General features: G+C 41.7%; 58 protein-coding genes and 1 riboswitch. Of the genes, 46 read left to right on the top strand and 12 right to left on the bottom strand.

All coding sequences use genetic code 11. The features are described 5' to 3' along the window. The first annotated feature begins 123 nt into the window (after nt 1-123). The 8 genes from ACIQXH_RS16625 to ACIQXH_RS16595 all read left to right on the top strand — a co-directional run bounded on the left by ACIQXH_RS16625 (nt 124) and on the right by ACIQXH_RS16595 (nt 7,714). The gene (locus ACIQXH_RS16625; protein WP_403124795.1) at nt 124-1,752 is read left to right on the top strand and encodes a spore germination protein; all 1,629 of its coding nucleotides are present in this window, start codon (nt 124-126) and stop codon (nt 1,750-1,752) included. Continuing rightward, nucleotides 1,742-2,953 carry a Ger(x)C family spore germination protein gene (locus tag ACIQXH_RS16620; protein WP_403124792.1) on the top strand — a complete coding sequence of 404 codons (1,212 nt, stop codon included), beginning with the start codon at nt 1,742-1,744 and terminating at the stop codon, nt 2,951-2,953. Before ACIQXH_RS16625 ends, ACIQXH_RS16620 begins: the two co-directional genes overlap by 11 nt. Nucleotides 2,954-2,978: 25 nt before the next feature. Then, nucleotides 2,979-4,091, top strand: a complete 1,113-nt coding sequence (locus ACIQXH_RS16615) for a GerAB/ArcD/ProY family transporter (protein WP_403124790.1) — start codon at nt 2,979-2,981, stop codon at nt 4,089-4,091. 41 nt (nt 4,092-4,132) lie between these two features. Continuing rightward, a complete protein-coding gene (locus tag ACIQXH_RS20460; protein ID WP_402987216.1) occupies nt 4,133-4,372 on the top strand; it encodes a YczF family membrane protein in 240 nt (79 codons plus the stop codon). A gap of 166 nt (nt 4,373-4,538) precedes the next feature. Then, entirely contained in the window at nt 4,539-5,276 is a 738-nt protein-coding gene (locus tag ACIQXH_RS16610; RefSeq protein ID WP_403124785.1) for an alpha/beta fold hydrolase, read from the top strand. Between the two features lie 4 nt (nt 5,277-5,280). Beyond that, complete coding sequence (locus ACIQXH_RS16605; RefSeq protein WP_403124782.1) at nt 5,281-6,513, top strand: MFS transporter; 1,233 nt, start codon at nt 5,281-5,283, stop codon at nt 6,511-6,513. 202 nt (nt 6,514-6,715) lie between these two features. After that, nucleotides 6,716-7,204 carry a GNAT family N-acetyltransferase gene (locus tag ACIQXH_RS16600; protein WP_403124779.1) on the top strand — a complete coding sequence of 163 codons (489 nt, stop codon included), beginning with the start codon at nt 6,716-6,718 and terminating at the stop codon, nt 7,202-7,204. Between the two features lie 24 nt (nt 7,205-7,228). Further along, nucleotides 7,229-7,714 carry a hypothetical protein gene (locus tag ACIQXH_RS16595; protein ID WP_402873978.1) on the top strand — a complete coding sequence of 162 codons (486 nt, stop codon included), beginning with the start codon at nt 7,229-7,231 and terminating at the stop codon, nt 7,712-7,714. Nucleotides 7,715-7,827: 113 nt separating this feature from the next. Here the strand turns inward: ACIQXH_RS16595 and ACIQXH_RS16590 are convergent, their stop codons facing one another. After that, nucleotides 7,828-8,190 (bottom strand): hypothetical protein, encoded by a 363-nt coding sequence (locus ACIQXH_RS16590; protein ID WP_403124777.1) that lies wholly within the window; start codon nt 8,188-8,190, stop codon nt 7,828-7,830. Nucleotides 8,191-8,262: 72 nt separating this feature from the next. Next, nucleotides 8,263-8,427, bottom strand: a complete 165-nt coding sequence (locus ACIQXH_RS16585) for a hypothetical protein (RefSeq protein ID WP_402873984.1) — start codon at nt 8,425-8,427, stop codon at nt 8,263-8,265. 192 nt (nt 8,428-8,619) lie between these two features. Between ACIQXH_RS16585 and ACIQXH_RS16580 the strand changes: the two genes are divergently transcribed. From ACIQXH_RS16580 to ACIQXH_RS16555, 6 genes are all read left to right on the top strand, one after another. Next, on the top strand, nt 8,620-8,970 hold the full coding sequence (locus ACIQXH_RS16580; RefSeq protein ID WP_403124774.1) for an avidin-fold protein: 351 nt from the start codon (nt 8,620-8,622) through the stop codon (nt 8,968-8,970). A gap of 449 nt (nt 8,971-9,419) precedes the next feature. Then, on the top strand, nt 9,420-10,451 hold the full coding sequence (locus tag ACIQXH_RS16575) for an ABC transporter substrate-binding protein (protein WP_402987206.1): 1,032 nt from the start codon (nt 9,420-9,422) through the stop codon (nt 10,449-10,451). A 13-nt stretch (nt 10,452-10,464) separates the two neighbouring features. Beyond that, entirely contained in the window at nt 10,465-11,271 is an 807-nt protein-coding gene (locus tag ACIQXH_RS16570; protein WP_402874284.1) for an ABC transporter ATP-binding protein, read from the top strand. Between the two features lie 26 nt (nt 11,272-11,297). Continuing rightward, on the top strand, nt 11,298-12,119 hold the full coding sequence (locus ACIQXH_RS16565) for an ABC transporter permease (RefSeq protein WP_402873991.1): 822 nt from the start codon (nt 11,298-11,300) through the stop codon (nt 12,117-12,119). A 23-nt stretch (nt 12,120-12,142) separates the two neighbouring features. After that, complete coding sequence (locus ACIQXH_RS16560; RefSeq protein ID WP_402873994.1) at nt 12,143-13,501, top strand: LLM class flavin-dependent oxidoreductase; 1,359 nt, start codon at nt 12,143-12,145, stop codon at nt 13,499-13,501. Nucleotides 13,502-13,537: 36 nt separating this feature from the next. Then, nucleotides 13,538-14,890, top strand: a complete 1,353-nt coding sequence (locus tag ACIQXH_RS16555; protein WP_402873999.1) for an LLM class flavin-dependent oxidoreductase — start codon at nt 13,538-13,540, stop codon at nt 14,888-14,890. An 85-nt stretch (nt 14,891-14,975) separates the two neighbouring features. On the opposite strand, the gene ACIQXH_RS16550 is transcribed toward ACIQXH_RS16555, so the two are convergent. Further along, entirely contained in the window at nt 14,976-15,704 is a 729-nt protein-coding gene (locus tag ACIQXH_RS16550) for a FadR/GntR family transcriptional regulator (protein ID WP_402874002.1), read from the bottom strand. Nucleotides 15,705-16,023: 319 nt separating this feature from the next. Between ACIQXH_RS16550 and ACIQXH_RS16545 the strand changes: the two genes are divergently transcribed. The 14 genes from ACIQXH_RS16545 (at nt 16,024) to ACIQXH_RS16480 (ending at nt 29,768) form a co-directional block, all read left to right on the top strand. After that, entirely contained in the window at nt 16,024-17,217 is a 1,194-nt protein-coding gene (locus ACIQXH_RS16545; RefSeq protein ID WP_403124770.1) for a M24 family metallopeptidase, read from the top strand. Continuing rightward, nucleotides 17,214-19,337, top strand: a complete 2,124-nt coding sequence (locus tag ACIQXH_RS16540; RefSeq protein WP_403124767.1) for a hydantoinase/oxoprolinase family protein — start codon at nt 17,214-17,216, stop codon at nt 19,335-19,337. The genes ACIQXH_RS16545 and ACIQXH_RS16540 overlap by 4 nt, the downstream gene beginning before the upstream one ends. Then, a complete protein-coding gene (locus tag ACIQXH_RS16535) occupies nt 19,330-21,108 on the top strand; it encodes a hydantoinase B/oxoprolinase family protein (protein ID WP_402874009.1) in 1,779 nt (592 codons plus the stop codon). The genes ACIQXH_RS16540 and ACIQXH_RS16535 overlap by 8 nt, the downstream gene beginning before the upstream one ends. A 160-nt stretch (nt 21,109-21,268) precedes the next feature. Further along, nucleotides 21,269-22,504: an acyl-CoA dehydrogenase family protein gene (locus tag ACIQXH_RS16530; RefSeq protein ID WP_403124764.1), complete on the top strand. Its 1,236-nt coding sequence runs from the start codon at nt 21,269-21,271 to the stop codon at nt 22,502-22,504. Next, nucleotides 22,483-23,259, top strand: a complete 777-nt coding sequence (locus ACIQXH_RS16525; protein ID WP_403124763.1) for an SDR family NAD(P)-dependent oxidoreductase — start codon at nt 22,483-22,485, stop codon at nt 23,257-23,259. The genes ACIQXH_RS16530 and ACIQXH_RS16525 overlap by 22 nt, the downstream gene beginning before the upstream one ends. Nucleotides 23,260-23,281: 22 nt before the next feature. Then, a complete protein-coding gene (locus ACIQXH_RS16520) occupies nt 23,282-24,577 on the top strand; it encodes an aromatic ring-hydroxylating oxygenase subunit alpha (protein WP_402957247.1) in 1,296 nt (431 codons plus the stop codon). An 18-nt stretch (nt 24,578-24,595) separates the two neighbouring features. Beyond that, nucleotides 24,596-25,174, top strand: coding sequence for an aromatic-ring-hydroxylating dioxygenase subunit beta (locus ACIQXH_RS16515; protein WP_402874019.1), 579 nt, complete (start codon nt 24,596-24,598; stop codon nt 25,172-25,174). An 18-nt stretch (nt 25,175-25,192) separates the two neighbouring features. Further along, a complete protein-coding gene (locus ACIQXH_RS16510; protein ID WP_402874022.1) occupies nt 25,193-26,701 on the top strand; it encodes a glutamine synthetase family protein in 1,509 nt (502 codons plus the stop codon). A gap of 24 nt (nt 26,702-26,725) precedes the next feature. Then, entirely contained in the window at nt 26,726-26,989 is a 264-nt protein-coding gene (locus ACIQXH_RS16505; protein ID WP_402987189.1) for a hypothetical protein, read from the top strand. A gap of 17 nt (nt 26,990-27,006) precedes the next feature. Further along, nucleotides 27,007-27,693 carry a class II glutamine amidotransferase gene (locus ACIQXH_RS16500; RefSeq protein WP_403124760.1) on the top strand — a complete coding sequence of 229 codons (687 nt, stop codon included), beginning with the start codon at nt 27,007-27,009 and terminating at the stop codon, nt 27,691-27,693. A gap of 39 nt (nt 27,694-27,732) precedes the next feature. Further along, the gene (locus ACIQXH_RS16495) at nt 27,733-28,062 is read left to right on the top strand and encodes a hypothetical protein (RefSeq protein WP_403124757.1); all 330 of its coding nucleotides are present in this window, start codon (nt 27,733-27,735) and stop codon (nt 28,060-28,062) included. A gap of 350 nt (nt 28,063-28,412) precedes the next feature. After that, a complete protein-coding gene (locus tag ACIQXH_RS16490; protein ID WP_402957253.1) occupies nt 28,413-29,057 on the top strand; it encodes an FMN-dependent NADH-azoreductase in 645 nt (214 codons plus the stop codon). Between the two features lie 151 nt (nt 29,058-29,208). Beyond that, nucleotides 29,209-29,454 carry a DUF2164 domain-containing protein gene (locus ACIQXH_RS16485; RefSeq protein ID WP_402874035.1) on the top strand — a complete coding sequence of 82 codons (246 nt, stop codon included), beginning with the start codon at nt 29,209-29,211 and terminating at the stop codon, nt 29,452-29,454. A 158-nt stretch (nt 29,455-29,612) separates the two neighbouring features. Beyond that, nucleotides 29,613-29,768: a hypothetical protein gene (locus tag ACIQXH_RS16480; protein ID WP_402957261.1), complete on the top strand. Its 156-nt coding sequence runs from the start codon at nt 29,613-29,615 to the stop codon at nt 29,766-29,768. 117 nt (nt 29,769-29,885) lie between these two features. On the opposite strand, the gene ACIQXH_RS16475 is transcribed toward ACIQXH_RS16480, so the two are convergent. Together ACIQXH_RS16475 and ACIQXH_RS16470 are read right to left on the bottom strand one after the other, a co-directional pair. Beyond that, nucleotides 29,886-30,230 (bottom strand): DUF1048 domain-containing protein, encoded by a 345-nt coding sequence (locus ACIQXH_RS16475; RefSeq protein WP_402874053.1) that lies wholly within the window; start codon nt 30,228-30,230, stop codon nt 29,886-29,888. Beyond that, nucleotides 30,227-30,571, bottom strand: a complete 345-nt coding sequence (locus ACIQXH_RS16470) for a PadR family transcriptional regulator (protein ID WP_402874055.1) — start codon at nt 30,569-30,571, stop codon at nt 30,227-30,229. Before ACIQXH_RS16470 ends, ACIQXH_RS16475 begins: the two co-directional genes overlap by 4 nt. 289 nt (nt 30,572-30,860) lie before the next feature. Between ACIQXH_RS16470 and ACIQXH_RS16465 the strand changes: the two genes are divergently transcribed. Genes ACIQXH_RS16465 through ACIQXH_RS16450 form a run of 4 tightly spaced genes read left to right on the top strand, consistent with a single transcriptional unit; the run spans nt 30,861 to nt 33,961 of the window. After that, entirely contained in the window at nt 30,861-31,238 is a 378-nt protein-coding gene (locus ACIQXH_RS16465; protein WP_402957265.1) for a GntR family transcriptional regulator, read from the top strand. Continuing rightward, on the top strand, nt 31,235-31,921 hold the full coding sequence (locus ACIQXH_RS16460; RefSeq protein WP_402987179.1) for an ABC transporter ATP-binding protein: 687 nt from the start codon (nt 31,235-31,237) through the stop codon (nt 31,919-31,921). The genes ACIQXH_RS16465 and ACIQXH_RS16460 overlap by 4 nt, the downstream gene beginning before the upstream one ends. Before the next feature lie 8 nt (nt 31,922-31,929). After that, nucleotides 31,930-32,751, top strand: a complete 822-nt coding sequence (locus tag ACIQXH_RS16455; protein ID WP_403124754.1) for a hypothetical protein — start codon at nt 31,930-31,932, stop codon at nt 32,749-32,751. Nucleotides 32,752-32,785: 34 nt separating this feature from the next. Continuing rightward, the gene (locus tag ACIQXH_RS16450) at nt 32,786-33,961 is read left to right on the top strand and encodes a hypothetical protein (RefSeq protein ID WP_403124751.1); all 1,176 of its coding nucleotides are present in this window, start codon (nt 32,786-32,788) and stop codon (nt 33,959-33,961) included. Nucleotides 33,962-34,016: 55 nt separating this feature from the next. On the opposite strand, the gene ACIQXH_RS16445 is transcribed toward ACIQXH_RS16450, so the two are convergent. Both ACIQXH_RS16445 and ACIQXH_RS16440 read right to left on the bottom strand, forming a co-directional pair. Beyond that, nucleotides 34,017-34,709, bottom strand: coding sequence for a hypothetical protein (locus ACIQXH_RS16445; protein ID WP_403124749.1), 693 nt, complete (start codon nt 34,707-34,709; stop codon nt 34,017-34,019). Nucleotides 34,710-34,839: 130 nt separating this feature from the next. Further along, nucleotides 34,840-35,517, bottom strand: a complete 678-nt coding sequence (locus ACIQXH_RS16440; RefSeq protein ID WP_403124855.1) for a YqjF family protein — start codon at nt 35,515-35,517, stop codon at nt 34,840-34,842. Nucleotides 35,518-35,739: 222 nt separating this feature from the next. Between ACIQXH_RS16440 and ACIQXH_RS16435 the strand changes: the two genes are divergently transcribed. Beyond that, nucleotides 35,740-36,147 (top strand): VOC family protein, encoded by a 408-nt coding sequence (locus ACIQXH_RS16435; RefSeq protein WP_403124747.1) that lies wholly within the window; start codon nt 35,740-35,742, stop codon nt 36,145-36,147. On the opposite strand, the gene ACIQXH_RS16430 is transcribed toward ACIQXH_RS16435, so the two are convergent. Continuing rightward, nucleotides 36,144-36,797, bottom strand: coding sequence for a DUF6944 family repetitive protein (locus tag ACIQXH_RS16430; protein ID WP_403124744.1), 654 nt, complete (start codon nt 36,795-36,797; stop codon nt 36,144-36,146). The two genes, ACIQXH_RS16435 and ACIQXH_RS16430, sit on opposite strands and share 4 nt — an antisense overlap. A gap of 174 nt (nt 36,798-36,971) precedes the next feature. Here ACIQXH_RS16430 and ACIQXH_RS16425 point away from each other — a divergent pair, with 174 nt between their 5' ends. Together ACIQXH_RS16425 and ACIQXH_RS16420 are read left to right on the top strand one after the other, a co-directional pair. After that, on the top strand, nt 36,972-37,253 hold the full coding sequence (locus tag ACIQXH_RS16425; RefSeq protein WP_403124741.1) for a hypothetical protein: 282 nt from the start codon (nt 36,972-36,974) through the stop codon (nt 37,251-37,253). A gap of 19 nt (nt 37,254-37,272) precedes the next feature. Continuing rightward, nucleotides 37,273-37,746 carry a DUF4306 domain-containing protein gene (locus tag ACIQXH_RS16420; RefSeq protein WP_403124739.1) on the top strand — a complete coding sequence of 158 codons (474 nt, stop codon included), beginning with the start codon at nt 37,273-37,275 and terminating at the stop codon, nt 37,744-37,746. Between the two features lie 164 nt (nt 37,747-37,910). Here ACIQXH_RS16420 and pruA read toward each other — a convergent pair whose 3' ends face one another. After that, a complete protein-coding gene (gene pruA / locus ACIQXH_RS16415; protein WP_402957277.1) occupies nt 37,911-39,455 on the bottom strand; it encodes an L-glutamate gamma-semialdehyde dehydrogenase in 1,545 nt (514 codons plus the stop codon). 138 nt (nt 39,456-39,593) lie between these two features. Here pruA and ACIQXH_RS16410 point away from each other — a divergent pair, with 138 nt between their 5' ends. Next, nucleotides 39,594-40,886: an AAA-type ATPase lid domain-containing protein gene (locus ACIQXH_RS16410; protein WP_402987165.1), complete on the top strand. Its 1,293-nt coding sequence runs from the start codon at nt 39,594-39,596 to the stop codon at nt 40,884-40,886. An 83-nt stretch (nt 40,887-40,969) separates the two neighbouring features. Here the strand turns inward: ACIQXH_RS16410 and ACIQXH_RS16405 are convergent, their stop codons facing one another. Beyond that, nucleotides 40,970-41,962: a proline dehydrogenase family protein gene (locus ACIQXH_RS16405; RefSeq protein ID WP_402987163.1), complete on the bottom strand. Its 993-nt coding sequence runs from the start codon at nt 41,960-41,962 to the stop codon at nt 40,970-40,972. 245 nt (nt 41,963-42,207) lie between these two features. On the opposite strand from ACIQXH_RS16405, the gene ACIQXH_RS16400 reads away from it, so the two are divergent. After that, nucleotides 42,208-43,188, top strand: coding sequence for a proline racemase family protein (locus ACIQXH_RS16400; protein ID WP_402957281.1), 981 nt, complete (start codon nt 42,208-42,210; stop codon nt 43,186-43,188). Between the two features lie 33 nt (nt 43,189-43,221). Then, nucleotides 43,222-44,580: a branched-chain amino acid transport system II carrier protein gene (gene brnQ, locus ACIQXH_RS16395; RefSeq protein WP_402957283.1), complete on the top strand. Its 1,359-nt coding sequence runs from the start codon at nt 43,222-43,224 to the stop codon at nt 44,578-44,580. A 225-nt stretch (nt 44,581-44,805) separates the two neighbouring features. On the opposite strand, the gene ACIQXH_RS16390 is transcribed toward brnQ, so the two are convergent. Further along, nucleotides 44,806-45,732 carry a ketopantoate reductase family protein gene (locus ACIQXH_RS16390; protein ID WP_402957285.1) on the bottom strand — a complete coding sequence of 309 codons (927 nt, stop codon included), beginning with the start codon at nt 45,730-45,732 and terminating at the stop codon, nt 44,806-44,808. Between the two features lie 127 nt (nt 45,733-45,859). On the opposite strand from ACIQXH_RS16390, the gene ACIQXH_RS16385 reads away from it, so the two are divergent. The 7 genes from ACIQXH_RS16385 (at nt 45,860) to ACIQXH_RS16355 (ending at nt 55,438) form a co-directional block, all read left to right on the top strand. Next, the gene (locus ACIQXH_RS16385; protein WP_402957287.1) at nt 45,860-46,396 is read left to right on the top strand and encodes a GNAT family N-acetyltransferase; all 537 of its coding nucleotides are present in this window, start codon (nt 45,860-45,862) and stop codon (nt 46,394-46,396) included. A gap of 311 nt (nt 46,397-46,707) precedes the next feature. Next, a riboswitch (guanidine-I (ykkC/yxkD leader) is annotated at nt 46,708-46,815 on the top strand. Nucleotides 46,816-46,873: 58 nt separating this feature from the next. Then, nucleotides 46,874-48,211 (top strand): APC family permease, encoded by a 1,338-nt coding sequence (locus tag ACIQXH_RS16380; protein WP_402987153.1) that lies wholly within the window; start codon nt 46,874-46,876, stop codon nt 48,209-48,211. Nucleotides 48,212-48,245: 34 nt separating this feature from the next. Continuing rightward, nucleotides 48,246-48,983 (top strand): urea amidolyase associated protein UAAP1, encoded by a 738-nt coding sequence (locus ACIQXH_RS16375; RefSeq protein ID WP_402957289.1) that lies wholly within the window; start codon nt 48,246-48,248, stop codon nt 48,981-48,983. Continuing rightward, entirely contained in the window at nt 48,983-49,639 is a 657-nt protein-coding gene (locus ACIQXH_RS16370) for an urea amidolyase associated protein UAAP2 (RefSeq protein ID WP_402874105.1), read from the top strand. Before ACIQXH_RS16375 ends, ACIQXH_RS16370 begins: the two co-directional genes overlap by 1 nt. 5 nt (nt 49,640-49,644) lie before the next feature. Continuing rightward, complete coding sequence (gene uca, locus ACIQXH_RS16365; RefSeq protein ID WP_403124733.1) at nt 49,645-53,280, top strand: urea carboxylase; 3,636 nt, start codon at nt 49,645-49,647, stop codon at nt 53,278-53,280. Further along, nucleotides 53,252-54,973, top strand: a complete 1,722-nt coding sequence (locus ACIQXH_RS16360) for an allophanate hydrolase (RefSeq protein WP_402957293.1) — start codon at nt 53,252-53,254, stop codon at nt 54,971-54,973. Before uca ends, ACIQXH_RS16360 begins: the two co-directional genes overlap by 29 nt. Before the next feature lie 150 nt (nt 54,974-55,123). Then, a complete protein-coding gene (locus ACIQXH_RS16355; RefSeq protein WP_402874112.1) occupies nt 55,124-55,438 on the top strand; it encodes a thioredoxin family protein in 315 nt (104 codons plus the stop codon). Nucleotides 55,439-55,645: 207 nt separating this feature from the next. On the opposite strand, the gene ACIQXH_RS16350 is transcribed toward ACIQXH_RS16355, so the two are convergent. Next, the gene (locus ACIQXH_RS16350) at nt 55,646-56,146 is read right to left on the bottom strand and encodes a membrane lipoprotein lipid attachment site-containing protein (RefSeq protein ID WP_402874114.1); all 501 of its coding nucleotides are present in this window, start codon (nt 56,144-56,146) and stop codon (nt 55,646-55,648) included. Nucleotides 56,147-56,462: 316 nt separating this feature from the next. Here ACIQXH_RS16350 and ACIQXH_RS16345 point away from each other — a divergent pair. Continuing rightward, a partial coding sequence (locus ACIQXH_RS16345) for an SH3 domain-containing protein (protein WP_403124731.1) occupies nt 56,463-57,671 on the top strand: 1,209 nt, incomplete at its 3' end.

Below are 57,671 nucleotides of genomic sequence, written 5' to 3'. Positions count from 1 at the left end.
GTAAATAGGGTTGAATTTCCATGGGTAGCGGGAGACAAAAGTTTGTCCTTCTTACCGGGGAGAGCCTTGCATAAATGGGTACATTCACGAACAGAATAGGAAAAGAAAAGGAAGGTCGGTGCCATGTTTTCATTTATAAAAGGAAAGCCTGATTCGGGAAATGATGAAAAGAATAACGGTCAAGATCCTTCTAGTGCTAAATTAAAAGACTATTTGGAGATGACATTGAAAGCGAATCTTGAAGTTTTGAAGAAGAAAACGGGGAACAGTTCGGATATCGTGATTCGATCATTATCTGAAAAAAATTTCAAGGTGAAAATTGCCATTGTATATATTAAAGGTTTAATTGACACTCAAACTTTACATGATTTCTTAATAGAGTCCATTCTTAATAATCCTGTGTTACACGAAAAGTCCATTCCTAAAGAGGCTTTACAGTTTATTGGCGAAGAGGTTATTGCTCTTGGAGAGATTAAAGAAGTTGTTGATTGGGATTCTTTATTCACGGACCTGATGTCAGGCAACACCATCATTTTTATAGATGGGATAAGGGAAGCTCTCAGTGCCAGCACGCAGGGTGGAGAGAGACGTTCCATTCAGGAATCGACTACAAGTATTGCTATTCGTGGTTCAAAAGAGTCCTTTACGGAATCCATTGAGACTAATATAGCAATGGTTCGTAGAATAATTAATACTCCAGATTTGTGGAGTGAGTCCATGAAGATAGGTAAAACAACGAAAACGGATGTATCGTTATTGTACATAAATGGTATTGCAAAAAAGGAAATCATTGAAGAAGTGCGTACCCGATTAAAAAGGATTAACATCGATGGCATTCTTGAATCTGGATATATCGAACAGTTAATTGAAGATGAGACAAAAACGACGTTTCCGACCATCAACCATACAGACCGGCCAGATAAGATTGCAGGTAATCTACTTGAAGGGAAAATTGCCATATTTGTTAATGGGACGCCCTTCGTATTGCTTGTTCCCGCCTTATTTAATGATTTTTTTCAATCGGTTGAAGATTATTATGAACGGTTTGACATTTCTACGGCGATTCGCTTTTTACGTATCGCCATCTTCTTTATTTCTCTTGTAGGACCAGCAGTCTATATCGCTGCTACCACCTCCCATCAGGAGATGATTCCAACAAAGTTGGTCATAATCATTGCGGCACAACGCGAATCGGTCCCATTTCCGGCATTTCTCGAAGCGCTCATCATGGAAATAACCTTTGAAATTTTAAGAGAAGCAGGCCTACGCATGCCTAAAGCGATAGGTTCGACTATCTCTATCGTAGGGGCGCTTGTCATTGGGCAGGCAGCTGTACAGGCAGGCATAGTCTCACCGGCAATGGTCATTGTCGTTTCAATAACAGCCATTGCCAGCTTCGCAACACCTTCGTATGAAGTGGCTATATCTGCACGTATGATCAGATTTGTATACATGTTAAGTGCCGCGGTATTCGGTTTCTATGGAATCACCCTTGCCTTTATCGTCCTAATTGTTCACTTATGCAGCCTGCGCTCATTCGGTGTCCCTTATATGTCTCCGTTGGCCCCATTTATAAAGGATGAAGTCGGAGATACGATTTTCCGTAGGCCACTTTGGGCTTACAAAAAGAAACCAAGATTAATGAGCGAATCTACTAATACTGGACAAGGTGAAACTCAGAAACCTAAGCCCCCAGGACCTCGTAACATGGTGAATTCTACCGTAAGAAAAGGTGGTCGCAATGAACCATAAATCGATTTTTCTTTATATGATGATGATAATCCCCATTTTCCTATCAGGGTGTTGGAACCAGAAGGAGTTAAACGACCTAGCCATCATTTCTGCTATGGCGATTGATAAGAATGATGATGGAACCTATACCAAGACGATACAAATAATCAATCCAGGTAACGTAGCAGGAGGGCTCCAGGGCGGTGGGGGCGGACAAAGTCCTGCTGTTTCCGTATACAGTGCTAAGGGCCATAGTACGCTGGAGGCTCATTTCAACGCAACATCGAAAGTCTCTCGTAGGCTCTATCATGCTCATGCAAATCTACTAGTCATCAGTGAAGAACTGGCAAAGGAAGAAGGAATTTCAACCATTTTAGATGCTTTTGAAAGGGATCCAGAAATCAGAGCCACATTAAAACTTGTGATTGCCCATGATACAAAAGCGGGGGATTTGCTTAAAACCTTGACGGCCATAGATAAAATTCCTGCAGAGAAAGTGAACGGCACATTAAAAATTACTGAATTAACAAAAGGAGAGCATTTGGAGGTTTCCATTCAGGAATTCATTTCTGTACTTACTGCCGATGGAAGGGAACCGGTCCTCAGCGGCTTTCGAATGAAAGGGAAGGTCAAACAGGGCAAAGATATGACGAATGTTCAAAAGTCGGAGCTCGATACAACACTGGAAGCGCACGGGCTAGCCATTTTTAGAGACGGGAAGTTAATTGATTGGTATCAGGGCGAAACCTCCCGAGGTGTTGTTTGGATACTGGACAGAATTAAAGAAACCGATGTTGAACTGGATTGGAGAGGGAATAAAAATAGCCTTGTCTATAATGTTATCCGTCAAAAAGTTAAAGTCATTGCTGACACGAAGAAGGACCTCCCTGTCATTACGGTACGAATCCGGGCGGAAGGGGATATTCGCGAAGTAAGGACACCCATCAATCTAAATGATCCTTCTATAATTTTGGAATTGGAAAAAGTAGTGAGAAAAGAAATCAAAAAGGAGCTAGAAAAGACAGTTAAGAAGACTCAACTAAATAAAACGGATATTTTCGGATTTGGCGAAGTGGTTCATCGGTCCGACCCAAAGCAATGGGAAGGTATGAAAAGTAAGTGGAATGAAGCTTACTTCCCAAAATTGACCGTAAAGGTTGAGGTAGAAGCTTTTATCAGGCGGAGTGGGTTAAGAAAAAATTCGTATCTTTCAGATATGTAAAGTCTAAAATGGGATGTGGATTTTATTGGAAAAGGCAAAGATCAGTACACATCAGCTGTTCGTGCTTATTGTCTTGTTTGAACTTGGCAGTGCGATATTGGTCCCCCTCGCGGTTGAAGCGAAACAGAATGCTTGGCTGGCTATACTAATTGGACTGTCAGGCGGGTTATGCTTATTTTTGATATATTATGCTCTTTTTTCGTACTATCCAGATATTCCTTTGACCGAATATCTGCAAAAAATACTAGGTAGCTTTGTAGGGAAAATATTGGCTTTCTTTTACATCCTTTACTTTATTTATATTTCAGCTAGAGTCCTGAGGGATTTTGGGGAACTTTTGATCACGGTCTTCTTTCCAGAAAGTCCATTATTTATTATGAATGCACTGATGATCATAGTCGTCGTGTATACAATTAGAAAAGGGATCGAGGTCCTGGCCCGAACTGGAGAATTGATTTTTATTATTATCGCTTTACTCGGCATCAGCGGCTTCATACTAATTAGTATTTCTGGAAGTATGCATATTTCTAACTTGCAACCTGTTTTGGAAGAAGGATTAAGGCCAGTCCTAAAAACCGCTTTTACTACTCTATACTTTCCATTCGGTGAAATTATTGTATTCACCATGATTTTTCCCTTTTTGAACAAGCCCGAAAAGGTGATGAAAACAGGATTATACGGACTAGGGTTAAGTGGCATGATTCTGGCACTGATCATGACAATAAATATCAGTGTACTCGGTGTGAGTCTACTTTCGCGCACACAGTTTCCCCTTCTTTCTACTATCCAGACCATAGAGCTAGCTGGGTTTTTAGAAAGATTGGATGTTACTTTTATGCTATCCTCCGTTTTTGCAGGCTTCTTTAAGCTAGGTGTTTTTTTCTATGCATCTGTGGAAGGTACCACTAATTTGTTCCAGATCAAAGAATCTTCTGTATTGGTTTATCCAATGGGGTTCATCGTCTTACTACTATCGATATTAATTGCCAGCAACTTTTCAGAACATGTATATAAAGGACTAGAGGTTGCTCCTTTGTATATCCATCTTCCTTTTCAGTTGGTTATTCCTCTTTTCCTTCTGCTCATTGCTTTTATCAAGAATAGGAAAGGGAAGGATGAAGGAATGAAAGTGAACTGATAAATCGGTGGGACCAAAATCTATGGGGAGCGTGTTAAGGCTTGAAAGTATTAGGAATCTCTATTTTGATATTTGTATGCTTGATTTTGTTTTCGTTAGGAATAGATATGCTCATAGGCTTTGATGTGCCCACTTCCATTATAGACACGTTTAATCCTTTTCTTGTCATGGAGGTAGAGGAAGTGGTTCTTTTCTTTCTTTTTATTATCTATATAGTTTGCATTTCTACTCTAGCCATTTATCGAAACCGTAAAAAGAAGCAAGGAACAACAAAAGATTAAATACAAAAAACATAGCGCAAAACTCTTGGCTTTATTGATTAAGGACTTTGGGAGGCGTGATTATAGGGGTTTGCTACCCAACCCCTTTTATCTGAATATTATGTAAAAATATGTATGATTAATAGTATAATAAATGAAAACTTATAGAATGATTGGAGAGATGGGGATGATCTTACATACAAGCATTTCAGGCGAAGGGTTCCCGCTTGTATTGATTCATTCAGGCGGTATGACGGGATTAACGGAGTATGAAGAACAAAGCGATTATTTTTCAGAGAGGAATTTCAAAGTGATTCGTCCTGATTTAAGGGGGCATGGTCAATCGGAGGGTCCAATTGATCATTATTTCAGTCATTGCGCAGACGACATCCATGACACATTGAAGGCATTGCGGATTGAAAAGTGCCATATTGCCGGAGTGTCCCTTGGGGGCATAGCCGCTTTATTGTTTGCTAAGAAATATCCCGAGCAAGTGTCATCCTTAACCTTCTCCGGAATTTTCCCCATTGAGCCGGATAATTGGAAGGAGCTTTCGAAACAGGAAGCAGCGCATCACGAACAACTATTTGAAAATGAAGAAGTGGTTTCGATTTTGGATGGAATGCATGGAAACAATGACTGGAAAGCGTTACTCCGCTCTTTTCAAGGAGACGATTTTTATCCGTTCGCCGAAACGGGTGATGTTTCCCATCTTCCTGTGCCGGCTTTGTGTTTGGTCGGCGAAGCAGAAAAAAACGAAATTTCAGCGGCTGTAACCTATAAGCAATTGAATTCGGATATCCACGTTTCCATCATTCCATTCGCGGGACATTTGGTGCACAGAGACCAGCCCGAATTATATTCACGAACACTACATACTTTTATAGAGTCACTGGATAACAATTCTTCGATAGTAAAGGGGTGAGTGAATGAAGAGTTGGAAGAACCCCATTCTATTACTATCAGGAATAGGGGTTTCGTATCTAGGAAACTGGATTTACTTAATTGCCCTTAATGTTTCCATCTTGAACTTGACCGGTTCAGCGGCAGCGGTGGCTGGACTGTATATGATCAGGCCATTAGCGACTTTGATCACGAATACCTGGTCGGGGAGTGTCATTGATCGGGTCAATAAACGCCGGTTGATGATGTCCATTGATGTCGTAAGAGGGATCTTGATATTCTTGATTCCTTTTATCGGGTCATTATGGTCTATCTATGCGGTGCTACTATTAATCAATATTGTGGGCGCCTTTTTTGGCCCAAGTTCATCGGTCTACATAACGAAGCTCGTTCCTCTTGAACAGCGAAAACGTTTTAACTCCATCATGAGTTTGACCAGTTCAGGTGCGTTCTTATTGGGACCCGCCATTTCAGGAATCCTCATTATGTCGGTAGGGACCGATTTATGTATTGTGATCAATGCCATAACGTTCTTCGTTTGTGCTTTTTTCATCTACCTTCTTCCGGATGTGGACGGAGATTTAGGAAAAGCGGAAAGAGCCCCCGTTTCCTTGAAAACGCTCCTGAGCGATTGGAAAGCGGTCAGGGAATTCACGAAGGGAGCCAAGTTCTTCATAACGGTATACATCTTGTTTCAAGGGGGCGTGCTCATCGGTTATGCCTTGGATTCACAAGAAGTCACCTTCATTAAACAGCATTTGGAATTGACGGATAAAGAGTATGGCTTCATTACAAGTCTCACGGGTGCTGGGGCATTGGGAGGTGCGGCCGTTGCGGCTGCGGTTTCCAAGAAACTGCCACTTCGATACTTTGTAGGAGGGGGATTGTTCCTGTCAACAATCGGATACCTGTTATTTTATGCATCCGTGGACTTTATAACGGCGACGTCAGCTTTCGTGTTTTTAGGCTTTGTGATGTCATTTGCGAACGCGGGATACGCCACCTTTTTCCAAAACAATGTACCGGTTGCGATTATGGGGAGATTTGGCAGCATGGCAGAAATGGTTCAAGGCATCGTACAAATTGTTTTGACGTTGCTGCTCGGGTTAATGGCCGACTGGTTTTCGTTGCAAATGGTTTGTATCGGCTTTTGCCTATTAGGAATTGTACTGGCCGGGGCCCTTTGCCTGACCATATTCATCCCTTCTAAAGCACGATATTTTGAAGAAAAGGAAGAAATAATGACGGGAAATCTATGACTCTAGGATAGGGAAATCTTCTTCAAAACAAAAATAGCTGTTTGCCGAAACTTCAAGTTCATTAAGTCATAGAGTGGAAGATGCCAATTGTTAAAGATATTAGGATACGTTTAGGCAAATGTAGTTCCATATCAGTCACCTCCTTTGAGTCATTTTACTATAAAAATCCGATATGGACTAAGTAAAAACAGGGAGTCGGTATATGCTGAAGATCAGAAAAGCAACAAGTGAGGATATGGAGTCAGTGTATCTGATGGGGTACGATGTTTGGGGAGAAAACATGCCTTCTGACGAATATATAACGATGTGTAACCAATCTAGTAAGTACAAGAAGGGCACATGGTACATTTTAGAAAATCCAGAAACAAAAGAGGTAATAAGTTCTCTTATCGTATACGAACTACCTTCATCAGAAGGTAGCACCAGTAGAGGAATTGGATCAATTGCCACCCCCTTTACCCTAAGGAAAAGAGGCTATGCGTCTGCCCTGATTCAACAAGTCATACAGGAGTTAGAGCGAAATGAAAAGTGTACGGATTTTTTCCTGTATAGCGATATCGGAATGGAATTCTATAACAAGTTGAAATTTATTGAGTTGCCACCTGCTAAGCAAAAATATAAGGATAGCATATGTATGTACTACTCAAAAGAAAATGATAGAGATCCTTTTGAAATCCCGGATTACTTTTAAAAAACAATTTAAGGAGGAGGTTATATGAATAATAAGAAAAGGTATATGATAGCTTCGGTGTTCTTGACGATTCTCATTGTCTTCATATGGGCGAATCCATTTAAAAAGGAGATTTGGGATACGAATGCAAAGCTGCTCGAAGATAAGATCCTGACGATGGAGATACCGGACGAACCTGTGAATTTGACGGAGTTTACTCCATTTGAATGGGATAAAGTCTATTCATTTCCCGCGTATTATACAAAAGAAGATGTGTATGAGACGGTCGGATATAAGTGGGATAGAATTAAGGAAACGGTCAACGAGGGCATGAATCAAATCGTGTTCATGAAAGAGGGGGAAGTCGTTTGTTACATATATGGCTACCCAAGCAATAATAAATTCGGCATTTCCTTTAATCACGGAGAGTATAGTTATGGCGATACCGTATTATATGCAAAGGATAACGAAGTATTTACGGTGGTTAAAAAAGAAGACGTAACCTATTTGAACTTTGAGGGTGAAGAGTGAATGGGAAATCGGGGTCGCTTACATTCCGCCAATTTTTTAATCTTGGCTATGTATGAGATAGTTTGATATTTTCAAGAAATGAGTAACTTTAAAAAAGTTACCCATCCAACTAGTTAAGCTTTATTCTTATATATATTTGCTAACTTCATAGTGAAAAATTGAGGAATTAAATTCACAAGAGCAACAAATATAAGTAATTGATATGGAGTAAGTGGTTTAAAATAGCCACCCCAATGTTCGTTTCCTGCCATTTCACTGATAAAATAAAACGATATGATTGCAGATACTGTATTACCCGAAATAATAGGGATTGAGTTACTATATAATTTGCCGAAAAAGGCAAGAATCGAAGTTGTTACAATCATTAATAAATAGCCAAGCATGGAACGGTTATTAAAGTCTTGGTACATCGAAAAATAGACAAATGGGAAACAATATAGACAAACTATTAAGAAGCCAACTACTATTTTCCTCATATCTTCACCTCTGGTTATAATTATTGTACAAGCATTTCTTCCTTTCTAAGAAATCAAACATTCGAACATCATTTACTGCTTACTTTTCCAATCATCATAAAAATCTTTAAGTGTTGAATGGATGGCATGTAGAGCAATCAAGATTAAGTAGAGCATCATGACCGTAGCAATTTCCCCTGTAAAAAAAGCAATAATGGCGATACCCACTATCCAAAAGTAAAACATCATTTTATTCATTTTAAAACCTCTTTCTAGTCTATATAACCAAATTTTAACACAATGCTAGAGGGGATAGATGGGCTTGTAAGGAAATGAACGTTGATTAAACAATTTTATATCCATATAAATATTGGTTGATTAGGAGAGCAAAAATTATTTGGGTCTGGCAGTACACAGGTCAAGAGGACAAACAAAAAGGAGCCTTTATCTATGATTAATTACGATGGACGTACTTTTGCATCGACTGATAATACAGCAAACGGAGAGGTTTCTTCAAAAACCATTTTTGACTATCATCAAGAAGGGAATATTCTTTTCGCCACCTATAGCGGAGGATACATCCTAAAAGGGACCATGATCGGGATTGTACAGGAAAATGGCTGCATCCAGTTTAGGTATAACCATGTAAATGTTCAGCAGGAGATCAGAGGCGGGCAATGCTTTTCCACACCTGAGTTCCTATCTGATGGGAGAATCCGATTGCAGGAAAAGTGGAAGTGGTCAGATCGTGATCAGAGTGAGGGGGAATCGATTGTTGAAGAAGTGACCTGCCCACAGTGATTCCTGTTGGTGAATGAATGCTGCACCATTCTGTATCCTATCTAATCTAAATTAAATAGCGAATTATCTTTACATAAAATATGGGTAAAAAGAAAGAACTTTCAGAAAATGATTGACATTTTTTGAAAAAGTAAATATATTAAACCTATAAACTTTATTGGAATTAAATGAATTGGCTTACTGGTTAACCGGAGGCCCCTACGTTCACCACATGGTGAAAATGGGGGCCTCTTTTGTTTAAGAAAGGGGGGATTTGCGTTTCAGATATATACATATTGATCCAATGCAAGGAGCTCTAATGGGAAGAATCTTCAAAGGGATGTTCATGTGGTCCCTGAATCATAATTGAATAGTGTGGCTGACTAGACTTCTGGAGGCCTTCGTTTAATTGGAAAATTAATCGAGGGTCTTTTGTGTTTAAGAGCCCCGTAAATAAAGGAGAGTAAAAAATGAAAATGACTCGACAGGCCTTATTTTTAGTATGGATTGGTGCATTACTTGTGATAGTTGGTTGTTCTTCAGGGAAAGCAGTGGAGAAAAACCAGGATGGCTATGAAAAAGTGGAACTGAAGTATCAGGGATATGCTGGATCGGTACTCTATCCAGAACTGGCGGAGGATTTAGGTTATTTAGATCCGATTAAGTTAGATTGGGTGGGAAATGTGAATGGCGGACCTCAGGATATTCAAACGGCCGCGACGGGTCAAACGGATTTCGGTGGTGCCTTTAATGGAGCCATCATCAAATTGAAATCAAGCGGCGCCCCCATTAAATCGGTCATTGGTTATTATGGGAGTGATGAAGACACCTTCGTCGGCTTTTATACATTAGAAGGCAGCCCGATAAAAGATGCACGTGATTTAATCGGTAAAAAAGTCGGGGTAAATACGCTTGGAGCCCATCTTGAATTGGTTCTAAAGGAATATTTAAAGAAAAATGGCCTCACGGATGATGAAATCAAACAGGTTACGTTAGTGGTGGTGCCAACGGGGAATGGTGAACAAACATTACGCCAAAAGCAAATCGATGTCGTGGCTTTAAATGGAGCGGCACGTGACAGGGCACTGGATAATGGAGGCATCAGTAAATTATTTAGTGATTATGATCTATTTGGAACCTTTACGGCAGGAAGTTATGTCTTTACGGATAAGTTCATAAAGGAAAACCCGAATACCGTGAAAAAATTTGTGGAAGCAACTGCAAAAGCGATTGAATGGTCACGTACAACACCTCGTGAAGAAGTGATTGCCCGCTTTGAATCGATCATAGAGAAACGAGGTAGAAAAGAAGATTCGGAAACGGTTCAATATTGGAAAAGTCCGGGCGTAGCCGCAAAAGGTGGCTATATAAAAGAATCCGAATTCCAAGTATGGACGGATTGGCTAGAAGCCAACGGGGAAATCAAAAAGGGCCAAGTGAAGTTGGATGACTTATATACGAATGAATATAATCCATATACGAAAGAGCTTGAAACTAAATGAATGGGGTGTGGATATGGCGGATAAAATTCGATTTGATCAAGTGACAAAGGTGTTTACTGTACGGGATACCGAAAAGGGAAAAGGCTCGAAGAAGGAGTTCACGGCGGTAAGGGATTTGAACTTCTCCGTGAAAGATGGTGAATTTTTAACGCTGGTCGGTCCAAGTGGGTGCGGGAAATCCACGTTGTTAGATCTGCTCGGTGGTTTAACGAAACCGACTTCAGGCCGTATCCTCCTTGATGGAAAGGAAATTACGGGACCTGGATTGGACCGCGGAATCGTGTTTCAGCAATATGCTTTGTTTCCCTGGAAGACAGCGCGAGGCAATGTTGATTTTGGTCTCGAAGCTAAGGGAGTTCCGAAGAAAGAACGACATGAACGGACGCAATATTACTTATCTTTGGTGGGGTTGGAGGGGTTTGAAGATCGTTTTCCTCATGAATTGTCAGGTGGGATGAAGCAGCGCGTCGCCATCGCTAGGAGTCTAGCTTATAATCCGGATGTGCTACTGATGGATGAGCCGTTTGCCGCATTGGATGCGCAGACGCGGGAAACCTTGCAGAGTGAATTGGTACGGATTTGGGAGAAGACGAAGAAAACGATCATCTTCATCACGCATGGCATCGATGAAGCTGTGTACTTAGGGCAGCGAGTCGCAGTAATGTCCACGAATCCAGGAACGGTCAAGTACATGGTGGATATCCCCTTGGATTCACGTTTGAACGAAGTGGACATTCGATCACATGAAGACTTTGTAAAAGCACGACATCATATATGGAGCCTTCTTCATGAAAAGGTCTATCAAGCGGCTTCCATTTAATTCATAAAAAAAGGAGTGGTTCATAGATGTCCAGTTTAGAAAAAGCTATTGCTGTACCTATTGAAAGAAAGCGGCCTATCCGTTTATCGTTTACCTGGCTTCAAAAACTTGTGAAGCAGACAGCCGTGATCGTCCTGTTACTAGCCATTTGGGAGATTGCACCACGAATTGGATTGGTGGATTCCGTATTCTTCCCCCCTTTCTCGGCAGTGGTTGCAGGATGGTGGGGATTGGTGACATCAGGAGAATTATTCGCCCATTTCAAGGCAAGCTTCTTCCGTTCGTTCATTGGGTTTGGGTTGGCCCTATTGATTGCGATACCTTTAGGTCTGATCATCGGCTGGTTTCCTTTGGCCAAAGATTTTTTGAACCCAGTATTGGAGTTATTCCGCAATACAGCCGCGTTGGCCTTATTGCCCGTTTTTATCCTATTGCTTGGGATTGGGGAAGTGTCCAAAATAGCGATTGTCCTGTTCGCTTGTACGTTTCCGATTCTTTTAAATACCATCAACGCCGTTCAAAATGTCGATCCGTTGCTCATCAAGTCAGCTAAATCAATGGGATTATCCTCCCAGAAACTATTCTATAAGGTTATTTTGCCGGCCTCTATTCCGACTATTTTTACCGGAATACGGATGGCAGGGACGGCATCGATTCTCGTGTTAATTGCAGCTGAAATGGTAGGAGCCAAAGAAGGCTTAGGTTACTTGATCAATTATGCGCAGATGAATTTCCAAATCGCTGAAATGTACGCCGGGATCATAACGATTTCTTTGCTTGGATTGTTATTGAATTATGTTTTAGTGTCTCTGGAAAAACGATTCTCGGCTTGGAAAGTCAATCAATAATCGAAGGTAGAAGAGGTGGTTTGATGACGAATAATAAACGAGAAATGAAGTTAGGTGCCTTCTTCATGATTCCAGGTCATCACGTGGCAGCTTGGCGTCATCCAGAAGCAGAGGTAAGGGATATCATGAACTTTGATTTTATAAAAAAGCTGGCCCAAACTGCAGAGCGCGGAAAATTCGATTTACTGTTCCTTGCCGATCATGTATCACTCAACACGCAGGATGAACAAGTATTAGGGCAAACCGTAAATACACGCTTTGAACCATTTACCTTGTTATCGGCGCTTTCAGCGGTAACGAAAAACATCGGGCTGGTTGGTACCGTATCGACGACGTATAACGAACCTTACCATGTCGCCCGTAAGTTTGCTTCTTTGGACCATCTGAGCAATGGGCGAGCAGGATGGAATGTCGTCACATCAGGCTCTGATTCAGAAGCTCGTAACTTTAATCTCGACGCACATCCCCTTCATGAAAAGCGGTATGAGCGTGCTGAAGAGTTTGTGAATGTCGCTCAAAAGCTTTGGGATAGCTGGGAAGATGAGGCGTTGGTCATGGATAAGGAATCGGCGCAATTTGCGGATGGTTCAAAGATCCATGCCGTCAATCATAAAGGGGAATGGTTCTCCGTTGCAGGACCACTGAATATTTCCCGTCCTGTTCAAGGTCATCCGGTTGTAGTTCAAGCCGGATCTTCCGAAGCCGGAAAAGAACTGGCGGCGCGAACGGCCGAAGTGATTTTCACTGCTTGGCAAACATTAGAGGAAGCACAAGCATTCTATGCGGATGTAAAAGGGCGGATGGCGAAATATGGTCGTGCCCCTGAGGACCTGAAAATCATGCCTGGAGTATTTCCCGTCATCGGGAATACGGAAGAGGAAGCAAATGAGAAGAAACAAGCATTGGTCGATCTGATTCCAGAAGGAGCCGGTGTGTCTCTTTTATCGAAGATGGTCAATGTCGATTTGAGTGGTTACCCATTGGATGGTCCCTTGCCTGAACTTCCTGATTTAGAAGAAGTCAATGGAACAAAAAGCCGCTTTCAGTTATTGAAGGATGTGGCGAACCGTGAAGGGTATACAATCCGTCAGCTATATCAACATATTGCAGGTGCTCGCGGGCATCGTGAAATTAAAGGGACACCAATACAAATTGCTGATCAACTTCAAGAATGGTTTGAAAATGGAGCGGCAGACGGATTTAATGTCATGCCTCCCTATTTACCGGGCGGGTTAGATGATTTTGTCGATCAAGTCATTCCTGAATTGCAAAGGCGGAACATATACAAAACGGAGTATTCAGGCAGCACATTGCGTGAAAATTTGGGATTACACCGTCCGAAAAACACTCTCCTTGAAAAAGTGGCGGGCGTTCATATATAAGTGTTGAAAATAGAATAGTAGAAAGAAGGAGATTAGATGAGTACGAATAAAAAAGAAATGAAATTAGGCGCTTTTTTCATGATTCCTGGACACCACGTGGCCGGTTGGCGCCATCCCGAGGCTGAAACTCATAATATATTGAATTTTGATTTTCTAAAAAGACTGGCCCAAACAGCAGAGCGCGGCAAATTCGATATGCTGTTTGTTGCGGATGGTAATGCGTTGCAACATAACGGTGCTAAAAACGTCCAAAGAGCGGGAATTAGTTTTGAACCGTTCACCCTGTTATCGGCACTTTCAGCGGTTACGGAAAAAATCGGGCTAGTCGGCACGGTGTCCACGACGTACAACGAACCCTATCATGTAGCCCGTAAGTTTGCATCGCTCGACCACTTAAGCAATGGTCGTGCAGGGTGGAACGTCGTCACATCCAATACGGATGCCGAAGCACGGAACTTTAATTCCGATCATCATCTTCAACATGAAAAGCGTTATGAAAGGGCTGAGGAATTTGTGGACGTTGTAGAAAAGCTTTGGGATAGCTGGGAAGATGAGGCGTTGATCATGGATAAGGAATCCGCGCAATTTGCCGATGGCTCGAAAATCCATGCCATCAATCATAAGGGTGAATGGTTCTCCGTAGAAGGACCCTTGAATATTACCCGTCCGGTCCAAGGCCATCCCGTTGTGGTTCAAGCGGGATCATCCGAAGCTGGAAAAGAGCTGGCGGCACGAACGGCGGAAGTGATTTTCACAGCGTGGCAAACAATCGAAGAAGCGCAAAGCTTCTATGCGGATGTGAAAGGAAGGATGGCGAAATATGGCCGTTCCCCTGAGGAACTGAAAATCATGCCGGGTGTCTTCCCAATCATTGGGGCAACAGAAGAAGAAGCAGATGAGAAAAAGCAATTATTTGAAGAACTTATCCCAGAGGAAGCAGGCGTTGCACTTTTGTCGGCGATGATCAGTGTGGATTTAAGAGGGTATCCCGTTGATGGACCACTGCCAGACCTGCCGGAACTAGAACAAATCAATGGAGGGAAAAGCCGTTTTACATTATTGAAGGACCTGGCTGAACGTGAAAACCTGACCATACGCCAGCTATATCAAAGAACAGCCGGTGCCAGAGGCCATCGTGAAATCAAAGGAACACCGGAACAAATCGCAGACCAATTGCAAGAATGGTTCGAAAATGGAGCGGCGGACGGATTCAACATCATGCCTCCTTATTTACCGGGCGGCCTTGAAGACTTCGTCGATCATGTCATCCCTGAATTGCAAAAACGTGGCATATTCCGTACCGAATACACAGAAGATACCTTACGCGGAAACTTAGGACTGAATCGGCCAGCCAACACGTTGGTCAACAAGATTATAGAAACCGTGTGACAGGTAAGGCCGGGCGATTCTGCCCGGTTTTTTGTTTTTCTTTCCATGCACTTCTTTACCATTAAAATTCAACCGATATATCGCCTTAAGATGTACGGAATTCCTTACTGGCGCTTTCAAATTGAGGAATGAAGTTTATGAAATGATTCAGATGTTCTTTCATTTTTTCCTCTGCAGCTTTTGGATCCTTCTGTTCTATGGCTTTGTATATGCCGTGCAGTTCCTTGTTAAGGCCCTCTTTTAATTCAGTGGAACAATCAGTTGACTGAAAGTATGGGATAATCGCTTCTGAAATCGCTTCAATATTAATCATTATGAGTCGGTTTTTTGTGGCTTTTGCTATAGCCCTATGAAATTTAAAGTCATCTCTAAAGTAGTGCGAATCATTAACGGAATCTATTTTTGGAATTAAACTCTTTAACCTAATAAGATCTTCATCTGTACGCATTGCTGCAGCAATTCCACATGATTTGATCTCTATCATTTTTCTCATTTCGATTACTTCCTCTAACGTAATCCCCTTTAAACTGAGGGAAAGAGTTATGTAATCACTAAAGTCACTTACGAATGAATCAGGGTCAAACTCCGTAATGAAATGTCCCCCCTTAGCTCCCGGTTTTGTTATGACTAATTTAGAAGACGACAATATTTTAATGGCATCTCGAACTGTAGGCCTACTCACTTGAAATTCATTGGCAAGTTCTTTTTCCCCAGGCAGTTTATCACCAGGCTTTAAGTCTTTATTGATTAAGGAATCTTTAATTTGCTCTGCTATTTGTTCGGATAGACTTAATAGTTTCTTTGTATGGATCAACGTCCAATCACCTCGATGGATTTTTTACGGACAAAACAACTAAATTGATTATAGATTAAGCGTTTATAAATGAGTTCAACTGTATTTAGTAAGTTAATTTTGTTTACTGTGGAGCTTAATAGAATATTACTATATTTTTACATAAATTGATATAATTTGATATTAATGTGTTTTTCAACGCAAATCAATAGTATTGTAAATAACCTTTAAATGTAAAAACATTTTACAATTAAAGGTTATTTACAATTGGAGTGAAGGTGGTAAGATTATGTTATTAGATTTTATTGAATTTTCTAATAACTAAAGAAGAGGTGGTAAAGTGATCATTACACTTGAACAAACAGAAAGAGAGCAACGGTTACAAGCGGTAAGGGATGTAGTCAGAGAAAAGAATTACAAAGGTATGTTATTTGTAGCTGATTCTTATTTAGGGAAGAAAGGTTCCCTGCGTTACTTATTTGACAATCACTTGATCCATCGATACGGTTTCGGATTAGTGTTGCCAGATGACCAATATCAGATTCTTCCATCCGGGCTCCATTGGTGTACCGATCGTCGTGTTCCAGATACGCTATTCCCTTCCGACCATGAAGTCATGGAAGTAGTCCGAAGATTAAAAGAACATGGCGTCACAACGGGGGTAGTTGGAGTAGTTGGATTGAATAATACAATGAAAATCGAGGACTTCCGTTACTTAACTCAAGAACTACCTGAAATTGAATGGGTTGACGCTAGTGTGACATTTGATGAAATTCGTTCTATTAAAAGTAAACCAGAGATAGAAGGAATTAAAGAGGCAAATCGTATTATTGAAGCAAGTTTCGATGCCATTATCGAACATATCAAATCGGGTTTAACTGAAGAGGAAGCCGTTTCTGTCGCTTATTCCACGGCTCATGCTTTAGGCGCAAAAGATACTCTGTATTTAACTCTATCAAGTGAACAAGCAGGAGCAGTAGAACCATATTTCTTAAATCCACGGCCGAAAGTGATCAAGGATGGAGATTACTTGATCGTGTCTTTAGAAATTACTGGCCCTTCAGGACATTGGGTGGAGCATTCCAGAATGTTCTGTTTCGGACAGCGAGATGAAGAAATGGAGAAATTGGCAGGTCTAGTGGCAAAAGGTATTCAATATGCCGAAGTGACGATGAAACCGGGAGTTAAAGTGACGGATATTCAAGAACAGGTTGAAAAAATGGCACAAGTAGAAGGATATCATTGTGGTCATTTAACGGGTCATGGAATTGGAATGGATGTAATTGAACGACCATTTGTCGCAAGACAAACGAATACAGCATTCGTTGGAGTAGAAGTGCCAGGTAAAGATGATGAAGAATTACTTTATTTGAAAGAAGGTATGGTCATCAGTTTTCACCCTCAAATTATGCGAACCGATAAACAAAAATCCGCTTACATGTCAGATGTTTTTGTCATTACAGAGGATGGCGCCGAACGATTATCATCACGTAATCATGAAGTTATTTTAATAGGGGGCGAAACTATACGATGAAGTTTAGAATAGGAATCGATGTTGGAGGTACTTTTACTGACTTTTTATTAATTGATGAAAATGGGAATTCCGAAGTGTATAAAACCCTTTCCACACCCCAAGACCCTACAATCGGATTCTTCAATGGCTTGAGTGAAATGGCAGGCAACCATGGACTCTCGTTAAAAGAGTTCATTGGAAATGTCGAGCTGATTGTACACGGTACAACGGTTGGAACAAATGCAGCATTAACCTATTCAGGAGCCAAAACAGCTCTATTCACAACAGATGGGTTCCAAGATATTCTTCAAATAAGAAGGGGAATCCGTCCTGATGCTTATAACAACAAATATGATTTACCTACACCATTCGTTTCACGAGATCTGAGAGTAGGGATAGAAGGAAGACTTGATTACTCTGGGAGTGAAATTACACCGCTTTCTGAGCAAGATGTATTGAATGCCTTGGAATATGTGAAAAAGCAAGAGGTCGAAGCTATTGCCGTTTGCTTTATGCATTCTTATACAAATGACTCCCATGAAAAACAAGTCGGAGACATACTAAAAGAAAAACTTCCCGATGTATATTTAACCTTATCCAGCGAGTTAATCCCACGTGCAAGGCTTTATGACCGCGTCAGTACTACAGTCCTCAATTCTTACATTGGCCCCATCATAGAAAAATACCTAACGAAATTGATCCAGCGTTTATCAGATATAGAATTCCAAGGCACGCTGTTAATTATGCAATCAAATGGTGGAGTGGCAACTCCCGAGGCGACTATCGAAAAAGCCGCCAATACTTTATTATCTGGTCCAGCTTCTGCTCCCATCGCAGGTAGTTATTATTTAAAACCTCTTGGAATTAAGGATGCATTGACTATGGATATGGGTGGAACAAGTTTTGATGTTGCCTTATTAAAGGATGGCTATCCCCTTATCCGAACAGAAGGTGAAATTGCTGATTGGCCAATAAGTCTTTCAACCGTGGATATCCATACAATTGGTGCAGGAGGTGGCTCTATTGCCTGGGTCGATGAAGGTGGATTGCTACATGTAGGTCCTAAAAGCGCGGGAGCCCATCCGGGTCCAGTCTGTTATGGGTTCGGGGCCGAGTTCCCGACAGTAACCGATGCCAATTTAGTTCTCGGTTATTTAAACCCGAACTTTTTCTTAGGCGGAAAGATGAAACTCGATGTGGAGAAAGCAAGAACGGCCATCCAAAAACATATCTCTGAACCTCTTGGACTATCTGTACAAGAAGCTGCCCAAGGAATCATAGATATGGTCAACGTGAATATGGCAAGTGGCATACGGGAAATAACAGTGAAAAGAGGATATGATCCTCGGGAATTTCCACTTGTTTGTGCAGGAGGTGCAGGACCATTGCATGCGGTAGCGATTGCTCAAGAATTGGATAACACTCTTGTCATCGTTCCAAAAGAATCATCCATTTTCTGTGCTGCTGGCATGTTGATGTCTGACTTACGTCATGATTATGTCAAAGCCTATCGTTCCCCACTTGGAAAAATCAATATAGAGCAAGTGGAGGCCATTTTCTCAGAGTTAGAGAGCGAAGGATATCAGACGTTGAAAAAAGATAAAGTGAAAGAGGATGAAATGCAATATCAATATAGCGTTGATATGATGTACTACGGTCAATATTACGAAGTAACCGTGCCTTTTACAGCCGAGGAGATGGATGGCCTTACGATAGAAGTAATAGAAAATAAGTTCCACACATTGCATGAACAACTATACGGGTACTCCACACCGGAAATGCAAGTGGATGTGATCAATTTCAATTTATCGGCTATCGGCGTAACGAAGAAACCTAACATGCAACAAACGGAATATAAAGGGACGTCATCAGAACATGCAATAAAGGGTTATCGTCCAGTTTCTCATGGTCAAAAGGGAACCTTGGTGGAAACGCCGGTTTATGACGGGGACATATTGGTTCATGGTAATCAAGTGATTGGACCCGCCATCATCGAACAGAAAGTCACGACTATCGTTGTATTAAGTGGGTACAATGTTCTTCTCGACAAAAATGACAACTATATCATGTATCGCAAGGAGATGGATGAGAAATTGTTACAACCATTCATTGAAGAGAAACGGGGTGTCGCAATTGAGTAGGATAGTAGAAAAGAGTGTTGACCCAATCTTGGCTTCCATCATTCAGCGTCGGTTAAATGCTATAACCCATGACATGGCAAAAGTATTACAGCGAACATCACGTTCACCGGTATTTAATGAAGCAGGAGATTTCGTTACGGGGCTATTCGATCATCAAGCGAGAATGATTGAACAGAGTGCGAACATACCGATAATCGGGTTTGGGGCCCAACCTGCCTTACCCAATATAATAGAATCGTTTAAAGATGACATTTTTCCTGGAGATATCATTCTACACAATGATGTCTTTGAAGGGGGAAATCAAACACATGATGTAGGCGTTTATAAACCGGTATTCCATGAGGACGAATTGGTTGGATGGGTTGTCAGCAAGGGACATTTAACTGATTTAGGAGGCGCGACACCAGGCGGTTATAATCCAAAACATACGGAAGTGTGGCAGGAAGCCATACGGATCCCAGGGTTGAAAATCGTAAAAAAAGGCGAAGTCATCCATGATGTATGGAAAATGCTGTTTTCAAATGTACGTGTCAAAGTTGTTGAAGAAGATGTCAAAGCTATGATTGGCTCTTGCAACATCGGGGAAAGAGAATTTGTGAATCTTATAGCTAAATATGGTAAACAAACATTCCGTAATCATTTAGATTACGTGATTGAAGCTACGAAGAAGCAAGTGAAGGAGAGAGTCAGCAAGTGGAGAAAGGGCACTTATTATGGGGAGAGCTATATGGTCTCCGATGGTTTTGATACCAAGAAGAAATACAAAGTAGCAGTAACCATTACAATCGACGATGGAAAAGTGAAAATGGACTTCACAGGAACGGCCGATCAAGCCCCTGGATTTACAAATATGCCACCGGCTTCAGCAAAGGCTGCGTGTGCCATTGCCTATCTGATGTTGATTAATCCAGGCGATACCATTGCCCAAAATGAAGGATTATTTGCAGGGCTGGAGTGCTTTTTTCCGGAAGGAAGCATCGTAAACCCGAGATTCCCTGCAGCAACCTTATTTGGTAATCAAATGGCGGACGTTTTGCTCGAAGCGATTATGAATGCTCTACAGGAGGCCGTGCCTGAATATGTAACAGCGGGTTGGGCAAAAGCGTGTCCACCTGTATGGACGGGAACAGATCCAAGAAATAATGAACCTTACTTTGATTTTGGGTTTATGGCCAAAGGCGGTCAGGGTGCCTTGAAGGGCAGTGATGGCTTTGATGGAATCGGTTTTTCAGGTGCAGCAGGTTGCATGCTTTCGCAAGATCCGGAAATGTTCGAAATAAAAGACCCATTTTTAATAGAAAGATATGAACTCTTGAAAGACTCGGCTGGCTCAGGTCAATACCGTGGAGGGTATGGCACCTACGTCAAGGTGCGCATTGATGGGGACAATAACTCAGTCGGTACAATCGGTGATGGCATGGCATATGAAGGTGCTGAATTACCTAAAGGAATATATGGCGGTTTAGATGGGACATATAATCAATTTTCCTTGAAGTTCCCAGATGGTACAGAACAGCAACTAGGTTCAAAAGATATGTTGTTCGATGTACCAAAAGGGACAGTTATGGAAATGTATTCTGGAGGTGGTGGTGGATATGGTTCCCCATTCCTTCGCGATATAAATAAAGTCCAACAGGAAGCTATCGCTGGATTGCTTTCTATCGAAAAAGCACGAGAAGATTATGGTGTGTTGATCGATTCAATAACCTTCGTAGTAGATGAACAGGCTACTAATAGGTTGCGAGAAGAAAGGTTGAAGGTGAATAAATAGGTAGGCATAGGAACTTCAACTTAGGAGAAAGCCTGTATGTTCCCTTTAATAATAGATATCTGAAAATTTAGAAAAAAATAAGCGATTGAAGGCTTTTTAAACTGGTATTACACACGGCATGAAATCATTGAAAAATAATCGATAGATTGGGGATACCTATATGACAATTAGTTTTCAAATGACAAACGAGCAAATGAAGTTAAAAGAAACGTGTAGAGAACTAGCGAAAGACTTTGCAACTCGTGCATCGAAGCATGATGAAGAACGGTCAGCTCCAGTGGAAAATTATAAGAAATTACAAGAGGCTGGATTTTTCGGTTTAACGATTCCAAAGAAATTTGGAGGACTTGGAGAAGGGTTCCTCGGTTACACGATTGCAGTTGAAGAGCTTGCACAAGGCTGTGCGGCAACCATGATGTCATGGAATATGCATGTAGCTGGAACGGCAGCCATTATGGAAAACCCAGAAATTAGTGATGAAAAGAAACAGTTTATTGCCGATCTAGTTATCGACCAAGGCGCACTATTGTGCCAATCTGTTTCGGAACCCACCTCTTCTAGTTTAATAGGGCAATCCTATACCCCTTCCTTAAAAGCGAAGAAGGTTGAAGGAGGTTATATCTTAAATGGAAAAAAAGCATTTGCGTCGATGTTTGAAGCAAGTGACTATGTGTATCTATACGCCCATCCGGAAGAAAGCGAGAATCCACAAAGCAGCATCGGTTTCTTTTTATCAACAAAATCGGAAGGGATTTCTGTAATCGACATTTGGGATACTTTGGGTATGCGTGCAACGCGCAGTAACACAGTAGTCTATGAAAATGTTTTTGTTCCGGAGGAAAATGCCATTCATAAAACGGAAGAATTTTTGAATTCGTTTATTATGAAAAACGCAGCCTGGGCTTTCGGGACGTTTGCATCGATGTATTACGCAATCGGGCGCGGGGTCGGGAACTGGGTGAAGGAAACGTTGATGACAAGAAAACCAAAAGGTTTTTCTCAACCCATGGGCTATCACCCGGCCATGAGAGCACGTGCAGGAGAGATATTCGCGGATCTCGAGGCCGCTCGATTCCTAGTCTATCATGCCGCTTGGTTACATGATACAAAAGGGCCGGGCCCTGAAACGACAGCGGCGTGTCTCCGTGCGAAGTACATTGCCGCCCAAACGACTGGCCGTGTAGTTCGTTCAGCTACAATTGCCTGTGGTGCACATGGTCTCATGAAAGGACTGCCATTTGAAAGAATGCTTAGAGATGCGGTGACAGCACCCATTATGCCACCTAACGAAGATGCATGCCTAGATTTAATCGGAACCATGGACTTAGGCTTGAATCCTGAAGAAATCTTGCCGTTTTTGAAGGAGGAAGAAGTATGTCAAACAGTGAAGAATTAAAGAATCAGGTAGCTATCATAACGGGGGCAGCCAGTGGTATCGGTAAGGCCACGGCTGAACGATTTTCAAAAGAAGGAGCGTATTTAGTTTTAAATGATATAAATGCAGCGGTGTTAGAAGAAGTGGTTTCGCAATTATCAAATCCCGATCAGTGCGTGTTAGTTCCTGGTGATATTTCTCTAGAAACCACTGTTCAACAGTTACACGATGCGGCAATAAAACGGTTCGGTAAAATTGATATTCTGGTTAACAATGCAGGTATTCATTGGATTCAAGATATAACTGAGACTTCAACAGAGGAATTCGATCAAGTGTTCTCGACGAATGTAAAAAGCATGTTTCTCACCTGTAAAGCGGTCATCCCAACGATGGTACAGCAAAAGAGTGGGGTCATTATCAATTTGAGTTCGATTTCAGCCTTCGTCGGTCAAGAGATGATGGGGAAAAGCACCTATTTATATAACATGACTAAAGCCAGTATTCTTCAACTTACCCGTTCATTAGCTACCCGTTATGGGAAAGAGGGAATTCGAGTGAATTGTGTAGCGCCAGGTGCAACAAAAACGAACCAAATTAATGAAACGCACACAGATGATCTGGAGAACTTTTGGAGTGCAGTTGGGGGAGCCCATCCAATCGGCAGGTATGGCGAGTCGGAAGAAGTTGCGAACTGTATCCTATTTCTAGCATCCAAAGAATCATCATTCGTTACAGGATCTTCGTTCGTTGTAGATGGAGGGTACTTAGCTCAATAAAGGTCTAGAGGGGGATAAGCTAATGAAGCAACAAAATTGGGATGAACTAATCCAGCCAAACCGAGTACATCGGCATTTATATACTAAACCGGAAATTTTCGAACAAGAAATGGTGAATATTTTCGGGCAGACTTGGGTCTATGTAGCACACGAAAGTGAAGTGCCCAATAATAATGACTTTAAGACGGGCTACCTCGGCCAACGTCCTATCATAACTGTAAGGGACAAAGATGGAGTTTTTCGAGTCCTATTCAATAGATGTACGCATCGAGGGGCGACGGTTTGCCGAGCGGAAAAGGGTTCAGCAAAAGTATTCACTTGTCCATATCATGGGTGGAACTTTCGGAATAATGGAGAACTGGCTGGTGTCCCATGGCCCAAGGGATATGGGGAGTCTTTTAATAAAGATGAACTAGGATTAGGGCAAGTACCAAGAGTCGAGAGTTATCGCGGATTCATCTTTGCAACTTTAAATGAAGAGGCTCCTAGTTTGGAGGAACATCTTGGGGCGGCAAAAGAATTAATGGATCAATGGCTCGATCGCTATGATGGGAAAAGGATCATCCTTGGTAATGCACACCGGATGATTTACAAAGGAAATTGGAAATTGACATACGATAATGCGGCAGATGGTTATCATGTCACTTTCTCACACCGCTCCCTGCTTGAAATGGGTGGAAGAATGGGGGAAAACAAAGATATGACTTATTTCTCTGCGAACCCTGATTACGGTCCAATGTACGTACAGTATTTGGGGAATGGTCATACTTTTATCGATCAACGTCCTAACTATAGTGAAACAGGTGAGTACTGGGCACAACAAAGAGCACAGCCAGGACGTGAAGTTAATGAAGGGAATGTCCGTCAAAAATATGGCGATGAGGCAGATGCATTATTAGATCAGGCAATTGGTGCCCAGATGAATCTTAATATCTTTCCAAACCTATTATTCATAGGCAATCAAGTCCAAGTGATTCAGCCACATGCTGTAGATCGTACAGAGTTGATATGGTATTCCACTGCAGTTGAAGGGTTGCCTGAGGAAATAAATACATTGCGTATGAGAAGCCAGGAAGACTTTCCGGCATTCGGGGAACCTGATGATATGACGAACTTCGAGGAGTGCCAACGGGGACTGTCTATTTCGGAAGTGGAGTGGATCAATACCGAAAGGGGATTTGGTCTTTCCAATCAACAATCCACGAACGAACAAGGTGTGATAACCGGACCGGTCACGGATGAACTGTACATCCGTAATTACTACAAAGAGTGGAAAAGGTTGATGACGAGCAAAGTCCATTCAGGTGCACAGCATTAAGAATAGGAGGGATCAAACATGAAAGTAGATAGTTCCAAGTTCTCGAATTATATGGATAACGATTACTACAACCAGTTAATCGATCATTTAAAAGACTGGGAATTAGACGTAGGTGTTGCAGACGATGGAATAACGAGGGAAATTGAAAAATTCCTGTATCAAGAAGCACGTTTATTGGATGAAGGTAAGCTAGAAGATTGGCTGAACCTCTTTTCTTCTGAATGTTTATATTGGATTCCATCTATACCCGGTGGAGGTAATCCGAAAAAACAAGTATCCATTGCTTTTGATGATCGACGCCGCTTGGAAGACCGGGTCTACCGTCTTCGTACTGGATATGCCTGGTCACAGATCCCGAGTTCAAGAACCATTCGTTTGCAAAGCAATATAGAGGTATGGAAAGAATCCAACCAAAAAGATCTTCGGGCCCGCACTAACTTCTTGGTATCCGAGTTTCGTAATGGTAAACAAAAATCATATGCAGGCTGGAATGGCTATCGATTAGTGCAGGAAAACAATCAATGGAAAATAGCCGTTAAGCAAGTGAATTTGATTGATTGCGATCAAGGCCATGAAAATATGACGTTTATTTTATAAAAAAGGGGAGATTTGTATATGAATAGCCAAGGAATCGTAAAAAACCGGGGATTTATCGATCGTTTTAACTTATGGAATACGGAACAAAGTGAAGCCGTTGAAAAAATCCATGCCGTGATTAAAGAAAAGGGTTTACGTTTGATACGTGTCGCATGGTCGGATCAACATGGTATATCACGGGCTAAAACTTTAACCATTCCAGCATTTTTAGGGGCTATGAAAAACGGGATTGATTTTAATACGGGTCCCCTATTTTTCGATACAGCCAATGCCATTGTATATAACCCCTTTATGAAAGGCGGCGGATTCGATTCAGATGAAATGACCGGCTGCCCAAATTATACACTCGTACCTGATCCCCTTACATTTAAATCTCTTCCATGGGCTGAACATACTGGATGGATATTATGTGATGCCTATTTGAAAAATGGTAACCCTCTCCCATATGACAGCCGTCAAATCTGTAAAAAGGCATTGAAAGAACTAAACTCCAAAGGCTATGACCTACTTTCCGGATTAGAAGTGGAATTTTCCTTAACCAAAATCGTAGACGATGAAATAGATGCCTCATTACTTGGAGCGCCTGGTAGCCCAGGGCAACCTCCAAAAGTAGTACCGGTTGCGCGCGGCTATCAATATCAACTGGAAGCGCATAATGATGAAATAGATGACATCTTACAAATAATCGCTGAAAATATCCAACAATTGGACTTACCTTTGCTCACGATGGAGGATGAATGGGGCCCAAGTCAATTAGAATTTACGTTTGCACCAATGAAAGGGATTGATACAGCGGATACCATGCTTTTATTTCGGACAGCTGTAAAACAAATCTGTAAACGCCATGGATATTTAGCCACCTTCATGTGCAGGCCGTCGATTCCAGGGTTTTTCTCAAGCGGTTGGCATCTACACCAATCCTTGATTGACATAAATACAGGAGAGAATGCTTTTATACCAAACAATTCAGATGGTCCCATTTCAGAAATTGGACAACAGTTCATTGCCGGTATCCTAGAAAATGCAAGGGCGGCAACTGTTTTTACAACCCCAACAGTAAACGGATATAAGCGCTTCAAACCTAACTCATTAGCCCCTGATCGTGCTGGTTGGGGTTTAGATAATCGTGGGACGATGATTCGTGTAATCGGTGGAATCGAAGATGATAGTCTTCACTTCGAAAACCGTGCTGGAGAACCAGCTGCCAATCCATACTTATACATGGCTTCACAAATCTTATCGGGACTGGATGGAATAGAGAGGAAACTACAACCAGGGCCATTAAGTACAGAAGCCTATAATGATAATCGCCCGTTATTGCCAAAAGATCTACAATCTGCTGTGGATTCACTAAAGGAAAGTGAAGTTTTCCATAATAAAATGGGAACAGACTTTGTGAATTATATTATTAGCATGAAAGAAAGTGAAATAAATCGTTATACGACATATGTCCAAGAAAATAACATAGAAGACTATGCGAATATCGTGACCGAATGGGAACACCTGGAGTATTTTGAGATCTTTTAAAGCGGAGGACGAGGTGAAGATGGTATGGATCTGCAACAGCAAAAAGAAATAGAAGAGTTAAAGTCATATATTCAACAATTACAAAAAAAGATAACTATTTATGAGACGTTAGCCGAAGCCGTTCGACTGGCACATGTCCAGGATAGGAGCATTTATTCCCATGATGCCAATGAAGATTACCTGGCTATAGATCGTGATGATTATGCCAAGTGTATGGAAATTATATCGGAAGTCGATTTATGGAAACCTTGGAAACATACCCTCCAAAGAAGAATTACGAATAACTAGGCAAGGAGGGGACATGTATGTGTGAACTATTAATCGTAAAGTCTCAGAACTCTATTCCAATGGAATGGGTTCTGGGTTATGCGAAATTATTGGACGAATACGGACTCGGTGGATTCAGTTGGGGTGTTGCTTGGAAGGACACTGAAGGGGAGCTACGCTGCTATAAATCCGTGGACGGGATTAGAAAAGATCAACAAGCATCTGAAAGGCTAAAGGGTATAACCTCCAAAGAGATTTTTATACACTTGCGTCGGCCTAGCTTGATGAACAGCATTACTCCTTTCAATATTCAACCGTACCTCACAACCGACCACTCCCTTGCTTTTGGGCATAATGGGAATTTTGAAGAACATGAGTCTTTCCGGTCGTCTTTTCTTCAGTTATTAAAAGGAACTTCAGATAGCGAAATAGCCTTCCAATACTTCTTTCAACACCATAAAAAATACAATCGCCCGGTAGAAGCTTTGGAAGAAACACATCGTGCATTAAAAGGAAAAGCGAATATGGCGCTTTTTAGAAAAAATGAAGCGACAATCATCTATTCTGGAAATGTGGATAACAAGATGTATTCGTTTCAGTTAGATGATATAAAGTGTGTATCGACATCTGTGCACAGTCATGATGACTTTGTCTTCCAAAACATTTTCCCATCCGCAAAGGATATACGTCCATTACCGTTATTTACTTCATTACTTTTAGAATGATCTTAGCATGTCTACGTAAATAAAAAGGAGGATTATGTAATGCACGGCATAGATTTAAAAGAAATCATAGATGAAATTGCTGTACATTTGCCTGATCTAGCGTTTGTGAATTGGTGTTCAGAAATATTTTTTATTAATAAAGGTATATTTAATCGTATTGATTTATGGTTTTTTGAATATGGATTTTATAATATTACAGCGAGGCGGAAGGGAATTATTTATTTCTTGAGATATTTGCATTCAAAAAATCTTTATAATCCCAATAAAATGTATCTACAATTTGGCAAAGGTGGATTAAAAGCTTACTTTGATTCTTTTGCTCATGAATGCTTACATGAACGAATACGGTCATTAAAGTTAAATACCTGATTACTTTTCAAAGTAGAAAGAGTGAATCCACTACTAAGTCTTTTGATAACGACTTAGTAGTGGGTTCACCCTCTTTTTAGTACATAGAAAATTTTCATTCTCCATGCTCCAGGCCTAGGGGAAAAAGAGTTTTTTAATCATGGATCCTGACGGTTATTTATTAAGATTTGCGGAACACTTAAAAGAAAGAGAATGAGGATAATGATCTAATTATCAATAATCTGGATAAAAGTTCAAACAATTTCCAAACAAGTGTGTTGACAAATATGCATGCTTTCTTGTAAGATATAAATATCTTGAATTAAAGATAACTTAAATCAAAATATTTTAATACGAGGAGATTTTATATAATGAATGTATTAGTAGTGAAAGCAAACAACCGTCCGGCAACAGAAGGTATCTCAAGTAAAATGTACGAAACGTTCATGGCTTCATTAGAAGGTAAAGATGTAAATGTAACAACTTATGATGTGTTTGAAGAAGATACACCATACTTCGGTCAAGAAATTTTCAACGCATTCGGCAAAGTGCAAACAGGCGGAGAGTTAACGGATATTGAATCACGTCTTTTGGCAGCTAAACAAAAAGCAATGGATGCAATCACTGCAGCTGACGTAGTGGTATTCGCGTTCCCATTATGGAACTTAACGATTCCGGCTAAATTGCAAACATTCATCGATTATGTGTATGCGGCAGGCTTCGCATTCAAATATGATGCAAATGGGAACATGGTTCAATTAATGACAGACAAAAAAGCGATCTTCCTAAACGCTCGCGGCGGAATTTACTCAACTCCGGAAGCAGCTCCAATGGAAATGGCAGTGAACTACATGCGCAATGTATTCGGTGGCGTATTCGGCATGAAAATCATTGATGAAGTCATCATCGAAGGTCACAATGCAATGCCTGATAAAGCACAAGAAATCATTTCTGCAGGGTTGGAAGAAGTAAAGGCTTCTGCACAGCGCCTAGCAGAATTAGCTGTAAAAGGGTAATTAAACGGAAACGGCCAACGAAGCTTTTTGCTTTGTTGGTCGTTTTTTTTTACTTTTGTGCTGTACATATTCTTTTATGAAAAAACAGGCTATAAATGGGGACCATCACCATTTATAATTACATGTACTATCCATGAAGGGGTGTTCGATTTTGTTTATAAAACTTACAAAAGACCAACAGCAATTAATGATTTCCGATATCCAGTATTTCTTCTCGCAAGAAAGAGATGAGGAAATCACGGAATTTGCCGCGGAAAGAGTATTGGATTTCGTCAAGGAAACACTTGCTCCTCATTTCTATAACGCGGCCGTCCAAGATGTTAAACATGTCGTGGAACAACAGTTTTCTTCCATGGAAGATGAAATTCTGACGTTGGAACGCCCGATAAAAAGATAAGCGAGGAAGAATGTGAGGCCTTTTTCCATCCAAAGAGCCGTAGCTTGAGTATATGATAAGTCGTCGATTCTAAGAATGATGCGGGCCTTTTCGTGCAAACTGATTCAAGAATGAAAAAGCCACTCCTGGATATTCTATCAATGAAAGGGGTGTAGCCCATGAAAAAGCGCGAAAATCATGAAGAAGAACCAATCGTAGCCGATGGAATCACAACGCAAGAGGAGCTGGATGAAAGCGCCACTCCGGAAGAGGTGGCAAAAGGAGACTATACAAAAGTCGTCACACTTTCATTGGATGAAAATGATCCAAGCTGAACGGAAAGTCAGCAGGCCCATTGGGTTTGCTGACATTTTTCGAAAATAATAAGAGCCTTCTACAGTTTACGTAGCGAGGCTCTTTAAAATTGTTTGCTTCTTATCCTTCAAATAGATTCATTCAATACGTCCGATGGTATCGTTCAATTTCTTGCGATACTTATCCTTCCAAGTTTGCTCATCCTTCACTAGTTCGTCACAGAAGGCAGCCACGTCCTCACCTGTCAGGTCGATGACTTTTTTGCTTTCCGCTGCACCTTCCTCGAAAAGGTCGAGAATACCGGAATAAATACGATTGGTACCCTCCCAATCGGTGGGGCTGTCGCCAGCAGTCCACATATACTTTTGGATCGCTTTGTAAGCGTTATGGTATTCACTAGGAAGAGCCTTCGCACGCGCCTCCATCGCTTTCCATTCTCTCTTTTCATCAAAACTTCCCATTATTTTTTCAAAAAAACTCATTTTGCGTCTCCCCTTTCAATCGGTAAGTTTTTAAGTTCATTCAGTTTACTTGAAATGAATGCCCATTTTGTCCAGAAAACTTGAAGCTTTTCTTGACCCGCTGCATTGAGGGTGTAAAATTTCCTTGGTGGTCCCATCGTGGATGGCTTTTTCTCGATGTCTACCAGATTGTTCTTCTCAAGCCTCATCGTAATCGTATAAACCGTGCCCTCCACTACATCAACGAAGCCAAGTTTTTGTAGTTGCTGTGTAATGTCGTAGCCATACGTTTCGCCCCGGCTGATGATTTCAAGCACACAACCTTCAAGCACCCCTTTCAGCATTTCTGTCAGATTCTCCAAAAGAATTCACCCCATATGTTTATTGTTGGATTTCATACGCTATTTAGTAATACTTACTACTAGTATATAGTATCACATAGTAGTGATTTGTCAATCGCCTTCCATTTATCTATAGAGTATTTTTGGAGGAATCGTCTTCATCATAAAATGGAAATATTTTTTAAAACGATATTGACAGCTGAAGTGTATTACGGGTATAGTACATACATAAGGTGTATGAACCACTTAATACATACACTTGAGTCCAAGTGTGATTATCAGATCTTTTATTAAATATAGGGGTGGTTTAATGAACGTTTCGTTTAATGCCCGTGAGCCGGTTTATTTGCAAGTGGTGAGGCATTTCAAAGAACAGATGGCCATTGGAGAGTTAGTTGCGGGACAGGAAATCCCTTCACGCCGGGAATTGGCGGCAACATTGAATATTAATCCGAATACGGCTCAAAAGGCGTATAAAGAAATGGAGGAACAAGGTTTGATTCATACTGAAAGAAATTTCCCAAGTCGAATCACTACGAATGAAGAGATGTTACATGATGTCCGACAGGAGCTTATTCTTGCTGCGGTCGATTCTTTTGTAGAGGCCATTCGTCCCATTAATGTACCGGTTGATGAGCTACTTCAGGTCGTGAAAGATAAATATGTAAAAGAGGGGGAAGAGAAATGATCGAAGTGAAGCAAATCTCTAAGAAGTACGGCCGTAAGAAAATCTTGGATGGTATGTCTTTTACCGCGAAGAAAGGGGAAATCACCTGCCTGATCGGGATAAACGGTGTAGGGAAAACCACGACGTTGAAGGCCATTATGGGATTGACGCCATATCGCGGGGAAATTCTGATTGATAATGAAAAACTGGATACAGACCGATATGAAAAGATTACCTTCATTCCGGACGCTCCGATTATGCTTCCGCAAATGACGATTAAGCAGGCGATGGTTTTCATGAACGATTTCTATACAACATGGAATCAGTCAAGAGCCAATGAGTTGCTGGATTTTTTCAAACTGGAGGAAAACACAAGGATATCAGATTTATCAAAAGGGAACACGGCGAAAGTCAACCTGATGCTGGGTCTGTCTCTTGATGTGGATTACGTGCTAATGGATGAACCATTTTCCGGCATCGATATGTTTAGCCGGGAACAAATTGCCGACGTCTTTGCCAGTCACTTGATCGAGGACAGGGGAGTTATCATCACGACCCATGAAATCGGTGATATTGAACATTTAATCGATAAGGTCATCTTACTTGGAAACGGAAATGTATTGAAAGAGTTCAATACGGAAGATATGCGTGAAGAGGAAGGAAAATCAGTAGTCGATGTAATGAGAGAGGTGTATCAAGGATGATGCGTTATATGAAGCTAGTCAATTTCGAAATCAACCGTTTTAGTAAAATCTATTTTTCATTGTTGTTGATCACGATTCTTTCGCAATTTGTAGGCGTGATCATTAAAGTACAAGGATTCTTAAATAAAACTGATCAAACCATGTTAGAAGAAAAATTGACCGAAGCTACTTATTTAGAAGTGTATGGCGGAGTGAACTTTAACTTGGTTTCAGGGTCGCTCTGGTTTTTAGGACCGATTGCGTTGTGTGCCGTTGCCCTTATATTCTACATCTTTCTAATTTGGTACCGTGATTGGTTCGGGAAAAATACTTTTATTTATCGCCTGTTGATGCTGCCGACTACGAGATTATCTCTCTATTTATCCAAAGCTACAGCGATTTTCTTAATGGTATTAGGACTGATTGCCTTACAATTGATCATCCTGCCGATGGAGAATGCTCTGTTCAATTCCATGATGCCGGAAGTGTTCCTAACCGCAAAAATGAGTGTGATGACCATCCTTGAATCCAAACCAGTGTTAGCGCTCATCATTCCTAACTCGTTCACTCAATTTATCATTTCCTATGGAATCGGGCTGATGATCCTGTTTGTCCTGTTCACAGCCATCATGTTGGAAAGAAGTTACCGGATCAAGGGGATTGTGCTAGGTATTATCTATTCCGTACTCGCGGGCGCATTGTTTCTATCGCCTATTTGGCTGAATGGTTCTAACGGAATCTCTCTTTATCCATCAGAAATCTTCGGTAGTTTAATCGCTTTGGGGATTATCATTACAGCCGTCTCCATCTGGCTTGGCTCTTGGTTGTTAAAGAAACGTGTAACCGTATAAAGTCCCACCAACTAATATAAGGAGAGTGAACAGGGTGAAACGATATATCAGCAGCATCCTCATCGTCGTCGTTATGATTCTTAGCATCGGAACGTATTATGCTCAAGTAACTTCTTACGCTTCAAACCTTCCCAAACTTACATTTAAAACAATCGAAGGTGACGAAACAGAATTAGAATCCGTCCTTGTAAGCGGAATGTATGAAGAGGGAAGTTCAAATGAATCCTTTCGTTTGGAATCCAATCAATTGAAATATGAAAAAGAACGGTCGTATTATGAAAACCTACTCGGTTACTACGACCCCAACTATAACCGGTTAGTGAAAGAGTACCGTTCATTCATGAGGGGTAAAGCATTTATTGAAACCTATTATGAAGATCAAGATAATCTGACGATCGTAACCATGAATGGCGATGATAAGAATGGAAAGTATAGCTTGAATTTTATTATTGATAGTTTGGCAAAGAAAAACAAGGAAGAAAAGTCTTTTGAAATAGACGTCCCAGAACAAGCAAAATACGAGAACATCATAGTCAGGGATGTCCAATTCGTTCAATCGAAATTACAAATCCTTACTCAAAATGATGTGAAAACAGACAATGAAAAAGATACAGATGAAATCCATCTCTATACCATCGATTTAGCCGGTAAAAAAGTGGTGGCTGATGAAACACTTTTGTCCGAAACATTTGATTCATCCAATGAAGGACATTTCGCCATGCCGTCAAAAGTCGATAGAGGGATGGCCAATCATGTGTTCTTACTGGCGTTAGTAAAAGGCAGGTATAGTGAAGAGGGAGGATTCACGGAGAAAAAAAGGGAAAGCTCTCTTTACGCGTATCATTATGACACGAAGAAACTGGAAAAAATCAAGATTCCAAATGAAAAGGATATCACCTTTGAATCTGTGGAAAGTGACTTTTCCGTTGATGGGGAGACTCTCTACGTGACAGGATGGGAGGAAGGGATGATGCATATCCTCACCTTCGATATCGATAAACAGAAAGTAATAAATGACTACAAACCGGGATCTGTTGATTTCACTGAGATAAAGGATGGACGCATCTTTGCCATTACCGCAGATGAATTGCTGATTGTCGATGCGAAAACAGGAAAGACGCTCTATAGAGGCAAATTGGTGAAGGATTCGCACGATCAAAAGAAAGATAAGAACTATCTCATTCAATTGCATGATGTAATTATCAAATAAAATCCATGCCGCGACTCCCCTTGAAGAAGGGGAGTTTTTCAGGTTTATAAGTCTTCTATTTTTCCGTTATGAATCTCTCAACATTATCTGATAAAAGAACGGTATCCCATGGTATCCAATACCATTGTTCCCCATCGAAAAATAAGGGGAACGTATAGGCGATCGGTTCTTCGGTATAGAATGCGAGTTGATAGCCAGTCGGGTCTCCTTGGCTGGTATTCGGATTAAAGCTGGCGTTCGTCTTTCCTTCGTTAAGTATCAGGGTCATAGCTTGTATCTCATGTTTATCCGATAATGAATGGGTCAGTACAGGATGATTATCTTTATCCTCTTTATATATATCTATTCGATTGATCGATTCTTCATCGATGTCTTCGTATTTGCCCCGAAATGTTTGATTCTCCGTAACTTCATGATAGATTGCATACCCATTGATCTCGTCTTTTGACTGAATAGCAGCAAATTCAGGCTCCCCTTGTATGGCAAAAACCTTCGTACCCTTTTCCCAGAATGCGGCGTCACCTTCTTTCGTCTTGTAATCGACATCGAATACATGATCCGCGACTTTGAACTTCACTTCTCCTATCTTTTCCCCGATAGAAGTGGAATCGGCAAGGAAAGCGGAATGGACCCCTTCATACTGTTTGCCATTGATTTTAACGAAATCGACCCACTCAATGATTGATTCTTGAGCATTACAAGAGACAAGGAATAAACTGCATGTCAACATCCCTATCCATTTTTTCATCATGACACCTCCGTTTGTAGACTGATAAAATGCCGATTTTGACCGATAAATAGGGGCAATTGACCGATATATTCCAATTTTGACCGATAAATGCTCAACATTGACCGATAAAATGGCTATATCCCATCATTTAGTCGGTCGCACGGACTAATGGCCACATCCGGACTTCCAATGTTTTTGCAAAATGCAAGATGGGCTTGTCGTTTTCAACATGAATGCCTTGGTTGGTCAGCATCGTGTTCTGTCTGATATCCGCTTCAGCATGCTGGAGTGGCCAGGGTTTATGCAGGATATCGCAGCGAAGCGGCACTCCTTTATTGTTTAGTGTATATAGGCAATAACGCTCTGTAAGCCATTCATCGAAAGAACCTTTTTCGGCAAGATACGGTTCTGAGGTTGGTTTGTATGTACACTCGAATGTTTGATTGCCGTTTCTTCTCTTGCTAATATAATCGATAACATCACCGCTGCGTTGCACATTCATATCGGCAAACTTATATGGCAAGTGGTATACAGTTTGGGCAGTCTTGACCGCAAGCATATTGGAGGCATCCAGACTAAAGAAGTACACCCCTGGTTTTCCATCAACCGTAACATAAGTCCGGACGTTGAGTTCCGGAAATCGATCCGTGCCTGGAACGGGAGGGAGCCCTCTTAAGCGGATGTCAGTCATATGAAACGGAACGACGCCTATCCACCCCATGCCGTCAAAGGAATCTAAAGGCAGTACGGCAGGTACTAACTTTTGTAAGGCTTCTATTTTTATTGGATAATGGGCAAACAATAGATCATTCCATGTCTGTTTCATCGTCCAGGGTAATCGTGGCAATGGCCATGAACGATGGCTATCGTCCCATTGGTTATCAAAGAAGTGTTTAGGTTGGTCTTTCATGTTGTTCTCCTCCTTATTCACGGCTGCTTTAAACCTGTTGCAAGCATCTATTCCTTTCATTTATGCTAAAATAAACCAGTTACTGGTAGTATATCAAAATGAACCGGTTTTCGATATATAACAAATGGAGGTGCGCATATGTCAAAAGGCTTCATTCATCATATCGAGATCAATGTCTCCGACTTGAAAAGAACCGTGACATTTTGGAGTTGGTTTTTGGAGGAGCTAGGGTATCGTCCTTTCCAGGAATGGGATGGGGGGAGGAGCTGGAGAATCGATGATCTGTATGTGGTGTTTGTTCAAGCAGAGAAGCGTTTTCTCGAAATTCCCTTTCATAGGGGAAGAGTGGGGCTTAATCATCTAGCCTTTCATGCAAGCTCACGCCAGGAAGTGGATGAGATGACACATAAATTAAAACAGCAGGGAATGCGCATTCTTTATCCCGACAGGCATCCGTTCGCTGGTGGGAAGGACCATTATGCTGTATTCTTCGAGGATCCCGATAGATTGAAAGTGGAATTGGTTGCTCCTGTTGAATCCCTTTAGGGATGGGCAAAATGATAGTGGTGATACGAATAAGGATTACTATCATTTACAGGGGCTGATGCAGATTCTACCTCAATTGTAATGGCGTTAATCAAGACAAATGCCCCAATGACTTGAATCCATCCTCCCACCAACAAGATTATTTCACCAATTTCCGTGTGTTCCTGTAAGATGAAGATATTGCCGATTGCGACTAGGAAAGAGCCCAATGATATGAGGCTGTTTCCCGTAATATTGAGAGACCTGAACGGAGAGTCCTCTGAAATATAGCCTCCGAATGCTTCAAAAGCGGCGCCAGTTCCTTGGATGCCACTACCTAAGGTATCAATTTTTAAGCCTTCTTCCTCTTCACCACTCAGTTCAATACTGATCCCAACTGAATTTGCCGTATTCCCTGTAGCTTCAAGCCAGGCGCCAATAATCGAATAAATTTGCGAGAGCTGTTGATATTCTGGATTGAACAGTTTGGTTCTCCCGATGGCTTGCAGCGAATTACCGAACGCCTCGATTCCATTGCCTTGAACAATTAAATCCTTTCCTAAATCAGAACTTGTTAAGGATTGCTGGGTCTGCCCAATCGCCTCAACAACCGATCCTATTCCCAATATCCATGCCCCTATAATAAGGAGGTCTTCTCCGCTTGTATTCATAGTCCAACGCCCCTTACAAGAAGTTACCTTATGGTATTCCGGGAAGTACGTTTATGTACAGGTAAACGATGAGGAATATCATATAATTTGGATATTTATGTTAAACTGGATAGGGAGTTATTTACCTTTTAATAAAAAATAAGAATGTTATTAACCATGTAGGCGGGGGTTCAAATGGGGATATTTTTTATAAAGAGAGGAAATGCGAAAAGAACAAAAGCGAATATGATCCTTCATACGATGATTGCGGTAGCGATGATCATCCTTTTAGTGATGGCAATCATCAACGGAAAAGATTTCTTTTACTTAAAGCTGATTTTCCTATTAGCGGGTATAAGTTCGATTATAGATGGATTGGAAAGCTATTTACAAAAGGAAAAAAGGAAAGTCTATCTGCTTGATTTCGGATATGCGTTGGTTTGGTTCTTATTGGTTTATATGTATACGACCATGTAAGAGGGGAGGGGACATGACGATGAAGGGTGCAATACAGGTCATAATGGCGATGCTGTTCCTTATGATTTTCACGTTTTGTGCGTGGTATGAAGGAAGCGAAATCTTGGACAATCCATGGGAGTGGGAATATTCGACGCCTTTTTCGGAGCTATTACACACTCAAGTTGAAGGCCCGGAGGATATTTCCAATCTGGACTATTTTGTGTACGCGGCCAAGTTCAGGCCGTTGTTCCCGGCACTTATGATGTTGACACTATTATATCTAGTCACGCTAACGGGCCTTACAGTAAGTAAAGGAAGCCAGAAAAAATCGGCTTTCTTCCTAACTGGGCTGGGCGTTTTATTGCTGCTCATGAGCGGTTTGATTTGGAGTTCACCGACGGTTGGGGGCCATTTCTTCAAGGGGATTTCTCTAATCTTGGGTATAGTGTCCATCTTGCTCGGAGCGTTGTACTACTTTAAATGGACACCCACATCCAAAAGAGTGGCTTAGTTATAGGTACTCTATGAATTTGAATATATATATATAGAAGAAACTCGGAATATATGAGCCACAAAAAAGGAACAGCCCGCATTAATAGGGCTGTTCCTTTTTTGTGGCTCATGATTTTATCTTTCCTATATAATAGGAAGAAACTCGATATGGACTAGAGGTTCTTACAATTTTTCAGATACTGATTTGGATTGCATATGCAACGTCAAGAAGTCAGGGCCGCCTGCTTTTGAACAAGTTCCGGACATATTGTACCCTCCGAACGGTTGGTACCCAACGATTGCTCCTGTACAGCCACGATTAAAGTATAGGTTCCCTACGAAGAAGTCCTCGCGTGCTTGTTCGATATGGTCACGGTTTGTTGAAATGACTGCACCCGTTAAACCGTATTCTGTGTTATTGGCGATTTCTAGAGCTTCGTCAAAGTCTTTTGCTTTGGAAACGGCGACGATTGGACCGAAGATTTCCTCTTGCATCAAGCGTGCTCTTGGTGCTACATCTGCGACAACAGTTGGTTGAATGAAGTAGCCGATTGAATCATCCGCTTCACCACCCGTTAGGATGCGGCCTTCTTCTTTTGCGACGTCAAAGTAGCTTGTCACTTTTTTGAAGGCTTTATCATCAATGACGGTAGCCATGAAGTTATTATGGTCGGTCGGATCTCCGACGGTTAGTTCTTTTGTCAATTCAACCACCCGGTCCAACACGGTATCGTAAACATCTTCGACGATGATGGCCCGTGAGCATGCAGAACACTTTTGGCCACTGAAGCCGAACGCGGATTTAACGATGGACTGTGCAGCCAATTCAAGATCGGCCTCTTTGTCGACGACGATGGTATCTTTCCCGCCCATTTCGGCAATGACGCGCTTGATCCAAATTTGTCCTTCGTTTACTGCTGCCGCGCGTTGGTTAATGCGCAAACCGACATCGCGTGAACCAGTGAAGCTGATGAAGCGAGTGCGTGGGTGATCGACTAAGTAATCGCCAACCTCACCACCAGGTCCTGGGATGTAGTTCACGACACCAGCTGGAAGGCCGGCCTCTTCAAGGATTTCGATGAATTTATACGCAATGATTGGTGTTGTGGATGCCGGTTTCAGTAAGATGGTGTTCCCTGTAACCACTGCTGCCACGGCTGTCCCGGCCATGATTGCAAATGGGAAGTTCCATGGTGAAATGATGACACCGACACCTAGTGGGATATAGCCAAATTTATTATATTCGCCTGGAAGGCTTTTTACTGGTTTTCCGTCTTTCATTTCGAGCATTTGACGTGCATAATATTCCATGAAGTCAATGGCTTCCGCTGTGTCAGCATCTGCTTCCACCCATGGTTTACCTGCTTCGATTGTCATGATTGCAGACATTTCATGACGACGACGTCTTGTAATCGCAGCTGCTTTAAATAGAATGTCAGCCCGAACTTCAGGTTTTACTTTGCTCCAAGTTTTGAATGTTTGATCGGCAACTTGCATCGCTTTTTCAGCCAGTTCTTTGTTTGCCTTAGATACAGTGCCTACGACTTCGGTTTTTTTAGCCGGATTGTAAGAAGTGATTTTATCATGAGTAGTAATGCGTTCCCCACCAATAACTAATGGATAATCTTTTCCAAGTTCACTTTGAACCTTTTGAATGGCCTCAGTGTAAGCTTGTTGGTTTTCCTTTTTTGAAAAGTCAGTTAGTTGTTCAGTTGTGTATGGAATCAATTTAATATCCTCCTTATAATCACGGGTGCCAAATAATTGTGCACTTATGTTATTGTTAATATATATATAATGCAACATTTTTTGGCATATTACAATAACTTTTCCGAAAATTTACAAAAATTCAAAAGGGGTGTTCCAATGAAACAGCAAGATTTGCACGAGATTTATAAATATATCACGGACAATATTTCAGCAGGAATACACGCCGTGGATGCTCAGGGGAAAACCGTGATCTATAATGCAAAAATGCGGGAGCTAAAAGGGATTCATTCGCTTGAGGAAGATCAATTCGAGCAAGAAATGATCGCTAAAATTAATGACAGCCATCTTTATCGGGTCCTGAAAACATGTGAGCCGATTAAGAACTACAAAATGAATTTCTGGAATCGTGTCGGTCAGGAAATTGTGACGATTTCCGATATTCTGCCGATTAAAAAAGACGATGAATTGATTGGCGCTGTCGAGATATCGAAGGATATTACCGAGAGGGAATTAATGGCCTATCAACCATTGCGGCGGTATGGGCAACCCCTCACATTCGATATCATTACAGCTGTTTCCCCACTTATGGCAGGGGTGATCGAACGGGCCAAGATGGCTGCCAAAACGAGGATGCCTGTTTTGCTTTATGGGGAGTCCGGGACGGGAAAGGACATGATTGCAGAAGGGATCCATCATGATTTGAACCCTGAAAATGATCATTTCATTACACTGATTTGCCGGAATGATGAACAAGCGTTGATCGACCAGCTGAAGCAGCAAATCGATAAAAATGAACAGGTCACGATTTTTTGTGAGCGTGTGGAATACCTTTCCCTTGAAGGTCAGGAAAGGATTCTTAATCTGTTCATGGAACATCTTGAGAGTCACGTTTTTATAGCAAGCGTCGGAAAAGACCCGATTGATTTGATCGAGAAAGGGCAGCTTTCCAAGGATTTATATTACTTCTTTGCATCGGTTTGTATAAATGTCCCCGCATTAAGTGATCGAAAAGAAGATATTAAGCCATTTATATCGGACTACTTTAAGCGCTATCGCAATAATACCGGAAGCCGGATCCAAGGGCTTTCAGCTAAAGTGGAACAGATCTTTCTCGATTATGATTGGCCAGGAAATTTAAAAGAGCTAGAAGTATTGCTGGATGATATAACCAGTACGATGACGAATGAAACATCCATTGATTTTGATATGCTGCCGATTTATTTCAGGTGGAAGATCCAAAGCGAGGAGCTTTCCGATACGACGGGGAACATGTTTGTAGCGGAAAATGAAAAAGATATTCGTCCATTAAGCGTATTCATGAACGAAGTCGAAGAGTACTATATCCAAAATGCCTTGAAAATGTTCGATGGCAACGTTTCGCAAACGGCAAAAGCACTTGGCCTTCGGAGGCAAAGCCTGCAATACCGCCTCAAAAAATTCAATGAGTAACAGGAAAACCCGAATGATGTTCATTCGGGTTTTCCTGTATAAAAAAATGACTCCCGAAAACAACGGGAATCATCCAGTTTGCCTTATCGTGTTTTTTGCTTAACTGAACGTCTTTTTGAAAGTCGGCCCAGTATAAATGCTCCGGTCGCTACGCTGATTCCGATATTTGTTTTCTTGTTGAAGACTTGCTTTGTGACCAATGTCAGGTTTTGAGGTCTTTCGGCCAGTCGTCTCATGAAGTATCCATACCAATCGGCGCCAAATGGGACATATGTACAGAAATTATATCCTTCTTTTGCAAGCTCTAGCTGTAATTCTTTACGGAAGCCATAAAGCATTTGGAATTCGAATTTTTCTTTAGGGATATTATTTTGGATGACGAACTTCTTAACATGGTTGATGACACGATGATCGTGTGTCGCAATCGATGTGAATTTTCCGTGCAATAAGTGGTATTCAATCAGGTCGATATAGTGTTTATCGATTTCCTCTTTACTTTGATACGCAATCGTTTCAGGTTCTTTGTAGGCTCCTTTTACAATTCGTAAACGGTAATCCTTGAATCGCTCGATATTCTCCATCGATTCGTGGAAGTAAGCCTGAATGACGGTCCCTACGTTACCAAAGTGTTCTTGGACCGTTTCCATCAAATCGAATGAGGGATGTAAGCGTTCATAATTTTCCATATCGAAATTGATGAAAATATTATATTCCTTCGCTTTTTCAGCGATTTCTAATAAATTCTGAAGACAAAAATCATAATCAATATCTAAACCAAGCTGTGATGGTTTGAGGGATATATGTGCATCTGCCTGGTTTTCATGAATGGCTTCGATTACCTTGATGATTTGTTCCTTTGCTGCCGTCGCTTCGCTTTTTTCGAATACAAATTCACCAAGGTTATCTACTGTACAGGAAATACCTTGTTGATTTAAATGTTTGATGGTATGAATCGTTTCTTCAATGTTCGTCCCTGCGACCACACTTTGTGCCCCAAGCTTTAACCCATACCGTTGTGCAGCGCTGTTCAAGGTTTTATTTTCTGACAGATGAATAAAAAAATCACGTAAAATCATGTGATTGCCCCCTAAATTATGAAATTATTTGAAGATTATAATATTTTTTCAAGAAAATCAAATCGTTTTTTTTCTTTTTCTGTGAAACTTTGAAAATAAGCTTTGGTAATAAAGGGTTTCTAAAGAAAAATAAATATTTTCCATGTATTCAAAATATAAACATTCTTATTTTCTGTCTTTTCAAAAAACTATTTATGAATTATGATGTGTATTAATTTCATGTTTGTAAAATATAGGGGGTAGCGATGGAGAATTATAACGTACAAATTCAAACAATCGACACGCATACGATGGGGGAAGCTACACGAATTGTCATCGATGGATTCCCTGAAATCATGGGGGAAACCATGATGGATAAAAAGAATTATGTGCGAGATCATTTTGATGATTTCCGTAAGTTGCTGATGAATGAGCCGCGTGGACACAAAGATATGTTCGGAGCCATTCTAACAAAACCGACACATCCCAAGGCGGATATAGGCGTCATCTTCATGGACAGCGGATCTTACTTGAACATGTGTGGCCACGGAACGATTGGGACTGTAACCATGTGTCTAACGAAAGCGCTCATACCTAAAAAAGATAGAGTGTTCATTGATACGCCTGCAGGTTTGATAGAGTGCTTGATTACGTATAAAGATAACGTTGTCGAAAGCGTGTCATTCCAAAACGTTTCGTCATTCGTTCTCTACAAGGAAACCCCTGTTCACCTGTCAGATGATCGACACGTAAACGTGGATGTGGCATTTGGGGGAAGTTTTTTTGGAATAGTGAATGCTCAAGATTTAGGAATAGAGATCTCACTGGAAAATAAAAACGAAATGATACATAAGGCTTTGGAAATTCGCGATAAATTGAACAGTCAGTTATCCATCGAACATCCGTTGAAGCCGGAAATCAATACGGTTGATTTAATAGAAATCAGCGAAAAGGTAGGGCCTAACCATTATCGGAATGTTGTCATATTCGGTGATGGGCAAATTGACCGATCACCTTGTGGGACAGGAACTTGTGCGAAAATGGCAACCTTGGGCCTGGAAGCGGGCGAATCAATCATTCAGGAAAGCATTATCGGATCGAAGTTCAAAGGGACGGTAGTGAAGCATACAGAAGTAGCGGGGATTGAAGCCGTGACCCCCGAGATTACAGGATCAGCATGGATTACTGGGGAACACCTTTTTGTATTACAGAACCATGATGTGTATGAAACAGGATTCTCTATTTAATTTTATTACAATAACATAATTGGAGGCGCTTCCATGAAATCGGTATCAAACTATCAGATTATTATCATTGGGTTCATGCTTTTCGCTATGTTTTTAGGTGCTGGGAATGTCATCTTCGCCCCGGTTCTTGGTCAAGAAGCCGGTACGAACACCGTCATTGCGATGGGTGGATTTCTCATCACGGGTGTTGGTTTGGTCATTCTCGCAATCATTGCTTTAACGAAAGGGGGCGGGACCGTCGAAAAATTGGCGAGCCGGGTGCATCCCAAGTTCGCTCTAGTATTTAGTGTCCTTCTGTTTCTAGCGTTAGGGCCCTTATATGTCATTCCCCGAACAACGAGTGTCGTGTATGAAATCGGCATTCGCCAGTTGATTCCTCAATCTACTATGCACGTATTTTTCTTACTAGGTTTCTCTATCATCTTCATTGGACTAACCATCTATTTATCCTGGGAAACTTCCAAATTCGTGGATCGACTCGGTAAAATGATCACACCCGTCTTTGGGGTCCTGCTTGTGATCTTGGTTGGTAAATCCATCTTCACGCCCATGGGTTCGATTCATGCCCCTGCAACAGGTGCTGGGTATGAAACGTCAACCGCTGCCTTTTTAAAAGGCTTTACGCAAGGCTATTTCACAATGGACGTTTTAGCGGCATTTGTATTTGGCGGCATCTTCATCAAATCAGTCGATGCTTTAGGTGTGAAGTCAGCTAAGGAAGTTTCCTCGGTCTTCATTAAAGCGGGGGTCGTCACGTTGATAGGCCTGATTTTATTGCAGGTTTCCATGGCTTGGATCGGTGCGTCCAGTGTCGATGCCATCGGATATAAACAAAATGGCGGTGAACTGATTGCATTGGCGTCTAAGTCTTTGTTTGGGCAAGTGGGCCTGTACTTAATCGGTGTGGTCATTTTCCTGACAGGCATTACGACCAATGTTGCTTGTCTTGCGGCCGTGGCGGAATACTTTGAACGGATCATTCCATCGATTTCCTACAAAAAATGGTTGATTCTGATTTCTGCCGTGAGCTTGGTCATCACGAACTTTGGCTTGAATACGATTCTTAACATGGCATCCCCGGTCTTAATGTTGTTATATCCGATTGCTATCGCATTAATTGCTTTAGTTTTCTTAGACAAACTATTTGGCGGGGCTCAATCGGTTTATATCGGAACCATCGTGGGCGTTACATTTGTCGCCATTTTGGAAGCACTAAAAGATGCGAATCTAGCTACCTCAACCATTAATGACATCTTCTCTTTCATTCCATTTTTCACGAATGGCGCAGGCTGGATCATTACCGGCATCATCGGCTTTATCGTGGGTATGCTCTTTAAAAATAAGTCTCAAAAGAATAGTGACGTAGAGATGGAATACAACTCGACACTATGAAAGTGAGCCTTGTGAAATGAGACCGAAACCTCTACTCTTGCCAATCGATTGGTGGCCAGGGTAGAGGTTTTCCAATTCTTTGAAAGTTGTTAAGCCTATGGAATATCATAAAAAAATATAATGTACTTAAGAACGGCTATTGAAAAGGCTTAGCCAGCAAAGCTGTTTCGTTCATCCTTTTTTCTAAAACTAAAAAAATCAGCCGACTTCCGTCGGAGTCCACCATCACTGAACGGAATATTGCCTTTCCATCGATTTGATCTTCTCATACAGTTCTTGATTGATAGGAGTGGGCATTTGATACTTTCTTCCCAGTTCAATAACCGTTCCAGCAAATAATTCGACTTCACTGATTCGTTGCGCTTCTACATCTTGAGCCATGGAGGGTTTGCCATTTGGACTTAATGTCCCTAATACTTTCAGCCAATACCCCAAATCCTTTTCCGTTAAATGGACACCTTCTTTTTCCGACAAAGCAATTACTTCTCTCATGGCTGCAATCATCATGTCTCTGGCTTTTCCTTCTCGCTGAATTTCGCCATAATTGCTTTGATAAATAGCAACCGTTTGATTGACCCCTACATTCAGCATGAATTTCCCCCATTGTCTTCTATACATATCCGTATCCACCTCAAAAGGCACATCCATCTGTTCAAAGAATTCTGCCAGCTTTTTTGCCTGTGGTGAAATGACACCAGGTTCCCTTGAACCAAAGCAGAGCATACCCATATGTTCGTAGGTTAGTTCATTTCCGACCTTTACTGCATCCATGCCTTGGGCCACACAATACAGTACTTTATCCATTCCATACGTTTCACCAATAATGGTTTCGCTTGTAATGCCATTCAGTAGGGAAATAATGATGGTATCATCTCCGACATGGTTCTTTACCGATTCAATGGCATTCTTCAACCCATTATATTTAACGGAAACGATCAACAAATCTGCCGGCCCGCAGTCTTCTTCAGGTGTAACATAGTGAAAATGGCAAGGCTCCCCATTACTATAAAGCTTATCGTTTTCATATCGCAAAATGCGATCGGAATCAGCTATGATCCGTAAATCCTCTGTTCCCATCTTCTTGGACAAATGGTGTCCAAACAAAACCCCTAATGCACCTAGCCCAATAATCGAAACTTTTTTCATTGTCATTTTTCCTCTACCTCCTGTACATGTCCCATTAGCATTCTAACATAATTTATTGAATATTCTCATATTTTTAATTACTATAACAGTAGTATATCGAAGGCAAAAAGAAAGGGAGTAGAGGGAGGGAATAATGGACAGAATTAAAATGTTCAAATTTGAAAATGAGTTACATGATTTAATTTCCCTACTGACAAATAATACGTGGCCTTATCACCCAGACCCAAAACCTTCTGGCGAACAAATTGTCGAAGCGTACCATAAGGGGTGGTATCAAGAAGATAAGGAAACCATCTGGATAGAAAAAGACAATGAAAAAATCGGATTGATTATAATACATGATATAACCGACACCATCCCTTCCTTTGACATTCGTTTAGACAAAAGTGTTAGAGGAAAAGGGGTTGGAACGAAAGCTGTTCATTGGATAGTAGACTATCTTTTTGGTTTACCCGATAAGAAGATTAGGATAGAAGCCTATACGCGCAGTGACAACCTAGCTATGAGAAAAACATGTAACAAATGCGGATTTGTTAAAGAAGGGTACTTACGAGATGCTTGGGAAAATAATGATGGGAGTATATCGGACTCGGTTTGCTATGCATTCATTAGAAGGGATTGGGAGAAGAAAGAAATAACGCCGATACAACTAAATGAATGGCCTTTCTAAATATCTTCATAGTTATGTTGTTGAACGTTTAGTGGAAATAGGAAACATCTTAAAGGACCAAAGGGGGTCCTTTTCTTTTTGGAAAGGATTAATAGAAGGGGAGTCTTACTAAAAGAAATGAAATGAGACCACCCCATATTCACGAAAGAAATGATTTCTTTGGTTCATCTTGGCTTAGGGTCGATTTTTCTCTTGGAAATCCACTCCAGATATAGAAATATTCAATTGATGTTATAAAATGTAACATCACGTGTTGACTTTTCATAACATTCTGACTATAATTGGGTTATTATAACAGAGCACAACATCATAAAATATCTTTCTAGGGTTCCGTTCAATCTATATTGAAGTCTGGACCGAGAGAAAGAGTATAGCAAATCATACTGCTATATACACGGAGGGATAAAAGCCCGGGAGAACTTAGTATAGTTCACCCGGGCTTTTATCTTTTTTTATAGCCATTGATGAAAGGGGTAGATGCTTATCAGCAACGTACAATTTAAGAGAAGTTTGAAGACATCACAAATTGTTGTTATGGGGCTAGCATGGATGACACCGATGATTTATTTTACGGTATATGGTGTGGTATTTGAAACAGCCGATGGCTTAATGACCCCCGCTTATATCGTGGCGTTTCTTGCCATTGTGTTTACTGCGTATAGTTACAGTCGAATGGTTAAAGTGTATCCGACCGGAGGTTCTGCGTACACCTATACGAGTAAAGCGATTCACCCAAAGGCTGGGTTTTTGGTCGGGTGGGCGTTATTGATCGATTACCTATTTTCTCCGATTATCGCCATTTTAACATTTGGGATTTTTATGCACGCTGAGTTTCCAAGCATCCCAATATTCGTTTGGATTATCCTGATGAACATTGTGCTAGCGGTTGTGAATATTATCGGAATTGGATCGGCAGCACGCATTAGTGGCTTTTCAGTGTTGGTCCAGATCGGGTTTATCCTCATCTTCTGTTTATTGACAGCTAAAGACATTGTCCTTAATCAAGGTGCCAGTGCTTTATTCACCTTAGAACCATTGCTGGTTGGTGAGGGTTCAGTTGTATCAGTTTTTTCCGGTGCGTCACTGATTTGTTTCTGCTTCTTAGGTTTTGATGCGGTTACAACAATGGCAGAAGAAACAATTGATTCGAAAAAGACGATTCCACGAGCCATCTTTTATATTATTTTCATCGCAATCACTTTGTACGCGATGATCTCGTTTTTAACAGCTATTGCATTCCCGGCATTCAGCTTTGCAGATCCAGACAATGCGGCGTATAGCTTGATTCAAATGGTCGGCGGCAATTTGTTTAGTACCCTCTTCATCATGGTGCTGATTATTGCGACATTCACACAAGGCTTGTCTTCAATGACCAGTGTAACACGTTTTCTCTATGCATTAGGGGAAGCATCCGTTTTACCGAAAAAGGTATTTACTTCATTACATCCAAAACTACGTACACCCATTCTTAACATTTTGTTTGTATCAACAATCTCCTTATCAGCCATTTTCATCAACCTTGATACGGCGGTATTGTTCGTCAGCTTTGGCGCTTTGACCGGTTTTATCTTTGTTAATTTAAGCGTTATTTCCCACTACTATATCAAGGAGCAGAATCGAGGGTTCAAAGCCACCTTCTTCTATCTGGTTTTCCCAAGCATTGGGGTGTTGTTCATCGGATGGTTATGGACGCTACTCGATCCTCATACTTTATGGATTGGGGGAGCATGGGTTGCCTTTGGATTTGTCTACTTATTTTTGAAAAATAGAATCACGGCACCGAGTTTAAGGAATTTAGATAAAAAGTTGGTTTAAAAATCAGAATATTCAATCTATAGGAGGCGGTTATATGCAACAGACAAGTGTGATCGTATCAAAAATCATTCCAGCAGGGGGCAAATGGTCGGCGTTCATCAAACGCGGCAAAGAAATTACCTTTACCGTGTCAGCGGAACAAGCGAATGTATCGTTGTTGCTATTTAACGCACATGATTTGGCAGAACGCTACAATATGCCGGATTCATTAAAAGCTCAATATACTGCCTTTTTTACGAAGCATAATGTATTAATGAGTGACCAAGGCCGTGTTCTAGCGAGCATTACCGAAGATTCTGTCGGCTGGCATGATACCATCGGCGGTTATTCGACAAAAGCGCAAATTGACTCACAATTCGGCGAAACAACGTATCAAGAATCACGCAATGAACGCTATCGTAATGGAGAAGATAACTTGCTTATCGAATTGTTCCGTAATGGCTTAAGCCGCCAAGATTTAGGACCTGTTATCAACTTGTTTTCAAAAGTATCCTGTGATGATGCAGGCTATATGCATCTAGCACCCGATCATGTAAAAGCTGGAGATACAGTGACATTACGGACGGAGATGGATGTTTTCATGGCTCTGTCGAATACGCCCCATCCATTATCGGAAGCGACCACTTATCCACAAGCGGAAGTAACCGTGGAAGTAAAGGATACGATGCCTGCAACCGGAGATGATCCATGCGTCCTTCACCGCGATGAAAATAAGCGCGCATATGAGAATACGTGGGAATATGTACAACTTACACAAGGAGGCGTTCTCTAATGGCTGTATTTAATAATGTTGAAAGTGAACGACAAGAGGCGAAGGCCATTTATTCGAAAAGGTTGTTAGCGGGCGATGGCTGGTTACATACATTAGAACCGGGCCAAGTATTACGAATCGTGGACTTGGAAGGCAATCAAGCAGCAGATACATTATTTTTCAATGCAGAGGTACCGACAGATCACTATAGCGCGGTTAAAACGATTCAGAAACAAAAAAATATCTATCTATCAACAGGCTCCGTTTTACTGTCCGAGATGGGTACAGAACTAGTTGAAATTGTCGCCGATACGTGTGGGCGTCACGATACACTAGGCGGCTCATGTTCAGCCCAAAGCAATACAGTACGTTATGCCCGCGAAACGTTACCCATGCACAATTGCCGTGACACATATATGTTGCAGTTAGCGAAAAGCGATCAATATCAACACATGCAAAAACGTGATTTATCCCCTAATGTAAACTTCTTCATGAATGTGCCTGTCACACTTGAGGGCGGCCTGAAATTTGATGATGGAGTTTCCGCTCCAGGTAAATATGTGGAGATGCGTGCCATCACACGTACAGTGGTGCTCATTAGCAACTGTCCACAGCTCAACAATCCATGTAATGCGTATAATCCAACACCAATTCAACTACTAATTTGGGAAGGGTGAATAAGATGTTCAAAAAAGTATTGATTGCTAACCGAGGTGCAATTGCTGCACGAATCGTTCGAACATTAAAGAAAATGAATGTACAATCTGTCGTCGTTTATACAACGGCCGATCAGGACAATACGTATGTAGCTGAGGCAGACGAAGCCATTTTCATCGGCGATGGGCCTGCAAAAGAGAGCTATTTAAATGCGGATTTAATTTTAGAAAAGGCACGTGCCGTTGGTGCTGAAGCGATTCATCCAGGCTATGGCTTTTTAAGTGAAAATGCCGCATTTGCACGTGATTGTATGGCGAGTGGCATTGCTTTTGTAGGACCTAAACCTGAACAAATCGAACAATTTGGCTTAAAGCACTCAGCACGTCAACTTGCAAAAGAAGCGCAAGTACCGTTACTGCCCGGTACGCATTTGATTGAGGATTTAGAAGAAGCACTAGCATCCTCTACAAGGATTGGCTATCCAGTGATCTTAAAAAGTACGGCTGGTGGCGGTGGCATTGGCATGAAAGTGTGTGAGGATGAGCAAGCATTGCGTGAGGCGTTTGAAGCAGTGACGCATTTAGCAGAGAAGAACTTCAATAATGGTGGTGTATTTGTTGAAAAATATATTGCAAGTGCACGCCATGTAGAAGTGCAGGTCTTTGGTACAGAGACGGAAATTGTGGCATTGGGCGAACGGGATTGCTCATTGCAGCGCCGCAACCAAAAAGTAGTGGAAGAGACACCCGCACCTCTATTGAATGAAGCGGTTCGTGAAAAGATGTTGGAAGCTTCCATACGTTTAGCGAAACTAGTGGGCTATCGTAGTGCTGGTACGGTGGAATATTTATACGATCCTGTGAGTGATCAGTTTTATTTCTTGGAAGTGAACACGCGTTTACAAGTAGAGCATGGTGTGACGGAAGAAGTCACAGGTGTAGATTTAGTGGAATGGATGATTAAAGAGGCAGCCGGGGAGTTGGCGAATCTTTCCACACTAATATCATCGCCACAAGGTCATAGCATGCAAGTTCGCATTTATGCTGAAGATTGTTTTAACCAGTTTCAGCCAAGTGTCGGGACGATAGATGATATCGTATGGCCAGCGGGTGTCCGCATCGAAACTGGCATCCAAAAAGGCGGTTCCATCTCAACGTATTATGATCCAATGGTTGCCAAAGTGATTGTCCATGCCGATACGCGTGAGGATGCCATTACAAAGTTACAGCAAGCATTATCTGAAATGCGTGTATATGGTGTGACGACAAACCTGCAATATTTAGAGCAAGTATTAATGGAAGAATCGGTGCGGTCAGGGGCCGTTTATACGAAGCTATTGGAATCTTTTTTACCAGAGGAAGCAAGTATTGAAGTGTTAGATGGTGGCATTCAAACGACGGTACAAGATTTTCCGGGGCGAACAGGACATTGGAACGTCGGAGTGCCGCCATGTGGTCCGATGGATAGCTATGCATTCCGCATCGGCAATCAGTTACTTGGCAATGCCTTCGATGCACCAGGCTTAGAGTTGACACTGCGTGGCGGTAGTTATCGCTTCCGTGCACCGATGACTATTTGTTTAACAGGGGCCGATATGCAAGCGACGCTCGATGGGGCGCCAGTTGCACGTTACGAAACGATTCAAGTAGCTGCGCAACAAGTACTGTCACTAGAAGAGGCCGAAGAAGGCATGCGCAGTTACTTGCTCGTGGCAGGGGGACTTGATATGCCGAAGTATCTAGGCAGTGCCTCGACATTTACGCTTGGTGGATTTGGCGGACATAATGGCCGGCCACTACATACAGGTGATGTGTTACGCGTCAATGCGGCAGAACCCGTTGTACCGCGCGCCTTACCAGCTGAAGCTCAGCAACACTATACACATGAGTGGGAAATTGGCGTTATTGCTGGACCTCATTGCACGAAGGAATATTTAGAAGCGGCCTACTTAGAAGAGCTGACGGCAACCAACTTTGAAGTGCATTTTAATAGCTCCCGGACAGGGGTGCGGCTCATTGGTCCCACACCGAAGTGGACACGTAAAGATGGAGGCGAGGCAGGCTTGCATCCATCGAATATTCACGACAATGCCTATGCGATTGGTACCCTGGATTTAACAGGTGATATGCCGATTTTATTAGGCCCGGATGGACCGAGCCTCGGCGGTTTTGTTTGTCCAGTGACGACGGCTTCGGCAGAGTTTTGGAAGATCGGTCAGTTGCACGCGGGTGATACGGTACGCTTTAAATTATTATCAGTAGACGAAGCCAATGCTCTACGTAAAAATCAAGAGCAATTTTTAGAGGAATTAACGGTCACATCGTTTGAAGAGATGAACGATGTAAAATATATGGAACAAGCTGATCCAGAAACGGCGATTCTATTCAGAAGCGAGAAAGGCCGCTTCCCGATGGTTATCCGTGCAGATGGGGATGAAAATTTGCTTGTGGAATATGGCGATATGGTTCTGGATTTACTATTGCGTTTCCAAGCCCATCTGTTAATGGAGGCGATTAAAGAGCGCACTGATATTCCAGTGATTGACCTCACACCAGGTATCCGCTCCCTGCAAGTGCATATTGATTCAACGAAAATGACGCTAATGGAATTATGCCGTATTATAGACGAGCTAAATCAAGCATTACCTGTGTTGGAAGAAGTTGAGGTACCTTCGCGAATCGTCCATTTACCCTTGTCATGGGACGATCCTTCGACACAATTAGCCATCGAGCGTTATCAAAAAAATGTCCGCCCGGATGCACCTTGGTGTCCGAGTAATATCGAATTCATCCGCCGTATGAACGGTCTTGGAGCAATTGATGATGTTCGTCGTATCGTGTTTGATGCCAATTATTTAGTGATGGGGCTTGGCGATGTATATCTTGGGGCACCCGTTGCCACACCACTCGATCCGCGGCACCGTCTCGTAACGACAAAGTACAATCCTGCGCGGACATGGACGCCTGAAAATGCAGTTGGGATTGGTGGCGCATATATGTGCGTATATGGCATGGAAGGACCTGGTGGCTATCAATTCGTTGGCCGTACGGTCCAAATGTGGAATCGCCTTAGAGCAACAAAAAGTTTTACAGAAGGAAAGCCATGGTTATTACGCTTCTTCGATCAAATTCGCTTCTATCCAGTAGCAGAAGAAGAATTAGGAATAAAACGCCAACAATTTTTACGTGGTCAATTTGAGGTCAAGATTGAAGAGACAACATTCAAACTCCGTGACTATATCAGATTTTTGGAAGAGGTTAAAGTCGAAACGCAAAGCTTTAAACAAACTCAACAGCAAGCGTTTGATACAGAGCGTGAGCGTTGGCGCGACCTTGGATTAGACGAATATGTAGCAGAGCATCATGAAGCGGTGAATGTCGATAGCGATGTGCCCGAAAATAGCGAGGCCATCCGCTGTACATTACCGGGGAGCATATGGAAAGTACTTGTTGAAGCAGGCATGTATGTAAGAAAAGGGGATGTATTGCTAGTTGAAGAAAGTATGAAAATGGAGTTTCCGCAGGTTGCCCCATTTGATGGCATAGTGAAACAAATTTATGTTTCTCCTGGAGACGAAGTACAAGCCAATCAATTAATGGTAGCCCTAGAACCCATAGAAGTGGAGGTAAAAGATGATGAATCCATTATTATCTATCAATAATTTACAACAAGCTTATGCAGATGGTAGCTTGACGCCACGGCAAGTAGTCACCGATATTTTACAGCGTGTGGAAGACTATACGGCGAGTACGGTATTTATTGTTCCCCCGACATGGGAACGACTGACGCCTTATGTTGAAAAATTGGAACGAGTCAATATGCAGGACTTTCCGTTATATGGAATTCCATTTGTCATTAAGGATAATATTGATTGGGTTGATGTCGACACAACTGCGGCTTGCCCAACCTATGCCTATACACCTACTGAAAGTGCGACTGTTGTCCAACGTTTAATTGATGCTGGTGCGATTCCAATTGGCAAAACCAATTTAGACCAGTTTGCAACGGGGCTGATTGGCACGCGTAGTCCATATGGTGTCGTGAAGAACGCCTTGAACGAAGAACTGATCAGCGGGGGCTCCAGCTCTGGTTCGGCAGTCGCAGTGGCACTAGGATTTGCGAGCTTTGGTCTTGGTACAGATACAGCGGGTTCGGGTCGCGTACCAGCCGCATTAAATGAGTTGTATGGTTTGAAACCAAGTCTAGGTGCTTGGCCCGTGAAAGGTGTAGTACCGGCATGCGAAAGTTTAGATTGTGTGACGGTGTTTGCGACTGAACTGCAAGATGTCTATTCAGTAGATGCCGTTGTGCGCGGGGAAGGTGCAGCTGATATCTGGAGCCGTACCGTACCATTAGCCCCCGCTGCAAATCCATCTGTTGTGTGTTTGCCGAAAAACGACTTAACGTTTTTTGGCCCATATGCGCAGGAATATGAAGCGGCCTGGAATCGCACGGTGCAACGTCTGGAAAATGGGAACGCGCCGATCCGTTATATAGATGTGACGTACTTACAAGAAGCGGCAGCCATTTTATACGACGGTCCATGGATTGCGGAGCGCTGGTCTGCGATTGGGGATTTTGTAGAGGAGCATCCTGATGAAATCTTCGATGTTACGCGCCAACTACTACGTGAAAGCGAAAATCAAACGTATCGTGCCACTGAGCTATTTCAGGCAATGCATCGTCTACAAGCATTAAAGAAACGTGCGATGCTAGATTTAGAGAACGCGGTGCTTGTTTTGCCAACAACAGGTGGTACGTGGACGATTCAACAGGCAAAAGAAGACCCGATTTCCACAAATCAACAATTGGGCTTGTATACGAATCATTGCAATTTGCTCGATTTGGCAGCGATTGCTGTTCCGGCAGATCATGCAACCACAAACGTTCCTTTTGGCATTACACTTTTTAGCCGCTTCGATGAAGAACATTTATTAAAAGGACTGGCCACTACTATTGAGCGTGGCAACACAATTCCCGTTGCCGTATGCGGACTTCATATGCGTGGCTTTGCATTAGAGCATCAAATGCTAGAATGCCAAGCTACCTTTGCCTATCAAACAACAACAGCCTCTACCTATCGATTATATCAACTAGCTACACAGCCAGCTAAACCTGGGTTAGTTCGGTGTGCAGATGGTTTTGCCATAGAAGTTGAGGTATGGGATATGCCAATTGCACAGCTCGGTGCCTTCATGCAACGGATTCCTGCACCGCTTGGAATGGGAAAAGTCCAGCTAGCAAACGGTCTTGAAGTTCTTGGTTTTATTTGTGAGCCAGATGCAATCGAGCAAGCATTGGATATTTCTTATACCGGTGGGTGGCGTTATTTAGAAACGACATCGATTGAATAAGTAGTGGAACTCTGTAATGTTGGGAACAATAACGAATCTGACTGGTGAGTTGTAGTTAGAATTTGAATAATGAAGGAAATACCTATATATTTATCACTGAGTCACATATGCGACATAGGCTATTTTTAGAAAAGCTCGGAGGAGAATATTATGAAAACGATTAGTACAGAACAAGAATATCGTGAACAAATCAAACAAGATGAATTAACGGTCGGGATTTTCACGACAACATGGTGCCCGGACTGCAAGCGTCTGGATATGTTCATCGGTGACATCACAGCAGAACATCAAGACAAGAATTGGTTCACCATCGATAAAGACGAATTCCCGGAAATCGCAGAAGAACAGACTGTCATGGGAATCCCTTCATTATTGGTATTCAAGAATGGTGAAAAAATCGCCCACCTGCACAGTGCGAACGCTAAAACTCCTGATCAAGTGAATGAGTTTTTAAATAACCTATAATAATAAGCACGGAACCTACCCTCGCATGATGTCATGTGGGGGTTATTTTTCGTTTATGTGAATAGGATTAAATAGTTACGCAGTATACAAAATTTCAGACATTCAACAAGCCACCGATCTGGCGATTGGGAGCTAAAGATTCGATTCAAGATATAGTCGATGTAACGAATTAAAATGTCCCCCACTAAAGGGGCATTTTTCTTTTGTTTATAACTCCTCAATTTTTTTGAAGAGATCGGTGTAAAGTTGATCTATGTTCTTTTTATCGTCTAAATAAAAGTACCAAGCATCCTCTTTATTTACATGATCATCATGCAAATAAATGGTCGTATGAGAACCATTCGTTAAAGAATCATGGGCCGTTTCATAAGTAAGGCCCTCCGTTATAAAGGGATCGTGCTTTTTACTAGAATCGAAGAAGACAATCGGAATGTCTGAACTTCTATAAACGTTCACAAATTTATCGTCTGATGCTTCTTCAAAAACGTCGGGTGCTAACAGAACGGCATCAAAGTCAGCTTCGATTCTTGCAATATCTTTACTTAATTTGTCTAATGATAGCGATTTAACAGAAATACTATTATTTTTAAATTCAGGTGTTTCGCCAATTACTGCAATGTTCAAAGGTGCTCCATCGTACTTCACCTCACTATTCGAACAAGCAGCCAATACTGCTACTACGCTTAAAAAAAGGATGATCTTTTTCATATGCAACCTCCTTATTAATGGAAATCTTTTTTTCTTTCCTCAACTTATTATTCTACAAATATTTTCAAAAACCTTGCTTACATAACATTCCTTTTTGAAGGATAAAGTATATTCCTGAAAATCCTATCATTTCAATTATGTTACATAAATATTAATTATTTTACTATTAGATTAAGAGAACTTAACAATAGATAGAAACTTAGTAGAATGCACAATTATGTCATAAAAATAGTTTTAATTACCTATACCAGAATACTATTTTTAACCGATATTTAAATTAATGTAATAAAAATAATACTTTAGTAGGGAGAATGATATGAAGAAGTTACTTATACCAACGTTCTGTTTCGCAGTATTGAGTACTGTTGCTTTTGAAGAACATATATCTGCAGCTCCACTATCAGCCGAACAAAAAACGATAGAAACGATAAAATATGTGAATGTGAGCTCAGGGTCGCTGAATATGCGAAAAAGCGGTAAGGAAAGCGCAACCGTTGTGGCGAAGCTAAGTAAAGGCACGAAGGTAACGGTGTATTCGGAATCCAAGGGATGGGCTAAGGTCAAGGCAAATGGAAAAGAAGGATACGTGAGTACCACTTACCTTTCCACAAAAAAGCCAGGAGCGGTTAAGCAAGCAGTGACTGCCAACGTCAAAACGACGACAAAATACGTGAATGTGAGTTCAGGCTCGCTGAATATGCGGAAAAGCGGATCCGCGAGCGCGAAAATTGTCACGACGCTAAGCAAGGGTACCAAAGTAACGGTGTACTCGGAGTCAAAAGGCTGGGCAAAGATCAAAGCGAACAATAAGGAAGGCTATGTGAATACAACCTACCTTTCGACAAAGAAGCCAGGAGCGGTTAAGCAAGCAGTGACTGCCAACGTCAAAACGACGACAAAATACGTGAATGTGAGCTCAGGGTCGCTGAATATGCGGAAAAGTGGTTCCGCGAGCGCGAAAATTGTCACGACGCTAAGCAAGGGCACGAAGGTAACGGTGTACTCGGAGTCAAAAGGCTGGGCGAAAATCAAAGCGAACAATAAGGAAGGCTATGTGAATACAACCTACCTTTCCACAAAGAAACCCGCCACGGCAACAAAGGCTTCCACCACCGTTAAAACGACGACAAAATACGTGAATGTGAGCTCAGGTACGCTGAATATGCGGAAAAGTGGATCCGCGAGCGCGAAAATTGTCACGGAATTAACCAAAGGCACTAAAGTCACGGTGTATTCAGAGTCAAAAGGCTGGGCGAAGATCAAAGCGAACAATAAGGAAGGCTATGTGAATACAGCCTACCTTTCCACAACGAAACCAGTCACGGCCAAACCAGCGTCCACTCCGGTTAAGACGACGACAAAATACGTGAATGTGAGCTCAGGTACGCTGAATATGCGGAAAAGTGGATCCGCGAGCGCGAAAATAGTCACGGAATTAACCAAAGGCACTAAAGTCACGGTGTATTCAGAGTCAAAAGGCTGGGCGAAGATCAAAGCGAACAATAAGGAAGGCTATGTGAATACG

The sequence above is a fragment of the Peribacillus sp. NPDC097225 genome, assembly GCF_044761955.1.
GTDB lineage: Bacteria > Bacillota > Bacilli > Bacillales > DSM-1321 > Peribacillus.
The sequence above is the reverse complement of the archived record's forward strand: the minus strand, read 5'-3'. Positions and strand labels throughout refer to the sequence as shown.

What these genes read in the sequence shown, in the direction of transcription:
- ACIQXH_RS16455 (WP_403124754.1), top strand. Translation starts at nt 31,930, where the DNA reads ATGAAGCTAGTCAATTTCGAAATCAACCGTTTTAGTAAAATCTATTTT.
- ACIQXH_RS16625 (WP_403124795.1), top strand. Translation starts at nt 124, where the DNA reads ATGTTTTCATTTATAAAAGGAAAGCCTGATTCGGGAAATGATGAAAAG.
- ACIQXH_RS16520 (WP_402957247.1), top strand. Translation starts at nt 23,282, where the DNA reads ATGAAGCAACAAAATTGGGATGAACTAATCCAGCCAAACCGAGTACAT.
- ACIQXH_RS16460 (WP_402987179.1), top strand. Translation starts at nt 31,235, where the DNA reads ATGATCGAAGTGAAGCAAATCTCTAAGAAGTACGGCCGTAAGAAAATC.
- ACIQXH_RS16620 (WP_403124792.1), top strand. Translation starts at nt 1,742, where the DNA reads ATGAACCATAAATCGATTTTTCTTTATATGATGATGATAATCCCCATT.
- ACIQXH_RS16560 (WP_402873994.1), top strand. Translation starts at nt 12,143, where the DNA reads ATGACGAATAATAAACGAGAAATGAAGTTAGGTGCCTTCTTCATGATT.
- ACIQXH_RS16525 (WP_403124763.1), top strand. Translation starts at nt 22,483, where the DNA reads ATGTCAAACAGTGAAGAATTAAAGAATCAGGTAGCTATCATAACGGGG.
- ACIQXH_RS16435 (WP_403124747.1), top strand. Translation starts at nt 35,740, where the DNA reads ATGTCAAAAGGCTTCATTCATCATATCGAGATCAATGTCTCCGACTTG.
- ACIQXH_RS16500 (WP_403124760.1), top strand. Translation starts at nt 27,007, where the DNA reads ATGTGTGAACTATTAATCGTAAAGTCTCAGAACTCTATTCCAATGGAA.
- brnQ (WP_402957283.1), top strand. Translation starts at nt 43,222, where the DNA reads ATGAAATCGGTATCAAACTATCAGATTATTATCATTGGGTTCATGCTT.
- ACIQXH_RS16350 (WP_402874114.1), bottom strand. Translation starts at nt 56,146, where the DNA reads ATGAAAAAGATCATCCTTTTTTTAAGCGTAGTAGCAGTATTGGCTGCT.
- ACIQXH_RS16510 (WP_402874022.1), top strand. Translation starts at nt 25,193, where the DNA reads ATGAATAGCCAAGGAATCGTAAAAAACCGGGGATTTATCGATCGTTTT.
- ACIQXH_RS16475 (WP_402874053.1), bottom strand. Translation starts at nt 30,230, where the DNA reads ATGAGTTTTTTTGAAAAAATAATGGGAAGTTTTGATGAAAAGAGAGAA.
- ACIQXH_RS16600 (WP_403124779.1), top strand. Translation starts at nt 6,716, where the DNA reads ATGCTGAAGATCAGAAAAGCAACAAGTGAGGATATGGAGTCAGTGTAT.
- ACIQXH_RS16590 (WP_403124777.1), bottom strand. Translation starts at nt 8,190, where the DNA reads ATGAGGAAAATAGTAGTTGGCTTCTTAATAGTTTGTCTATATTGTTTC.
- ACIQXH_RS16410 (WP_402987165.1), top strand. Translation starts at nt 39,594, where the DNA reads ATGAAACAGCAAGATTTGCACGAGATTTATAAATATATCACGGACAAT.
- ACIQXH_RS16570 (WP_402874284.1), top strand. Translation starts at nt 10,465, where the DNA reads ATGGCGGATAAAATTCGATTTGATCAAGTGACAAAGGTGTTTACTGTA.
- ACIQXH_RS16540 (WP_403124767.1), top strand. Translation starts at nt 17,214, where the DNA reads ATGAAGTTTAGAATAGGAATCGATGTTGGAGGTACTTTTACTGACTTT.
- ACIQXH_RS16445 (WP_403124749.1), bottom strand. Translation starts at nt 34,709, where the DNA reads ATGAAAAAATGGATAGGGATGTTGACATGCAGTTTATTCCTTGTCTCT.
- ACIQXH_RS16465 (WP_402957265.1), top strand. Translation starts at nt 30,861, where the DNA reads ATGAACGTTTCGTTTAATGCCCGTGAGCCGGTTTATTTGCAAGTGGTG.
- ACIQXH_RS16565 (WP_402873991.1), top strand. Translation starts at nt 11,298, where the DNA reads ATGTCCAGTTTAGAAAAAGCTATTGCTGTACCTATTGAAAGAAAGCGG.
- ACIQXH_RS16555 (WP_402873999.1), top strand. Translation starts at nt 13,538, where the DNA reads ATGAGTACGAATAAAAAAGAAATGAAATTAGGCGCTTTTTTCATGATT.
- ACIQXH_RS16375 (WP_402957289.1), top strand. Translation starts at nt 48,246, where the DNA reads ATGCAACAGACAAGTGTGATCGTATCAAAAATCATTCCAGCAGGGGGC.
- ACIQXH_RS16610 (WP_403124785.1), top strand. Translation starts at nt 4,539, where the DNA reads ATGATCTTACATACAAGCATTTCAGGCGAAGGGTTCCCGCTTGTATTG.
- ACIQXH_RS16360 (WP_402957293.1), top strand. Translation starts at nt 53,252, where the DNA reads ATGATGAATCCATTATTATCTATCAATAATTTACAACAAGCTTATGCA.
- ACIQXH_RS16585 (WP_402873984.1), bottom strand. Translation starts at nt 8,427, where the DNA reads ATGAATAAAATGATGTTTTACTTTTGGATAGTGGGTATCGCCATTATT.
- ACIQXH_RS16385 (WP_402957287.1), top strand. Translation starts at nt 45,860, where the DNA reads ATGGACAGAATTAAAATGTTCAAATTTGAAAATGAGTTACATGATTTA.
- ACIQXH_RS16580 (WP_403124774.1), top strand. Translation starts at nt 8,620, where the DNA reads ATGATTAATTACGATGGACGTACTTTTGCATCGACTGATAATACAGCA.
- ACIQXH_RS16355 (WP_402874112.1), top strand. Translation starts at nt 55,124, where the DNA reads ATGAAAACGATTAGTACAGAACAAGAATATCGTGAACAAATCAAACAA.
- ACIQXH_RS16400 (WP_402957281.1), top strand. Translation starts at nt 42,208, where the DNA reads ATGGAGAATTATAACGTACAAATTCAAACAATCGACACGCATACGATG.
- ACIQXH_RS16425 (WP_403124741.1), top strand. Translation starts at nt 36,972, where the DNA reads ATGGGGATATTTTTTATAAAGAGAGGAAATGCGAAAAGAACAAAAGCG.
- ACIQXH_RS16505 (WP_402987189.1), top strand. Translation starts at nt 26,726, where the DNA reads ATGGATCTGCAACAGCAAAAAGAAATAGAAGAGTTAAAGTCATATATT.
- ACIQXH_RS16495 (WP_403124757.1), top strand. Translation starts at nt 27,733, where the DNA reads ATGCACGGCATAGATTTAAAAGAAATCATAGATGAAATTGCTGTACAT.
- ACIQXH_RS16380 (WP_402987153.1), top strand. Translation starts at nt 46,874, where the DNA reads ATGCTTATCAGCAACGTACAATTTAAGAGAAGTTTGAAGACATCACAA.
- ACIQXH_RS16575 (WP_402987206.1), top strand. Translation starts at nt 9,420, where the DNA reads ATGAAAATGACTCGACAGGCCTTATTTTTAGTATGGATTGGTGCATTA.
- ACIQXH_RS16405 (WP_402987163.1), bottom strand. Translation starts at nt 41,962, where the DNA reads ATGATTTTACGTGATTTTTTTATTCATCTGTCAGAAAATAAAACCTTG.
- uca (WP_403124733.1), top strand. Translation starts at nt 49,645, where the DNA reads ATGTTCAAAAAAGTATTGATTGCTAACCGAGGTGCAATTGCTGCACGA.
- ACIQXH_RS16605 (WP_403124782.1), top strand. Translation starts at nt 5,281, where the DNA reads ATGAAGAGTTGGAAGAACCCCATTCTATTACTATCAGGAATAGGGGTT.
- ACIQXH_RS16595 (WP_402873978.1), top strand. Translation starts at nt 7,229, where the DNA reads ATGAATAATAAGAAAAGGTATATGATAGCTTCGGTGTTCTTGACGATT.
- ACIQXH_RS16420 (WP_403124739.1), top strand. Translation starts at nt 37,273, where the DNA reads ATGAAGGGTGCAATACAGGTCATAATGGCGATGCTGTTCCTTATGATT.
- ACIQXH_RS16430 (WP_403124744.1), bottom strand. Translation starts at nt 36,797, where the DNA reads ATGAATACAAGCGGAGAAGACCTCCTTATTATAGGGGCATGGATATTG.
- ACIQXH_RS16515 (WP_402874019.1), top strand. Translation starts at nt 24,596, where the DNA reads ATGAAAGTAGATAGTTCCAAGTTCTCGAATTATATGGATAACGATTAC.
- ACIQXH_RS16530 (WP_403124764.1), top strand. Translation starts at nt 21,269, where the DNA reads ATGACAATTAGTTTTCAAATGACAAACGAGCAAATGAAGTTAAAAGAA.
- ACIQXH_RS16440 (WP_403124855.1), bottom strand. Translation starts at nt 35,517, where the DNA reads ATGAAACAGACATGGAATGATCTATTGTTTGCCCATTATCCAATAAAA.
- ACIQXH_RS16480 (WP_402957261.1), top strand. Translation starts at nt 29,613, where the DNA reads ATGAAAAAGCGCGAAAATCATGAAGAAGAACCAATCGTAGCCGATGGA.
- ACIQXH_RS16370 (WP_402874105.1), top strand. Translation starts at nt 48,983, where the DNA reads ATGGCTGTATTTAATAATGTTGAAAGTGAACGACAAGAGGCGAAGGCC.
- ACIQXH_RS16490 (WP_402957253.1), top strand. Translation starts at nt 28,413, where the DNA reads ATGAATGTATTAGTAGTGAAAGCAAACAACCGTCCGGCAACAGAAGGT.
- ACIQXH_RS16390 (WP_402957285.1), bottom strand. Translation starts at nt 45,732, where the DNA reads ATGACAATGAAAAAAGTTTCGATTATTGGGCTAGGTGCATTAGGGGTT.